A 56,068-nucleotide genomic window follows, 5' to 3' on the forward strand; every position below is an offset into this window, starting at 1 on the left:
CCAGTTGTAGTTGACGCCGGCCGCGGCCAGCGCCCGGCCCAGCTCGCGGGCGACGTCCCGGGTCAGCGCCGGGTCGTCGATCGCGCCGAGGGCGAGGTTGCCCGGCCAGGACGAGCCGGAGCCGGCCTCCAGGCGGGTGACGTCGCCGCTCTCCTCGTCGATCGCGATCAGGAGGTCGGGGTTCTCCGCGCGCAGCGCGCCGGTGAGGGCGGACAGCTGGTCGAGGTCGACCACGTTGCGGTCGAACAGTGCGACCGAGCCGAGCCCGGCGGCCAGGTGCCGGCGCAGCCAGGCAGGCGGCTCGGTGCCGACGAAGCCGGGCTGGAGGACGGTCAGGGCGTCCCGGTGGAGCTGGTCGCTGTCCGGGGCGGTGGGTACGAGGATGCTCACGGTGGCTCAGCCCTTCACGGCGCCGTCGGTCAGACCACCGACCGCCTTGCGCTGGAGGAAGACGAACAGGATCAGCACGGGGACGGCGAACATCGTGGAGGCCGCCATGGTGGCGCCCCAGTCGTTGCCGAAGGCCGTCTTGAAGGAGGTCAGCCAGAGCGGGAGGGTCTTGCCCTGCTCCTTGTTCAGCCACAGGACGAGCGGGAACTCGTTCCAGGCCGTGATGAAGCCGAACAGCGAGGTCGACATCAGGCCCGGGGCCAGCAGCGGGAAGATCACCTTCACGAAGGCCTGGGTGCGGGTGCAGCCGTCCACCATGGCCGACTCCTCCAGCTCCTTCGGCACCGCGGCAATGAAGCCGCGCAGCGTCCAGATGGTGAAGGGCAGGATCATCATCATGTAGAAGAACGTCAACGGCAGCAGGCTGTTCAGCATGTCGTTGTCGCGGGTGATCATGTAGGCGCCGACGGTCATGACCTCCCAGGGCGCCATCTGGGCCAGCATGATGACCAGCACGAAGCTCTTGCGGCCGCGGAACTTCATCCGGGCGACGGCGAAGGACGCCAGGGTCGCGATCACCAGCGAGATCAGCACCGCGCCGACGGTGACGGTGATGCTGTTGGTGACGTACGTCCAGAAGTTCGGCGCGTCCACCGCGGTGGTGAAGTGCTCGAAGGTCGCGTCGAGGGGCAGGAAGACCGGCGTCTTGCTGATGATGTCGCGGTTCTGCTTGAACGCGGTCGCGATCATCCAGTAGACGGGGAAGATGAAGAAGACGACGAGGACGACCGCGATCACGTTCGGCCAGGTACGTCCGAAGAGAGAGCGCCTCACAGCTCGTCCTCCTGCTTGATCACGATGCGGAAGTAGTAGGCCATCAGGACGCCCAGCATCAGGATGGTGAGCACCGCGATCGCGGCGCCGACGCCGTAGTGCTGGCTGCCCTGGCCCTCCAGGAAGGCGTGCACGGGCAGGGTCCGGGTGAGCTTCTCGGGGCCGCCGCCGTTGATCGCGTAGATCTGGGTGAAGGACTTGAACACCCAGATGACCTCAAGGAAGGTCGTGGCCAGGAAGAAGGGCTTCAGGTTCGGGAAGATCACCGAGCTGAAGATCTTCGAGGAGCCGGCGCCGTCCATCCGGGCGGCCTCGTAGAGCTCCTTGGGGATGGTGGTCAGGCCGGCGTACATGTTGAACGCCACGAAGGGGATGGACTGCCAGACGATCAGCAGGATGACGACGAAGAAGGTCGAGTACTCGTCGCTCATCCAGTTGTAGTTCGCCATCGAGTGCCAACCGAGCTTGTCCAGGCCCCAGTTGACGACGCCCCACTGCTCGTCGAACAGCCAGGTGTAGACGGTGGTGGCGGCGACCACGGGCATCGCCCAGGCCATCAGCAGAGCGATCGACAGCGCCAGGCGCATCTTCTTGCCGAGGTGGTTGAGCAGCAGGCCGACCAGGGTGCCGCCGACCATGATCAGCACCACGTTGACCAGGGTGAAGACGACGGTGCGACCGGTGACCGACCAGAACTCCGGGTCGCTCAGCTGGTCCTTGTAGTTGTCGAAGCCGGTCCACTCGGTCAGGTGCATCACCAGCTGGCGCCGGTTGAGGTTCTGGAACGACAGCAGGAAGGTCTTCAGCAGCGGCCAGCCGAGCAGGACGATGGTCGCCACGATGGCCGGCAGCAGCAGCAGGTACGGCGCGGAGCGGGCGCCGAGACCGGGGCCGCTCGCGGGTCTGGTGCCCTTCGGCGCGGTGCCCCTGGCTCCGCCGCCGGCGGCACTGGTGTCAATCTCGGCCACCACAGCCTCCCCTGACTCCGGGGACTGCGTCCGCACCCGGTCCGAATGCACAGCCATCGTTCTCACTTCCTCACAGCCCGGCCACGACGGACGGGCGCCGCCCACCGGCCCCCCGCCGGGGGCCGGTGAGCGACGCCGCTCGATGCACTAGTTCTTCTGGTTGAGCCGCTTGGCGATCTCGTCGTCGTACTTCTTCGCGGTGGACGCGTAGTCGGCGCCCTGGAGGACCGCGGTCAGGAAGTCCTTGATCGGGTTCGGGGTGTTCTCGACGCTGGCCCAGTTCGGGGTGTTCGGGGTGATCCCGCCGACCGCGGTGGCGGCCTGGGCGGCCTTCGCGAAGTCACCGCTGAGCTGGCTGTTCAGCGCCGGCTTGTTCGGGATGTTGCCGGCCGCGGCGACCATGCCCTCGTTCTTGTCGTTGAGGGCGATCTTCAGGAAGTCCTTCGCCATGGCGGTGTTCTTGCTCTGCGCGGAGATCGCGAGGTTCGAGCCGCCGATGAAGACGCCGGAGGGCTTGTCGGCGGTCTTGCCCGGGATCGGGAAGAAGCCGATCTTGTCCTTCGGCATCTCCTTCTCGAGCGGGAGCTCCCAGCCGAGGGCGATCATGGTGCCGACGTTGCCCTTGGCGAAGACGTCCTTCTGCTGCGGGGTGGCCTCGTCCTTGTCCTTCGGACCGGTGAGCGAGTGGCTCTGCAGCGTCTTGTAGGTCTCGAAGGCGCGCTGCGCCTCGGGCGACTCCAGGCCGCCGACCCACTTGCCGCCCTCCTGCTTGGCGATCTTGCCGCCCTCGCCGGTGAGCAGACCGAAGTAGGTGTACCACTCCTGGCCCGGCAGGTAGATCGGGTCGACGACGCCCGGGGTGGCCTTGAGCTTGTCCAGGTCGGCGTAGAACTCGTCCAGGGTCTTCGGCGCGTCGGTCAGGCCGGCGGCCTTCCAGAGGTCCTTGTTGTAGGCGACCACGCGGTTGGAGACCCACCACGGGGCGGCGTACTGCTTGCCGTCCAGCATCGCGGCCTCGTTCTGGTTGGCGGCCCAAGCGTCGCCACCCAGCGCGGACTTGTCCTTGGTGATGTCGAGCAGACCGCCGGTGGCGGCGTAGCCGGAGGTCTGGGTGTTGCCCAGCTCCAGGACGTCGACCGAGCCCTCGGACAGGGCGGCGGTGATCTTCGGGCCGATGTCGGTCCACTCCTGGGCCTGGAAGTCGACCTTGGAGCCCGGGTAGGTGCTCTCGAACTCGGCCTTGACCGAGTCGGTCCAGCCCTTGGGGGCGGAGCCGGTCATGGTCCACACCTTGAGCGTCTTGCCCTTGTACCGGTCGGCCGACGTGGAGGACGAGGAACCGCCGTCGTCCTTCTTGCCGTCCGAGCCACAGGCCGCGAGACCGACGACCATTGCTGCGACGCCGACCGCCGCGATGAGCTGACGCTTCACGCCATCCTCCTGAGGGATGCCTGGGTTACCCCCGTCGGGCGGCTGCGGCAGACCCACGCAAAGCGGGAGGAAAGGTGCCGCGGACCCCTTCGAGCGGGTGGGGGGATTCATCGTTACCGGCCTAGTGGTGTAGACCAGATGCCTGGAGCTTGGCCTAGACCAATGGGCCTGTCAACGGCTGTTCGACCGATCTCGACCACCCGTTATCAAGCCGACACCGCACATCGTTCATCGCGTGATGAGGTATTCGTTCCGTAGCCATACATGCAACGATGTGGTCCGTTAACGATGTGGCGGGGCGGTAGAAGGCCCCGCGAGAAGCGGGAGAACAGGTCCGATGAGCAGCGACGGGGGATCCACCGCCCAGGCCGACGACCCCGAGGTGAAGAACCTCCCGACGCAGACCGGCGCAGATCCGACCGCGCGCGTCCCCAAGTACTACGGCCTCAAGCGCCACCTCCTCCAGCTCACCGAGACCCAGCCCGCGGGCACCCCGGTCCCGCCCGAGCGCGCGCTGGCCGCCCAGTTCGACACCTCGCGCACCACCGTGCGCCAGGCCCTCCAGGAACTCGTCGTCGAGGGCCGGCTGGAGCGCATCCAGGGCAAGGGCACCTTCGTGGCCAAGCCCAAGGTCGCCCAGGCGCTGCAACTCACCTCCTACACGGAGGACATGCGCGCCCAGGGCCTGGAGCCCACCTCCCGGCTGATCGAGATCGGCTACATCACCGCCGACGACCGGCTCGCCCCGCTGCTCGACATCAAGCCCGGCGGCCGGGTGCTGCGGATCGAGCGGCTGCGCCTGGCCAACGGCGACCCGATGGCCATCGAGGTCGCCCACCTCTCCGCCAAGCGCTTCCCTGCCCTGCGGCGCAACCTGGCCAAGCACAACTCGCTGTACGCGGCGCTGCGCGAGGTCTACGGGGTCACCGTGGCCGAGGCCGAGGAGACCATCGAGACCACCCTCGCCAACCCGCGGGAGGCCGGCCTGCTCGGCTCCGACCTGGGCCTGCCGATGCTCCAGCTCTCCCGGCACTCCTTCGACGCGGACGGCGACCCGGTCGAGTGGGTGCGCTCCATCTACCGCGGCGACCGCTACAAGTTCATCACCCGGCTCCAGCGGCCGGAGTAGCGGTCCGGGGCGGCCGTCCGGGGCATGTGCCCGGGCTGGCCCCTCCCCTCTCACCACGGGCACCGGCGTGCGCGACCCGCGCGCCGGTGCCCGTTCGCGTCCGGATGGCGGGAAGTTGCGTCATATCGGGTGACATGGATCACCCCATGCTCTAGATTGCGCAGCCGTACTGACTGCCGATCACCGATGGTGCTGCCCGGCGGGCTACGGGGGTGCCCGGCACCTCCGGGGCTGCGGCGCCGACGGAACCCTCCGGAGCGGAGCAGAAGATGCCGTCTGACCAAGCCCCCAGCGAAGCCGTCATGCCCGAGCCGGCCGGGAGTCCCGTCCCGGCCGTGACCCCCGAGCGGGTGCTCGCCGGACTCGCCCTGCTCGTGCCGATCGTGGCGATGCTCTGGGTCTCCTCCTACGACAAGACCGACCCGGCGGTGGCCGGGATGCCGTTCTTCTACTGGTACCAGCTGCTCTGGGTGCCGGTCTCGGCCGTCTTCACCGTCGCCGCCTACCTGCTGATCAACCGGGACGAGAAGGCCCGCAGCGCGGCCCGCAAGGGCGGTGCGCGATGAAGGACGTCAACGTGCCGGCCCTCGTGGTCTTCGTGCTGTTCTTCCTGCTGGTCACCGTGATGGGCTTCCTCGCCTCCCGCTGGCGCCGCGCGGACGACGCGGCCCACCTGGACGAGTGGGGCCTGGGCGGGCGCAGTTTCGGGACCTGGGTGACCTGGTTCCTGCTCGGCGGCGACCTCTACACCGCCTACACCTTCGTGGCCGTCCCGGCCGCGGTGTACGCGACCGGCGCGGCCGGCTTCTTCGCGGTGCCGTACACGATCATCGCCTACCCGCTGGTCTTCCTGTTCCTGCCCCGGCTCTGGTCGGTCTCCCGGGTGCACGGCTACGTCACCCCGGCCGACTTCGTCCGCGGCCGTTACGGCTCGCGGCCGCTGTCCCTGGTCATCGCACTGACCGGGATCCTGGCCACCATGCCGTACATCGCCCTGCAACTGGTCGGCATCCAGGCGGTGCTGGACGTGCTCGGCCTCGGCGGCGGGGCGGACGCCAACTGGTTCGTCAAGGACCTGCCGCTGTTCCTGGCCTTCGGCGTGCTGGCCGCCTACACCTACTCCTCCGGCCTGCGCGCCCCGGCGCTGATCGCCTTCGTCAAGGACGCCCTGGTCTACATCGTGATCATCGTCGCGGTGATCTACATCCCGCTGCGCCTCGGCGGTTACGGGCACATCTTCGACGCGGCGGCGGCGCACTTCAAGCAGGCCAAGGCCGGCGGGCTGACCCTCCCGGACAACAAGCAGTGGACGTACGCCACGCTGGGGATCGGCTCGGCGATGGCGCTGTTCATGTACCCGCACTCGGTGACCGGCGTGCTGGCCTCCAAGTCCCGCAACACCGTGCGCCGCAACATGGCGATCATGCCCGCGTACTCGCTGATGCTCGGGCTGCTGGCGCTGCTCGGCTTCATGGCGATCGCGGCGGGCGTGGGCAGCGGCGTCAAGGGCTACAACGCCCAGCTCTCGGTGCCGCAGCTGTTCGCGAACATGTTCCCGGACTGGTTCACCGGCGTGGCCTTCGCCGCGATCGGGATCGGCGCGCTGGTGCCGGCCGCCATCATGTCCATCGCCGCGGCCAACCTGTTCACCCGCAACGTCTACAAGGAGTGGCTCAAGCCCGCCGCCACCCCGGCCGACGAGACCCGGGTCGCCAAGCTGGTGTCGCTGCTGGTCAAGGTCGGCGCGCTGGTCTTCGTGCTCGGCATGGACAAGCAGGCCGCGATCAACCTCCAGCTGCTGGGCGGCCTGTGGATCCTGCAGACCTTCGTGGCGATCGTCGGCGGCCTGTTCACCCGCTGGTTCCACCACTGGGCGCTGTTCGCCGGCTGGGCGGCGGGCATGGGCTACGGCACCTGGCAGGCGTACGGGCTGGCCAGCCCGGCCACCAAGCACTTCGGCGGCAACGCGGCCGAGATCCCCGGCATCGGCGAGATCGGCTACATCGGCCTGACCGCCTTCGTGCTCAACCTGATCGTCTCGGTGGTGCTGACCCTGGTGCTGCGGGCGCTCAGGACGCCGGACGGCCCGGACGAGACCAAGCCCTCCGACTACAGCGCCGAGGCCGGCGGCGACGAGCGGGAGAACGCGCCGGAGCCCGTAGCGGCGCACTGATTGGCCGTGCGCGCGCCCTGTGATCGCGCCGCCTTCTCCGTGAACACTGGAGGAGGCGGCGCGATCATATGTATGAACAGGCGTGCACGCCGGGCACCACCAGACCGGACCGGCATCCGGCCGGAACCTGATCGACCCACGGGGAGCTCGCGGCCATGGCAGAACTCGGCACCACCCTCAACGGCCAGCACCAATCCACCCAGCACCAGGCCACCCAGCACCAGGCCACCCAGCACCAGCACCACCCCCACGTCACCGCCCACCGCCCGGCGGCGGCCACCCGGCTGCCGTCCGTGCTGATCGCCACCCGGCACGGCGAGTCCACCGCCAACGTCGAGTTCCAGCTGGCCGAGGCCGTCGGCGCGCTCAGTGTCCCGATCAGCAGCCGGGACGCCGACATCCCGCTGTCCCTGCGCGGCCAGCGGCAGGCCCAGGCCCTCGGCCGCTGGTGGGCCGCCCTGCCCGGCACCGACCGCCCGCGCAGCGTCTGGTGCTCGCCGTACGTGCGCACCGCCGAGACCGCCCGGCTCGCGCTCGCCCAGGCCGCCGGCCTCGGCGCCGTACCCGTCACCCTGGCCGTCCGCTACGACGAGCGGCTGCGCGACCGCGAACTCGGCATCCTGGAGATGCTGCCCAAGGCCGCCATCGAGGCCAAGCACCCGGAGGAGGCCGCCCGGCGGCGCAAGATGGGCGAGCTGTACTACCGCCCGCCCGGCGGCGAGTCCTGGGCCGACGTCGCCCTGCGGGTGCGCAGCCTGCTGCGGGACGTCTGCGAGGAGGAGGCCGGCCGGCCCGTCCTGCTGGTCGCCCACGACTGCACGGTGCTGATGCTGCGCTACGCGCTGGACCGGCTCACCGAGCAGCAGCTCATCGAACTCGGGGCGGTGCACAACTGCTCCACCAGCCTGTGGCGGGCCCAGGACGGGCGGCTGCGGCCGGACCGCTGGAACGCCGTCGACCACCTGACGGGCGAGGACGACTGACGGGTCGGCAGTCGTCGGGTCGCCGGCCGTCGGGTCACCCGCCGTCGGGCCACGAGCCGTCGGGTCGCCGGCCGTCGGGTCACCGCCCGACCGTCGGGTCCGCGAAGCCGCGGCGGTAGGCCAGCGGCGTGGTGCCCAGCCGGCGCCCGAAGTGGTGCCGCAGCGCCGCGGCGTTGCCGAAGCCGCAGCGGGCCGCGATCACGTCCACCGACTCGGTGGTGGCCTCCAGCAGCCGCTGGGCCAGCAGCACCCGCTGCCCCACCAGCCAGCGGTGCGGGGTGGTGCCGGTCTCCTGCTGGAAGCGCCGGGCGAAGGTGCGCGGCGACATGTGCGCCCGGGCGGCCAGCTGCTCGACGGTCGCCTCCTGGTCCGGGTGGTGGCGCATCCAGTCCAGCAGCGGGCCCAGCGAGTCGCCGCCGCCCTCCGGCAGCGGGCGGTTCACGAACTGCGCCTGCCCGCCCTCCCGGTGCGGCGCCACCACCATCCGGCGGGCGATCCCCCGGGCCACCTCGGCGCCCTGGAACTTGCGCACCAGGTGCAGGCAGGCGTCGATGCCGGCCGCCGTACCGGCCGAGGTGACCACCGGGTCGTCGTCCACGTACAGCACGTCCGGCTGCACCGCCGTCCCCGGGAAGCGGCGGGCCAGGTCGTCGGTGTACCGCCAGTGGGTGGTGGAGCGGCGGCCGTCCAGCAGCCCGGCGGCGCCCAGCACGAAGGCGCCGCTGCAGATGGACAGCACCCGGCCGCCGCGCGCCACCACCGCGCGCAGCGCCGCCAGCAGCGGCTCCGGGTAGCTGTCGCGGATCCCCGAGGCGGTGACCACCGCGAGGTCCGCGTCGGCCAGCCGCTCCGGGCCGTACGGGACGTCCACCGTGAACCCGGAGTGGGTGGCGTGCGGCCCGGGGTGGGCGCCGGCCAGCGCGAAGTCGTAGCCGGGCAGCCCGTCCGCGGTGCGGTCCAGGCCGAACACCTCGCAGGCCACGCCCAGTTCGAACGGGTGGACCTCCTCCAGCACCACCGCGACCACGTTCCTCAGCATGCCGCCCAGGATGCCCCGCCGGGCCGGGCGCCGGGAAGCCCCCGGCTGGCAGGATTTCGAGGCAACCCGGCGTTCCTGCCACTCGTCGGCCCCGGCACCGCCCGGCCACAGTGGTGGCCATGGAATCCGGCACCCTCGCAAGCGCACTCGCCCTGGTCGGCGCGGTCGGCGGCTTCGGCCTGCTCGGCACCCTGATCGGCCGCGAACTCTCCCGCGGCCCCGCGGCCGGCCGCGACAACTACCACCGGCCCGGCGGCTACCCGGCCGACCCGCACCGCGCCGACCGGCTGCACGGCGCCCCGGCCGCGGCCCCGGCCCGCGCCGCCGCCGCCGACGCCGCTGACCTGCCGCTCCGCCCGGCCCCCGGGCCGGTCGCCGTACCGGGCTCCGGCACACTGGCCCGATGGACTACCTCATCCGCCACGCCCTCCCCCGGGACCTCGAAGACGCCGGCCGGATCACCGTCGAGGCCTTCGTCGGCGACGGCTACACCAAGCCCACAAGCGACTACGTCGAGCTGCTCCGCGACGCCGGGCGGCGCTCCCGCGAGGCCGAGCTCCTGGTCGCCGTCGACGGGGCCGACGAGCAGGTCCTCGGCTGCGTGACCTTCGCCGTCGGCGGCACCGAGTGGGCCGACATCGCCACCCCGCAGGAGGGCGAGATCCGGATGCTCGCCACCGCCGCCGCCTCCCGCGGGCGCGGCGTCGGCGAGGCCCTGGTCCGCGCCTGCGTCGCCCGCTCCCGCGAACTCGGCCTGACCGGCATGGCCTTCTCCACCCGCCCCGAGATGACCGCCGCCCACCGCGTCTACGACCGGGTCGGCTTCCGCCGCACCCCCGAACGCGACTGGGCCCCGTACCCGGGGATGGACCTGATGGTCTACACCATGGCGTTCTGAGCTCCCGGCAGCGGTTCACCGGCCCCTCCCCCACCCCGGTGACAGGCAGACGATCAACAGGCGTCTTTTGATATAAACCACAGATCAAGACATGTCTTCGACACGTCGCGACAGTCGATCGACCGGGGGGACCCACCACATGGACGACGGGCCCGGCCTCAGCATGCCCGGAAGCGGCCCGACGCTCCAGGACATGCGCGAGGCTCGGGGCATAGAGGCCCCGACCTCCAGCCGCTACGCGATCCCCGCGCCGCCCCCCGTACCGCGCGGCCCGCTGCCGCCCTCGGTCCGTTTCAAGGCGGTCGACGGGCTGCGCGGCCTCGCGATCGCCTCCGTGCTGCTCTACCACACCGACTGGTTCCAGAACGGCCTGTTCGGCGTGGACGTCTTCTTCGTGCTCTCCGGCTTCCTGGTCAGCCTGGTACTGATCCGCGAGCTGGACCGCACCGACGGCATCCGGCTCGGGGTCTTCTACCGCCGCCGCGCCAAGCGGCTGCTGCCCGGACTGCTCGCCACCATCATCCTGGTCGTCGGGCTGTCCGCCCTGGTCAGCCCGCTCCGGGACGTCCGGGACCTGCGCCCGCAGGCGCTCGCCACGCTCGCCCAGATCGCCAACTGGGCCCAGCTGTCCCGCGGCGACGCCTACTGGCAGCACTTCGCCTCGATCGACCCGCTGGCAGCCATGTGGTCGCTCAGCATCACCGAGCAGTTCTACGCGGTCTGGCCGCTGCTGCTCCTGATGGTCTTCGGCCTGTGCCGCCGCTCGCTGCGCGCCACCGGCATCGCCACCGCCGTCCTGTTCGCGGCCTCCGCGCTCGTCGCCCCGCTGATGTGGAACGGCGGCAACAGCGACCGTCTCTACCTCGGCACCGAGACCCGCGCCGTCGGCTTCGCGGCCGGGGCCACCGCCGCCTTCGGGGTCTACCTGTGGCAGCGCCGCAAGGCCCGTGCCACCGCCGACGCCCCCCGTTCGGCCCGCCGCGGCGGCACCGCCGTGCCCACCCTGGTCGGCACGGCGGCCCTCGGCGGCCTGGTCTGGGCCAGCCTGTCCGTCGGCACCTACCACGAACCCTGGCTCTACCAGGGCGGACTGGCCCTGGTCGCGGCGCTCGCCGCCGTGCTGACCGCCTCGCTCTGCCGCGACCGCGGCCCCCTGGTGCGGCTGCTGTCGCTTCCGCCGCTACGGCTCACCGGCACCATCTCGTACAGCCTCTACCTGCTCCACCTGCCGGTGTACTGGCTGCTGCAGCACTACGTCGACGACATCTCGCCGCAGAAGCTGCTGCTGATCGGCGGCCCGGTCTCCTGGGTGCTGGCCTGGCTGCTGCACACCGCGACCGAGAAGCTGCGGGTGCTGCGCTGGCGGGCCTTCCCGGCCGTCCCGCTGCTGGCCGTCACCACCGCGGTGGCCACTGCCGGGGCCTGGTACCTGCCGGCCTGGGTCACCCACGACATGCGGTCCGGACCGAGCGGCAAGCCGCTGGTCCTGGTGCTCGGCGACTCCTTCGCCCAGGACCTCGCCACCGGCCTGTACCGGGACGGCGACCGCTACCGGGTGGTCGACGGAGGCATCAGCGGCTGCGGGGTGTTCGACCCGGACAAGGTGCGCACCGTCTCCGGGACGGAGTTCGAGACCAGCTCCGACTGCCGGAACCGGGCGGCCGAGTGGGACCGTCAGATCGCCTCCGCCGCGCCGGAGGCCGTGGTGATCCACCTCGGCTGGGACGCCGCCGAGCAGTACCTGGACGGCACCTGGCTCAGCCCCTGCGACGACGACTACCGCAGCCGGTACCGCACCGAGCTCACCCAGGCCGTCGAGCAGGTCCGCCGGCGGGCGCCCGCCGCCCGGGTGCTGCTGATGAACGAGCGCGTCGAGAACGGCGCCATCAGCAAGACCTGGGGCACCTGCTTCAACCAGCAGGTCGGCGACTTCGTGAAGGCCGCCGGCGGCACCGTCCGGCTGGTCGACCTCGACACCTTCTACTGCCCGTACGACACCTGCGTGTGGAAGGACAAGGACGGCCACTGGGTCACCCCGGCCAACGACGGGGTGCACCTGACCCCGGCCGGCATGCGGTTCGTGACCCCGTGGCTGGAGAAGCAGATCGCGGACGGGCTGTCCGGGGCCCAGCCGCAGTCCCCGGCCGGGTCGGCGCCCGCACCGACCCCGACCGCGGCGCCGAGTTCCACCCCGACGCCCACCCCCACCCCCACGCCGACACCGACGCCGACGGCGAGCACCCGGCCGACAGGTAAGCCGACCCCGGCCAAGCCGACCCGGACGCCGACCACCAAGGGGACCCAGAGCGCCGGCGAGCACCCGGCCGAGCCCCAGCCGTAACGGACCTGCGCCGGGCCCCAGCCGTAGCGGACCTGCGCCGGGCCCGCTACGGCTGCGGGATCTGGTACGTCTGCGCGAAGCAGTCGCGGATCGCCTTCTCGGAGCCCGGGCGCCCGGCGTAGTCCATCCGCGGGGTGTCCGGGGTGACCGGCAGGGTCGGGTCGATGCCGAAGTACAGCGACCAGAAGTACACCCCGCGCAGCTTGCGCTCCTGGGCGACCTGGCAGACCGCGGTGAACCAGGTGGCCTGGACGGCCTCGTTCACCTCGGTCTTCTTGTAGTACTCGCCGGGTGTCTTGTACGCGCCCTTCTGCGCCGGGATGCCCACCTCGGTGAGCTTGGTGGTCGGCTGCGGGCCCGTGCTGCGCTTGTCGAGCCAGGCGTTCCAGCTGGCCTTGAGGTCGGCGATCGGGGCGTCGTCGTCGGAGTTCTTGGCCGGCGGGTAGGCGTCCGCGCCCGTCGCGTCGACGGGTACCGCGATCGGGCCCTTGGCCCAGTTGTCGAAGTTCGCGTCGTACGCCAGCTCGCCGTGGAAGGCCTTCCTGGCCTCGTCCACCAGGCCCTGCCAACGCGGGTCGCCCTCCAGCGAGTTGAACTCGGTGCCGAGGGTGAACTCCGCCACGGAGTGCTCCTGGGCGGTCTTCAGGTACGGCGCCAGGAAGGCGGCGTAGCTGGCGAACCAGGCGTCCCGGTCGGTCGGCGTGATGTTGCCGCGCCACTTGAGGGTGTGGACGTAGTCGAACACGTCCTCGTCCATGATCGGACGCACGGTGGTGCGCAGACCCGCCCGATGGGCGGCGTCCAGCAGCAGGGCGAGGCGCTCCGGGGTGGGCGTGGTCGGCCGGGCGGCGACGGCGTTCGACTTGGTACCCGTGGTGTAGTACGGGAACGTCACCGACAGGGAGTTGGCGTTCAGCCCGACCACGTACTTGACGATGCGGTCGACCTTGCCCTGCACGAAGTTGTCCGGGTCCGCCGGGTCGTCCAGCCAGTACACCTGCACGCCCCACTCGGGGCTGCCCTTCTTCCACGGACGGGCCACCTTGGGGCCGGTGTCCTCGACCGGCGGCGTGTCCTTGCCGAAGCCCCAGACCCGGCCCTGCTCGGTGGGGGCGGCGAGGTGGACGGTGGTGGGCCGCTGGTGGTCGAACCGGATCGGGTGGTCTCCCCACACCACGGGGACCGCCACGGTGACGGCGACGACGACGGTCGGCAGGATGAAGATGGCAGGGCGCTTCAACGGTCGTGACTTCCGATCAGGCCGGCTTGGCGATGACGACGAACTTGTTCTCCTCGCGCTTGAGGAACTTGATCAGCCCCCGCAGCCCGCCCCAGCCCTCCAGGAAGGAGAACACCGGGATGCAGGCCACCACGACGATCGGCTCCCACCACTTGCGCCGGTGGTTGGCCGAGGCGACCACGTTCAGCCGCAGCCCCTCCCAGTAGGTCCAGATCACGTAGGCGAAGTTGATCGCCCACAGCAGCACCACGGACTGGGTGACCGGTGAGGTGTTCCAGGTGCCGGTGAACCAGGCGACCAGCAGCACCAGGCCGACGTGCTGCAGCGGGCCGAGCACCCAGCTGACCATGCCCATCCCGATGAACAGCCGGTACCGCAGCGGGATGGTCTTGTTGAAGCAGAGCGCGACCAGGCCCCAGGCCCAGCGCTCGCGCTGCTTGAGGAAGTCCTTGACGCCGGCCGGCGAGGCGCCGTAGCAGCGCCCGTTGAACCAGTCGCTGCGGCCCGGGTAGCGCTGGCAGAAGTTCAGCGCCATCTGGGCGTCCTCGACGATGGTCTTCGGCCCGAAGTCCCAACCGATGGTGGCCTCCACCGAGGAGCGCACGATCAGCAGTTCGCCGTGCACTCCGGCGATCGGGGTGCCGGTGCCGGTCATCGCCCGGAAGCGGGCGATGTCGTCGGCCGGGCGGATCGCGTCGGCGAGCCAGGTGAAGGTGGAGACGGCGTTCTCCCGGGGGTACGTCAGGATGCCCTGCGCCATGTGCTTGGCGTCGTCCCCGGCCCGGCGCTGCCGGTTGACGAACTGGGCGACGGCGGCGGCGGTGTCCGGCCCGACACCGGTGTCGTCGTCCATGTGCAGCACCCAGACGTCGTCCTGCGCCTCCCCCTCCTCGATCCGCAGCTCGTGCGAGTAGTGGTTGGCGCGGGCCTTGAACTTGGTGCCGTTGGCCGTCTCGTACGCCTTCGGCACGGTCACCACCCGGATCAGCGGGTGGCGTTCGGCCAGCTCGTCGATCTTCTCCGCGGCGGCGCAGCCCTCCTCGGTGAGGATGTCCACCCTCATCCAGGGGAAGTACGGCGGCAGGTGCTCGACGTACGAGAGCACCGAGCGCTCCAGCGCCGGGTAGGTGTCGTGCCGGCCGATGGTCGGCACCAGCACGATCAGGAAGTCGTCCTCGGCCGGCGCGGGCGGGGTCATCCGGTCCACCTGCCGCAGCCGTCGGCGGACCATCAGCACCCCCTGGAAACCGATCAGCACGCCGAACACCGGCATGCCCCACAGGATGGTGATCGCCCAGCCGAGCGGGGTCGGGTTGGGCACGTACGCCCAGATCGAGAAGGCGAAGATGATCACGAAGGCGGTGTAGAACGGCAGTACCCGGGGCTTCCAGGACATCTGTCGCTCGGCGAGCCGGGCGGCCTCGCGGGACGTGGTGAGCACCGTCCGCGCAGGGGCTGTGGACGTCATGGCGGAAGTCGTTCCTCGTCTGGTGTCGGTCGGTCGATCGATCGGTCCGGTCGGTCCGGCTCCGGTGCGGGGCGCGGCCGAGCGGTGGGCGGTCAGGCCTGCGGCGGACGCTGGGCCGGCGGCGCGTCGGCGGGCGGCGACACGACCGGGCCGGGGGCCTGCGGGCCGGCGGCCTGCGGGCCGGGTACGGGCGGGGCGGCGGGCCACTGCTGCTGGACCGCGGTCGGCTGGTACGTCGCCGCCTGGGGCGGCTGCTGGGCGTACGGGCCCGGCGCGGGCGGCACCGCCTGGGGCGGCGCAGGCGGCCAGGCGGCGGGCTGGGCCTGCGGCTGCGGCTGTGGCTGCTGGTACCACACCGGCTGGGCCGGCCACCCGGGCTGCGGCTGCCCGGGCTGCGGCTGCCCCGGCTGCGGCACTCCGTACGGCCCCGGCAGCGGCCCGCCCGGAGCCGCGCTCTGCGCGGGCGGCCAGGCCGTCCCGGCCGAGGAGCCCTCCGGCTGCTCCCGCCACTTGGAGCGGGCGAGCAGCACGATCAGCGTCGCCGTGACGACCACGCCGAGCGCGAAGGTGGCGAGCTTCAGTCCGCCCTCGGTCGTCCCCGTGAACCACTGCCGCTGCGGTTCGTCCAGCAGCGCGCCGGTCAGGCTGCGCACCCGGTTGTAGCCCTCGACCAGTGCCACGCCCGCCGCCACGCCGAGCGCCCAGTCGCGCCCGCGCAGCAGCAGGATGCCCGCGGCCAGGTACAGCAGGCCGTAGTTGAGGCTCCCGGTCTCGGCGTCCACCGAGGTCCCGCCGTAGTAGAAGATGCCCTTGAGGTAGGTCGCGAAGCCGACCTGCCCGAAGCAGTTGTAGGCCGCCCAGCCGAGCAGCACCACGCCCCAGCCGACCGCCAGGCCACCGGCCCCGCGTATCGGACGTGTCTGTGTCATCCCCGCACCCCGCCCCTCCGGTCCTCTTCCGACCGTCCGCCGAACCCTCGGGTTTCGCCGCCACAGGATGCCACACGGCACAACGGACCCGGAATTCCGCCGGTTCAACGGCTCCGGACCGGTCAGCGGACGTGCAGCCCGCCCCAGTCGAGGCTCCCGCCGGACGGCCCGGAACCGCCGGTGATCGCCAGCGGGCTGTGGTAGGTGGCGTTGACGTCCGCCCCGGAGTTCCGCGGCTGGTCCGGGGCCAGGTTGTCGGAGGTGAGGGACTGCCCCCAGACCGTCCAGATCGTCCAGGGGGTGCGGCTGAGGGTGTCCGGCTGGCGGGAGTTGACCGGCACGGCGAAGGACTCGGCGAGCATCCTCGGCTTGTGGTACGCGGCGAGCCCGTCGTAGTAGCGCTTGGTCCACACCTCGCCGGTGCCGATCGGGTGCGCCGGGCTGCCGCTGTAGTCGTCCACCCCCACCACGTCGACGTACTGGGAGCCCGGGTAGTAGTCCCACGGGTCCACGCCCGGGGCGCCGTCCCAGGACACCGGCGTCCAGACGAACAGCAGGTTGTGCAGGCCCCTGGTCTCCACCAGGTACTTGTAGGTGATCCGCCACAGCGCCTGGTAGTCGGCCGGCTTCTGGCCCGCCCACCAGAACCGGCTGGCACAGTCCTGGACGTTCATCTCGTGGTAGGGGCGCAGCAGCACCGGCACGTCGTGGGCGGCCAGGTACTCCAGGTGGTCGGCCAGGTAGGACAGGTCGGTGATCAGTGCGCGGTACTCGGGGGTGTCGCCCCCGGCGTCCACGACCCGGCCGAACCAGCCCGGGTCCTTGGCCGCCGGGGAGTTCGAACAGAGCACCCGGTCGAAGGACTTGACGCCGGACCCGGGGTAGGGCTCGTGGAAGGACATGCCGACGATCCCGGCCGGGGCCCCGCCGTTGTCCGGCAGTGCGGTGGTGCTGCCGTCGCAGTTCTGCTGGACACCGGAGCCGTCGTAGGTGCCGTCGTCGGCGCGCGGGTGGCCGGACCAGACGGCGGTCATCAGGTCGACGGCGTCGTCGGTGTACTGCCAGCCGGCGCGGCAGGTGGGCCAGCGGCCGGCCGAGTAGGAACGCGGGTTGCCGACGCCCCAGGCGTTCTGGCCGTAGCCGGGGCCGAGGTCGGTCTCCATGAAGCCGGGCAGCCGGCCGGTGATGTCGGCGGCCTTCTTGTAGTAGTAACCGACCTGCTTGGTGCCCCGATAGTCGCCGTACTCGGGGTTGTTGCGCTCGTTGTGCGCCTCGACGTGCTGGCCGATCACCGTGCCGCCGCTGTGCCCGGTGCGGGCCTGGGCCTCCAGGTCCGCGAGGAACTGCTGGACGGCGCGGGCGTTCGGCGAGGCCTGCGGATCCCGGGCCAGCAGGTCCCGGCCCACGTCCGGCGGCAGGGTCCGGCCGGGGGCGCCGACCGACACCGGCACCCGAATGGGCAGTCCGACCTCGGTCCGGTCGTCGCGGTCCAGCAGCACGAGACTGCCGGCGGCGACCACGACGCCGGCTGCGGCCAGGACGGCCGGCTTACCGCGCAGGGCTCTGGGCAGGGCCACGACCGCTCCTCCGGTTTCTCGCCGGCGCCGACCCCCACGGACGCAACCGGAACACGCGTACGAATGACTCCGACGAGAGCCTGCCACACTCCCCCGGTCCCGGCGCACAGGTCCGCCGGGACCGGGGTGTCACAGCGGGTCAGCCGGTCGCGGCGGCCGTCGGCGTGCCCTGCGAACCCGGCGTGGCCGAGCCCGCCGCCTTGGCCCGCTGGAGCAGCTGGGCCTTCACGTGCTCGGCGAACCCGGAGGCCGCCGCGGTCGCGGTGGCATCAGGGGCGTTGCCGCCCTTCGCCGAGCCCTCGACGGTGAAGTAGGCGTACCGGCCCAGGCTGCTGTGCGTGCCGGTGCAGCCGGGGTTGGCACAGAACGCCGGGGCGCCCGGCGCGGGCAGGCCCTTGAGCTGCCCGGTGTAGTTCTTGATCGCCGTCTCGGCCTGGATCTTGTGGTCGAAGACCGCGACGCCGACGGTCACCGCGCTGTCGCCGGAGACGTACGTCGCCCGGAGCACCTTCTGGCAGCCCTGGTCCCCGAGGACCTTGCCGAGCCCGCCGGTGGTGGAGTTGCCGTCCCAGCAGGGCTGGTCCAGCGAGACCACGGTCCGGTTCCAGGACACGCCGTTGACCGTCACCTGCAGCGCGGAGAACAGTGCCCCCGCATCCTGCGGCGCCGGGTCGGTGGCGGCCTCCCAGATCGGCTTCGACGGGTCGTCCGGCTGCCCGCCCGGGGTCGCGCCGCCGTTCGACGGGCCGGGGGTCGGCTTGACCGAGGCGGGCGCGGTCGCGACCGCACCGCCGCCGGGCTTGGCCGGGTCGTCCTTCTTCCCGAACAGCAGCACTCCGCCCGCGACCAGACCGCCCACCAGGACGACGGCCACCGCGCTGCCGATGATCTTCACCCGGCGCTTGCGCCTGCTCTCGGCCTCGTTGCGGTCCGCCAGCGCCGCCCAGTCCGGCTCGACGCGCTGCGGCGGGACCGGCTGCTGAGGCGCGACCGGCTGCTGCGGAGGACCCGACTGCTGCGGAGGCTGCTGCCACTGCGGCTGCGGAGCCGGCGGCTGAACCGGCTGGGGCACCGGCGGGACGGGCTGGGAGAACGGCTGCGCGGCCGGCGCCACCGGTCCGTACGAGGCCGGCGGCGGGCCGAAACCACCGCCCGGCGGCGGCACCGGACCCGGCCCCACCGGCTGCTGATTCTGTGCGCCCCCCGACCCGGCGGGAGGCGTCCCCTGCGGCCCGTGCCCAGGTACACCAGTTCCGTCGCTCATGCGCCCAGATCGTAGGGCATCACCCTCACCGTCCCTCGGCCCGGTGACCGTTCCGTATCGAAACCCGGACGCCCGGCGCGCCGGCCCCGGGTGTCCGACGCCCGGATCCGAGGCGTCCGGCGGGCGGCCGCGACACGTCCGGAGCGTGCTTCCGGGCCTCGGACGACCACGAACCGCCACCGGCCCGGGCACAACCCGTCATCGCGACAACACACCACGCCGCACTACATGTGGTGTCGCATCGAGGAGACACCACTACATGTATGCTCGCTTCTGCTGTCGATGCAGGGGAACCCGGTGGGAATCCGGGACTGCCCCGCAGCGGTGTGCGGGCGGCTCCAGCAGCCGTACCGCGAGTCCGAGTACCTGCCGAACAGCGTGCGCCACGGCCCTCCCGCAGAGGCCGCGCCGGCACCCAGCACCACCCCTCCGGGCCTCGCGGGCGGGCCGGGGAGACACCTCGCGCGGCGCTCCTGCGTCCGCGCCGTGCTCCCCTGCCCAGATCGGCCCGGGTGACCCCGATCACCGCCGCACGATCGCCGCCAGGAGAGAGCGCCTTGACCACCGCTGCCTCAGTCACCCTGCCCGCCCAGGGCTCCGGTACCGCCTTCACCGACCCGACGGTCTCCGACCCCGGCGGTGCTCTCCTGCGGCTGCTCACCGACCGCAGCGCCGACCTCACCGAGGTCGACCCCGGCCATGTCGCCGCCGCCGCGCTGCGCGGCCGCCACGCCGGCTCGGACTTCGCCGAGCTGCGCGGGCTGGCCGTGGACGCCGCCGCGTCGATGATCGCCGAGGACCCCCAGTACTCGAAGCTGGCCGCCCGCCTGCTCGCCCTGGAGATCGTCGACGAGGCGAACAGCCAGGGCTCGACCTCCTTCTCCGCCTCGATCGCCGTCGGCCACGCCGAGGGCCTGATCGGCGACACCACCGCGGCCTTCGTCGCCAAGCACGCCGACGCCCTGAACGCGCTCATCGACACCAAGGGCGACGACCGCTTCGAGTACTTCGGCCTGCGCACCGTCCAGTCCCGCTACCTGCTGCGCCACCCGATCACCCGCAAGGTGATCGAGACCCCGCAGCACTTCCTGCTCCGCGTCGCCTGCGGCCTGGCGGTCGGCGACTCCGAGCAGTCGGTGCGCGAGGTGTCCGAGCTGTACGGCCTGATGAGCCGTCTGGAGTACCTCACCTCCTCGCCGACGCTCTTCAACTCCGGCACCCGGCACCCGCAGATGTCCAGCTGCTACCTGCTGGACTCGCCGCTGGACAACCTGGACTCGATCTACAACCGCTACGCGCAGATCGCCCGCCTCTCCAAGCACGCCGGCGGCATCGGCCTGTCCTACTCGCGCATCCGCTCGCGCGGCAGCCTGATCCGCGGCACCAACGGCAAGTCCAACGGCATCGTCCCGTTCCTGCGCACCCTCGACTCCTCGGTCGCCGCCGTCAACCAGGGCGGCCGCCGCAAGGGCGCGGCCTGCGTGTACCTGGAGACCTGGCACGCCGACATCGAGGAGTTCCTGGAGCTCCGCGACAACACCGGTGAGGAGGCGCGCCGCACCCACAACCTCAACCTGGCCCACTGGATCCCGGACGAGTTCATGCGCCGCGTGAACGCCAACGCCGACTGGTCGCTGTTCTCCCCCGCCGACGTCCCCGAGCTGGTCGACCTGTGGGGCGCCGAGTTCGACGAGGCCTACCGCAAGGCCGAGCTGGCCGGCAAGGCCGTCCGCACCATCCCGGCGCAGACCCTCTACGCCCGCATGATGCGCACCCTCGCGCAGACCGGCAACGGCTGGATGACCTTCAAGGACGCCTCCAACCGCGCCGCCAACCAGACCGCGCTGCCCGGCCGCACGGTGCACTCCTCCAACCTGTGCACCGAGATCCTGGAGGTCACGGACGACTCCGAGACCGCCGTCTGCAACCTCGGCTCGGTCAACCTCGGCGCGCACGTGGCTCCCGGTGCCACGGCCGACGACCTGCTCGGCGCCATGGACTGGGAGCGCCTCGACGCCACCGTCCGCACCGCCGTCACCTTCCTCGACCGCGTGGTGGACATCAACTTCTACCCGACCACCGAGGCCGGTACGTCCAACTCCCGCTGGCGCCCGGTCGGCCTCGGCGTGATGGGCCTCCAGGACGTCTTCTTCAAGCTGCGGATCGACTTCGACTCCGCCGAGGCCGCCCGCCTGTCCACGCTGATCGCCGAGCGCATCATGCTCACCGCGTACGAGCGCTCCGCCGACCTGGCCGAGCAGCTCGGCCGCCACGAGGCCTACGGCGAGACCCGCGCCGCCCGCGGCGAGCTGCACATCGACCACTTCCCGAGCGCCGCCCCGGAGTGGACCGACCGCTGGACGGCGCTGCGTGCCCGCATCGCCGAGACCGGCCTGCGCAACTCGCTGCTGCTCGCGATCGCCCCGACCGCGACCATCGCCTCCATCGCCGGCGTCTACGAGTGCATCGAGCCGCAGGTGTCCAACCTGTTCAAGCGCGAGACCCTCTCCGGCGAGTTCCTCCAGGTCAACCCGTACCTGGTGCGCGAGCTCAAGGAGCTCGGCGTCTGGGACCAGCAGACCCGCGACGCCCTGCGCGACGCCAACGGCTCGGTCCAGGAGCTGGGTTGGCTGCCGGAGCAGGTCCGGTCGCTGTACCGCACCGCCTGGGAGCTGCCGCAGCGCGCCCTGATCGACCTGGCCGCGGCCCGCATGCCGTACCTGGACCAGAGCCAGTCGCTGAACCTGTTCATGGCGGCGCCGACCATCGGCAAGCTCAGCTCGATGTACGCCTACGCGTGGAAGGTCGGTCTCAAGACCACCTACTACCTGCGCTCGCGCCCCGCGACCCGGATCGCCCAGGCCGCCTCCGGCACCGCCCGTGCCGCCGCGCCCGTGCCGGTCAACACCCCGACCCTCACCCCCGAGGAAGAGGCCGCGCTGGCCTGCTCCCTGGAGAACCCCGAGTCCTGCGAGGCCTGCCAGTAATGACTGCCGACGACCGCAAGATGCTGCTCGACCCCGGCTTCGAGCTGACCCTGCGCCCGATGCGCTACCCGTCGTTCTACGACCGGTACCGCGACGCGATCAAGAACACCTGGACCGTCGAGGAGGTGGACCTGCACTCCGACGTCGCCGACCTGGCGAAGCTCAGCGAGGGCGAGCGCCACCTGATCGGCCGCCTGGTGGCGTTCTTCGCGACCGGTGACTCGATCGTCGCCAACAACGTGGTGCTGAGCCTCTACAAGCACATCAACTCGCCCGAGGCGCGGCTGTACCTCTCGCGGCAGCTGTTCGAAGAGGCCGTGCACGTCCAGTTCTACCTGACGCTGCTGGACACCTACCTTCCGGACCCGGAGGACCGCAACGCGGCCTTCGCGGCGGTGGAGAACATCCCCTCCATCCACCAGAAGGCCCAGTTCTGCTTCAAGTACATGAACGCCGTCGACCACATCGACTCGCTGCAGACCAAGGAGGACCGGCGGGCGTTCCTGCTCAACCTGATCTGCTTCGCGGCCTGCGTCGAGGGTCTGTTCTTCTACGGCGCGTTCGCGTACGTGTACTGGTTCCGGAGCCGTGGCCTGCTGCACGGTCTGGCCACCGGCACCAACTGGGTGTTCCGCGACGAGTCCATGCACATGGACTTCGCGATGTCCGTCGTGGACACCGTGCGCGAGGAGGAGCCCGACCTCTTCGACGAGGAGATGGCCAAGCAGGTCACCGAGATGCTGGAGGAGGCCGTCGCGGCCGAGCTCCAGTTCGCCCAGGACCTGTGCGGTGACGGTCTGGCCGGCATGAACACCGACTCCATGCGCCAGTACCTGGAGGCCGTGGCCGACCAGCGCCTGGCGCGGCTCGGGATGCCGATCCGGTACGGGTCGACCAACCCGTTCGGGTTCATGGAGCTCCAGAACGTCCAGGAGCTGACCAACTTCTTCGAGCGCCGGGTGTCGGCGTACCAGGTCGCGGTCGAGGGCTCGGTCTCGTTCGACGACGACTTCTAGGTCGATATCGTTCAGCGGAAAACAGCGGAGCTGCCGTTTTTACGGCAGCTCCGCTGTCAGTTCTCGGCGTTCGGGGGTAGCCCAGGCATGTCCAAGCTCCAACAGCGTGTGATCAACGGCCCGTTCGGGCCCATACAGGTCAGCCACGACCGCTGGCCCTCCGTCGTCGCCCGGGTCCAGGGAGCGGGAATGCCCACCGTCACCGTGGTGCCCGACCGCGACCACGGCGCGATGAACATGGGCGGGCACAACATCCCGACCAGCCGGGCCCGCAACCGCACGCGGACGGCTGTGGTGGGCGACCGCACCTACGAGCTGCGGCCCAGGGGCCTGCGCCGGGCGGAGCTGCGCCGCAACGGCACCCTCATCGCCGATGCCCACGGCACGTTCCGGTCGTACGCCCCGGGACGTACGATCCCCGGCCTCGACGCCAAGGTCGCCTGGTCCCAAGGCATCGACCCGACGGATGTCGCGGTCGGCCAGGCCATGGTCCTGGGCTTCGGCGCCGGCGCCCCGGGCATCCTCCTGCGGACCATCTTCTTCTGGTACGACAACCTCAGCTGAGAGCACAGAGGGGTGCCCCGCACGGCCACAGCCCGTGCGGGGCACCCCTGTTGTTTCAGTCGGCCGAAAACTCCCCGCCCTTGACCCCCGCGAGGAAGGAAACCCAGGCCTCAGCCGCGAACAACAGCGCCGGCCCGTCCGGGTCCTTCGAGTCCCGCACGGGAACAGCACCAGGCAGACCAGCAGCCACCTCAACGCACTCACTCTGCGCACCGGAGAACGAGGACTTGTGCCACACAAGTCCCGAGAGCTCGTTCACAATCCTCAGACCTTCTCGCTCGCCATGCGCCCGATGAGCGCGATCGATTCATCACGGGGCAGCGACTCCACCAACGCGCGGCGGAACAGATTCGCATACTTGAAGACTTCCTCCGGCTCCTCGATGTACAAGGTGCTGAGAAGGCTGTCGACGTACACCACATCCGTCTCCGTCACCTCCGGGAAACTGAGGATGGTGACAGGGCCGAAGAGCGCCGCGTGGATCGCCGACGCCTCTGGCAGGACCTGGACGTTGATGTTGGGGCGCTCGGCTGAGGCCGCAAGGAACTCAAGCTGTTCACGCATGACCACCGGACCACCCACCTGATGCTTGAGCACTGACTCGGAGAGCACGGCCCACACACGCAAAGGCACGTCCCTTTCCAGGACCGACCGACGTTCCTGACGAACCTTCGTCAGCGTCTCGACCTGCTCAGCCGTCGCATCCTCTATCTGTGCCCGGACAACGGCCCTGGTGTAGTCCTCCGTTTGCAAGATTCCGGGCACCAGCAAGGTCTGAATGCTGTACATGTCCGATGCGTCGGACTCCAACGCGATGTAGTCCGCATAGAGCGGCGACAGCGTGTCCGAGTAGCGGTCCCACCAGCCACGCAGACGACCTTCGCGCGACAGAGCCTCCAGCCGACTCCGCGTATCCGGATCTGCCACTCCGTACAGGTCGAGCAGCAGCCGAAGATCCACCAGCCGAATGCCCGACTGAGCTGCCTCGATCCGACTGATCTTGCTCTCCGCGCAGTCGAGTTGCCGCGCCGACTGGGCGATCGTCAGATCAGCGGCCGTTCGCAGTTCCTTGAGCGTTCGGGCCAGCCGCCGCTGCCGAACCGTCGGATTCCGGTTCACGGGCACGCTCGCGACCTCCTCACTTCTGTGATCTGCCCAGTCTGCCTCCCGCTGTCAGCTGACAACAATCTTTGATCACTTCCAAAGTGGGGACTTGCACTTTAGAAGTCCCCAGGAGCATGCTACTCAACGTAGTCCGCTAGTCGACACATCGTGATCATGGCGGGCTTTCACCGGGCATCCCCATGCCTTCTCCAGCGCTCTCACCTGCACACTCCAGAGGTGGCCCTGCCATGCGCGAACAGACCTGCTGGCTCCCCCGGCACCCGAAGTCCCCCCGCAACGCCCGCCAGGAGCTCCGCGAGTTCCTCCTCCCCCACCCCTCCGCCGAACTCCTCCTCCCCACCGGTGAGTTGCTCCTCAGCGAACTCGTCAACAACGCGGTCACCCACGCCCGCACCCCGCGCGACCGCCTGATCTTCGTCCGCCTCCAGCTCCTCCCCCACGGCACCCTCCGGATCGAGGTGCACGACGCCGACAGCGAGAAGCCCTCGCTCCGGCCCGTCTCCCTCACCTCCGAGAGCGGCCGAGGCCTGTTCCTCGTCCAGGAGTTGGCCTCCGAGTGGGGCTGCTGCCCGCGCCGGGGCGGCATCGGCAAGTTCATCTGGTGCCACATCACCGCAGCCGCCGCCGAGACCGCCGCGTGAGCCCCGCCCCCGCCCGGCTTTCACCCCGACCAGGGCGCCCGCCGTGCGAACGCACTCATTCCTGCTCGTGGTAGCTGATGTGGTGTCGGGCCGCGATGGGGTTGATCTTCGCGGGGTCCAGTTGACCGTCGGTGAGGACCGCGGGCCCTGCCTCGATCAGGTCCTCGACGTAGTGCTCCCAGCCGCCGGGCGAGGAGATCTGCAGGACTCGCGGGGGCGGGTCGGAGGCGCGGCGCAGGGCGTGCGGGACGCCGTGGGGCAGCAGGACGAAGGTCCCCTTCGGCGCCGAGTACGTCCGGTCGTCGAACTCGATTTCGAGGACGCCGTCCAGTACGTAGACGCATTCGTCCGCCTGGTGGTGGGTGTGCCGCGGGATGTCCTTCGCGACGGTCACCTCCAGCAGCGAGAACCGGCCTTCCGTGTCGTCGGTCATCGCCTTGACTGCGAATGCGGGTGGCAACGGGATCCGCCCCGGCCGGGCGGCTCCGGGCTCCAGCAGGATGAAACGGTCTTCGGGCATGGATGCAAACCCTCCTCGCGTGGCACAATCGGAACCGGAATCCGATTCCGGATAAGGGTAGGCAGGGGAGCACTCGGATTGTCAACGCCATCGACACCAGACGACCGCAAGCCGCGTGCCGACGCGGAGCGCAACCGCGCCCGTGTGCTGGCGGCTGCGCGTGCCCTGTTCGAGGAGAGGGGCGACGAGGTCCAGATGCCCGAGGTGGCACGCGCCGCTGGAGTGGGCATCGGCACCGTGTACCGGCATTTTCCGAACAAGCAGGCCCTCGTGGAGGCCGCAGCGGAACACCGCTTCGCCGAGATCCTCCAGTTCGCGCGCGCCGACTGCCTGCGCGACCCCGGGTCAGGTACGGGGCTGGCCCGGTATCTCCGCCATGTCGGTCGGATGCTGGCCGAGGACCACGGGCTGTCCGCCTCCGTCGTGGCGGCCGTGGGCTCATCGGCACCCAGAGGGGAGATGCTGGCGCAGCTCGAGGCCGCGGTCGGAGCGCTGATCGACCAGGGCCGGGCCGCCGGAACCCTCCGGGAGGACCTCACCGTGAGGGACGTCTACATGCTCGTAGGCGGCCTGTCTGCGGTCGTCCGCACCGGCAGCGGTGACTGGGACCGCTTCATCGACCTCACCCTCGACGGGCTGCGCCCGCGCCGGGACACCGGTCAGTGACCCAGCCTCCGGCAGCTGCACCTCCAGTTGCCCGGACAGCACCGCAATGCACCACCCCGCCCCGCCCGGCGTTCACGCCGGGCGGGGCGGGCCGAACGACTTTCCCGTTCCGGAAAGATCGAGTCCTTGACCCTCAGCCCGGAGAGTCGAAAGCATTGAGCACCAGGAACCACCGACGAGTTGGGAGCACGTGATGCTGCGTTGGCTGTCCGGGAACGGGTCCTGCAAGAACGGAACGTGCCCCACCCTCTGGCGCACCGAGGACGGGGACTACGTGACTCAGGGCCTCGTGATCACCGACCCCGACCGCCTCGCGCAGCTGAACCTGCCGCCCGGCGAGTCCGCGGTCCTGATGCCCGCTGCCGTCCTGGAGGGATACTTCCGTGCTCAAGGGTGAAGAATTCGGCCGCCTCTTCGAGACATTCGAACGAACGGCCTTCCGGCTCGAAACCCTCCCCCTCTACGACGTGGACGACGAACGTGAGGAGTTCGCCGACTTCCTGGCGGGGAAGGGTCTGGCGTCGGAGTCCTCCGACAACCCCTGGGTCCGCTCCATGACAGACCTGGGCAAGCGGGTGACCCGGGTGCACGTGCTCCGCTCGCCCCTGTCGGACTATCTCCGGTACGAGTTGGCCTCCTACCCCGGCAACATCGCGGCCGGCGAGTCGATCGGCATCATCGACACGGCCCGACAGGTGGTGGTCGGCCTGCCCGACCACGACTTCTGGCTGTTCGACGACGCCCGGGTCTACCGGATGCACTACACCGACGCGGGACAGTTCGTCGGCGCCGAACTGCTGCCCGACGGCCGCCTGAACGAGTACCAGCGGTACCGGGAGATTGCCCTGGCGAACGCCGTCCCCTTCGGGGAGTACTCGGCGGCTTGAGCAGAGACCAGCACCACGATCTGGGTAGAGCCCTGCGGACGCTGCGGATCGCCTCGGACAAGACCGCCGAGACCGTCGCCCGCAGGGCTTCCATGTCTCCGGCCAAGCTCTCGAAGGTCGAAAACGGCAAGACCCTGCCGAGCGTGCAGGACGTGGACCTCATTCTGACGGCGCTCGGAATATCAGTCGAAGCCAAGGCTGAATTCCTGGAAGCAGCTCGCGGTGCGGTCACCGAGGAAACGGCCTGGCGGGAACTGCGCCGCATGGGCCACTGGAAGCATCAGAACGCCATCAAGGCCATTGAGTCCCGAACAAGCCTTCTCCGGTTGTTCCAGGGGCAGCTCATTCCAGGACTGCTCCAGAGCGCCGAATACGTCTCGGCGGTGTTCGCGCTACCCCCGGAGCTTCCGCAGGAAGCCAAGGCGAGGACCATCGCCGCTCGACTGGACCGGCAGACCGTCCTGTACGACCGCCAGCGGGAGTTCCGCTTCGTCATCTGCGAACACGTACTGCGGTGGCGGGTCTGCCCGCCTTCGGTCATGGCCACACAGCTCGATCGCCTGGTATCGCTGTCGCGGCTCCCCAACGTCACCATCGGCGTTCTTCCGCTCTCCAAGCGCATGCCGGACTTCCCGATGACATGCTTCAGCATGTACGACGATCGTCTGGTCATCGTGGAGACGTTCCACTCGGAGATCACCACTCGTGATCCGAGGGACGTCAGTCTCTATCTCTCGACATTCTCAGGGTTCGATTCCGTAGCATTGCACGGCGCCGACATGCGCGCGCTGGTCGAAGGCATCCGAGACGAGTTCCTTCGCGAACAGGAAAGCTCCTAGAGGGCAATCCCCCTCTCCCCGTAATGTGGTGACTCGTCAAAGCGATCTGCGAGTCATTGGAGTTCTCCGTGCCCGCTGTGGATTCCGCAGAACTGACCGGCCCCGGTCGGCCGTCGAAACGGCGCCGCTCCCACGCGGAACTCATGGAGCTGATCCAGAACACCCCGGTTCGAAAGGACCTCACCACCGGGCGCCTGGTCGAGCTGGTCGGCACCTTGGACGGCCGGGCCCTGGTCCGCCCACTGTTCGAGCCGGACGCCCCACCGCGTCAGGTCCCCGTCGACCAGCTCACCACCCACATCAGCCTGTGGGGCTGAACGCCCGACATTGGTTGGTCCCCGGAACCTGCCCGTGCCCGCGCGTAAGGGCCGGTGCGCAGGAAGTCGGCGCGGCCGACTTCCTGCGCGGCACCTCGGCCGTGCTCCTCCCGTCCGCCGCGCGGAGCCGGGGCCCGTTGGCCACCGCACGACCCCGGCCTGGTCGGCGGACCGGCCGCCGCAGCCCCCGGGCCGCAGCCGGAGGCCCGTCCAGCTCGCCCCAGAGGGACAAAAGTTGCTCCGCCGGGCGGGATGCGTCCGGATCGAGGTCGAACGGCGCTTCCGCTCCGCCCGTGCCCAGCGCCGAGGTCGAGTCCCCCTGCGCGCCGCGCGAACGCTCCCCGCCGAACCCCGGAGCAGCCCGGCTCAGACAGCCGCCGGGAGGCCGAACCGAACCTCGGTCAGCCGCTCCGAGAGCTCCCAGAGCCGCCGTCCCGTCTCCGCGTCGACGGCCCTCGGGGCGAGCCGTACGGCCTTCGGGGCGCCGCGCAGCTCTCCCGTCCCGCCCGGGCCGATGAACTGCCCGCCGACCGCCTCGGGGGCGGTCGCCGCGAACAGCTGGGGCAGCGCGCCCCGGTCCGGGGCCTGGGCGAGCGGGATCAGGAGGCGGCCGAAGAGCAGCTTCACCGGGCCGACCGAGCCGGCCTGGATGTTGGTGGCGGCGTACCCCGGGTGGGCGAGCAGGCTGCGGACCGGGCTGCCGGCGGCCGCGAGGCGCCGGTGAAGCTCCCATCCGAAGACGGCGTTGGCGAGCTTCGACTGGTTGTAGTGGCCCATCGGTGAGTACGTCCGCTCCCCGCCGAGGTCCTCGAAGGAGATCCGCCCCTGCCGGTGGTTGGCCGAACTCACTGTGACCACCCGCGGATCGGCACCCTCCGCCAGCAGGTCGAGCAGCAGCCCGGTGAGCGCGAAGTGGCCGAGGTGGTTGGCGGCGAACTGGAGCTCGTGCCCCTGCGCGCTGAGCGTGCGCGGCGGCGCCAGCACACCCGCGTTGTTGACCAGGACGTCCGGGCGGAGGCCGTCCGAGCGCAGCCGCTCGGCGAAGGCGCGGACGGAGTCGAGGTCGGCCAGGTCGAGGTGGCGCACCTCCAGGGTCGCCCCGGGCTGCTCGGCGGTGATCTCCGCGACCGCGCGCCGCCCCTTGGCCTCGTCGCGGACGGCGAGGATCACCCGCCCGCCCCGACGGGCCACGGCGCGGGTGGTCGCCAGCCCGAGGCCGCTGTTGGCGCCGGTGACGACGAACAGCCGCCCCGCCTGGTCCGGAATCCGTTCGACACCCCAAGCCTGAGTCTTCGTCATGCGCCACACACTGCCCGCACTGTCACCAAGTGTCAAGGCAGACTCCATGCGCCAATCACGACCTCACGTGTAGCATCCAGACCATGACCACCGCCCCCACCCCGAGCCTGGCCGAACGCAAGCGCCGGCTCGTCGCCGACGAGCTGACCAAGGCCGCGCTGAGCCTGTTCGCCGAGCAGGGGTTCGACGCGGTCACGGTCGACGAGATCGCCGCCTCCACCGGCATCTCCAAGCGGACGTTCTTCCGCTACTTCGCCTCCAAGGAGGACGTGGTCGTCCGCTTCCTGGCGGACCTCGGCAGCGGCATGCGCGCCGAACTCGCCGGACGGCCCACCGGGGAGAGCCCCTCCACCGCCCTGCGGAACACCGTCTGGGCCGCCATCGACGCCTGCGCCGGCCACTCCGAGCAGACCCTGCGCGTGGTCCAACTGATCCTCGGCACACCCGCGTTGCGCGCCCGCTTCCTGGAGCACCAGTCGCAGTGGCGCGAGGACCTGGCCGCCGAACTCGCCGACCGTCTGGGAGTGGACCCCGCGGCCGGTCTCCACCCCCGGATGGCGGCCGGAATGGCCCTGACCGCCTTCGACGTCGTGCTCCAGTGCTGGAGCGCGAGCGACGGCGCGCAGGACCCGGCCGCCCTGACCGACCAGGCCTTCGCCGCCATCGCCCCGGCCCTCGACGCCACGCCCGTCGACGCCGCGCCCGTCGACACCACCCCGCGCTGACGGCCACCTCGCGCCACCCAGCGCCGGCGGCCACCACGCGCCCACCCCGCGCCAACCCCCGCCGCGCGCCGCCCGTCCGGCTGAACTCCCGGGCCACACCGGCATCACACGCATACGTACGACCCGACCCCCGCTACGGTCCGGCGCACAGCCGAACGAAAGGGGTCCCCCATGACGACCGGAGTGCTCGACTACGAGAGCGACGCGATCACCCAGCTCATGAGCATGGCGGAGGAGGACTGGACCGAGCAGGAACTCAGGGAGGCGCTCCAGCGGGCGATCATGCTGGAGGTGTCGACCATCCCGCCGTACGCGACCGCCCTGTGGTCGATCACCGCCCGGAACGGCGGCCAGCCGGTCCAGGACTCCGTCCAGGAGATCCTCTTCGACGAGATGTTCCACTTCGGACTGGTCTGCAACATGCTCACCAGCATCAGCGGCACCGTCGTCCTGACCGACCCGCTCACCGTCCCCAAGTACCCGGGCGAGCTGCCCGGCGGCGTCAACCCGGGCCTGGTGGTCTACCTCAGCGGACTGTCCCGCGAGTCGGCGGGGCTCTTCGCCGCCATCGAGAAGCCCGAGAACCCGCTCGCCTACGCCGCCGACGGCAACACGATCGGCGCCTTCTACCAGCGCATCGCCAACGTCTTCCCCAAGTACGCCCACCTGCTCACCGGTCAGCACCAGGTGAAGTTCTCGCTCGGGACGAACCGCGAGATCGTCGCGATGAACACCATCGACGACGTCCTCCAGGCGATCCACGTCATCCAGACCCAGGGCGAGGGGACCACCGCCTCCCCGCAGGACCCCTTCCCCAGCGCGCCGGGCGAACTCGCCCACTACTACGCCTTCAAGGAGATCGCCGTCGGCAAGAAGCTCGTCCAGAACCCCACCACGAAGAAGTACGAGTTCACCGGCGCCGACGTCCCGCTGCCGGACAGCTTCCCGGTCGCCCGGGTGCCCAGGGGCGGCTGGCCCCGCCAGGGCGACCCCAACTCGCCCGACCAGGCCACCGCCAAGCTGCTGGACGCCTTCAACCAGCACTACAGCGCGATGCTGCACGCCCTCGAACACGCCTGGGGCGATGACCCGACCCAGCTCGGCACCGCGATCGGCCTGATGGGCCAACTGCGCGACACGGCCCAGCAGATCGTCGGCGTCAAGCTCCCGGCCGACCCCCGCTTCACCTACGGCCCGGAGTGGCTCCTGGTCTGACCGCAGGGGGCGGCGGGGCCGGTGCGGACGGGTCCGCACCGGCCCCGCCGTACCGGCCAGAAGCCCCTCGGCTCACCACACGACGGGCAGCCGCTCCGGCAGCCGCTTGATGAACCCCGGCCGCCAGGCCAGTTGTTCGGCCGGAAGGGCGAGCCGCAGCCCCGGGAGCCGCTCGACGAGCGCGGCGACGGCGATCTCGGCGTGGGTGCGGCCGAGCGCCGAGGCCGGGCAGAAGTGCCGGCCCGCGCCGAAGGCCAGGTGCGGGTTGCTCGGCCGGTCGAAGTCGATCCGCTCCGGGTCCGGGAAGACCGCCGGGTCGTAGTTGGCGCCCTCGACCAGGACCAGCACGAGCTCGCCCTCCTGCACCAGCACCTCACCCACCTGCACGTCCGCGAGCGCGAGCCGCGGCAGGGCGTCGCCGATCGACAGGTTCACCCGCAGCAACTCGTCCACCGCGCGCCCGATCAGCGCCGGCTCCCGCCGGAGCCGGTCGGCGAGTTCGGGCCGTTCGCACAGGTAGACGACGGCGTTCAGCAGGAACGCCGAGGTCGAGACCGCGCCCGCGCCGAACAGCGACAGCGCGACGGTGGCGAGCAGTTCGTCGCCGACCCGGTCGGACACGTCCGGGGAGCGCCGCAGCGCGGCGAACCGGCCGAGCAGGCCGTCCACCGGTTCCGGGTCCGCGGTGAGCCGCCCGAGCACGTGGCCGAGGTCCTTGTACCAGTTGGGGGCCGCACCGGCGAAGGGCACCGGGCTGGTGAGGAAGGCGATGTCGATGCCGGCCATCAGCCGCCGCCCGTCCTCGGCCGGGAGGCCGAGCAGCCGGCAGTGCAGTGCGGCGGAGTAGGGCTCGGCGAACCCGCCCCGGAGTTCGCCGGGGGCGCCCTGGGCGGTGAGTTCGTCGATCAGCCGGTGGGCCTCGGCCCGGAGCCAGCCGTCGAGGGCGCGGTCGGCCCGCGGGGAGAGGGTCTTCATGACGGCGTCGCGCAGTCCGGCGCTGTTGATGTTGCCCATGTTGTTGACCACCTCGGGCGGGATGGTCAGCGCGTACTGGCGGGGGACGCCGGGGTTGGCGGTGTCCTTGAGGCTGAACCGCTCGTCCTCCAGGACCTGCTTGGCCAGCGCGTAGCTGCTGACCAGCCAGGCCGGATCGCCGGTCAGGGTACGGACCCTGGCGATCGGGGTCTCCTCCCTCAGCCGGTTCGCCTCGGCGGGCAGGACGTCACCCCGGCGGGAGAGCGGGAAGGCGATGTCGGTGGTCGGCGGGTTGGTCACGGTCACGGGTGTTGCTCCTCGGGGAAGTTCGCGGTCCGGACGGTCGACTACGCGGCGCGCCCGGCCATGGGCGCGGACACGGCGGCTTCGACGGCTTCGACGGCTTCGACGGCCTTGCCGGCCCCCACCGCGCCAACCGCGCCAACCGCGCCAACCGCCCCAACCGCCCCAACCGCCTCGACGGCAGCCGACGTCGCAGCCGGACGGATCACCGCGTAGCCCTGGCCCGCCCCGGCGCGCAAGCCGACGTCGCGGCCGAACAGGACGGGGGTGAGCGGGAGTTCCAGGTGGTAGCAGCTGACCGAGGAGGGCACGCCGAGCAGCGCCGGGGTGTCCAGGAAGAAGGGGAGCTCGGCGACGATGTACCGGAGCCCGGCGGCGAGTTGGGGTTCGCTGGGGGCGAGGCCCTCGTCCAGCCGGGCGGTCAGGAAGCCGCGGGCCATGCCCTCGGCGGCCGCCCGGAACTCCGGGTCGGTCCGCAGGGCGTCGACGGCCCGCTGGTGCAGCCGTTGGTACGTGCGGTCGCCGGTGAAGGAGGAGAGTGCGTGCACCCGGACGTCCCGGACGTCCCGGACATCCCGCGCGTCACCCCGTCGGCCGGCCTCCTCGACGCCCCGCTCGATCCGTCGGCCGGCCTCCTCGACGCCCCGCTCGATCCGGCGGGCGGTGGCCTTGACCTCCTTGCGGGCCCGGCGTTCGGCCTGGTCGGGGGCGTAGCCGAAGGTCTCGAACTGGGTGCCGACCAACAGGTCGGCGTAGACGATGTCGATCCGCTCGAAGAACTGCCGCCCCCACCCGACGAGTTCGGTGATCCGCCGGGCGCTGAAATAGCTGTTGCCGGAGCTGACGCCGATGAGCAGGTGCTCCCCGCGCCGCCAGATCTCCTGGCAGCGACGGGAATACGGAAGTGCCTCGTACCCGCCTGACGGAATCACCGTCGGGCGCTCGTCCCGGAGGGCGTCGCGCATGCCTTGCCTCCACATCGCAGCGGTGGTCACGGAAAAGGTGTTCGGGGAGACGTGGGGGATTCGCAGAAGTGCACGGCGGGCGCGCGGAGTTCACCCGGAGGTGCCGGGCCGCTCGCCGCGGTGGAGGTGGCACGCCTGGTCAGGCGGCCCGTCCTCGGACGCCGTGTGCACATGGTGGGGCTGCGACCACATGAAGTTATCGCTGCGGTTCGGGACTTCCGCAAGCCCCGACCGGGGGTTGGCGGAATGTGATCATCGGGCGGCCGAATCCACCTGTACTACCCGCCCCGGAGTGTGTTCACGAAGATTTCCCGGCGCCCGCCGAATATCGCCCGGGCGGCCTCCCGCGCCATTGTGAAATCCCCCAACATCCTCCCGCCGAAAGGGAATTGTTCTGGAAGTTCCGCGCTGCGGGAATCCACCCCAGGAATCGGTCCAGGAAGCCGGGAAAGCCCGGGAAGCCGGGGAGACCCGGGAAACCGGCCCGGAAACGGCGAAGGCCGGTGCGGAGGGGATCCGCACCGGCCTTCGCCGACTATCGCTGAGCGGTCACTCGTTCGGCACCGTCGCGTACTTCGCGGTGCCCTCGGCCATCTGCTTGAGGGCGTCCTTGCGGTCCCGCTTCGACAGCTTGTCGATGTAGAGGGTGCCGTACAGGTGGTCGGTCTCGTGCAGCAGGCAGCGGGCGAAGAAGCCGGTGCCCTCGACCCGGATCGGGTTGCCGTCCTTGTCGACGCCGGTCACGGCCGCGTAGTCCGGGCGCGGCAGCTCGGCGTAGGCGGTCGGGACGGACAGGCAGCCCTCGTTGCTGTCGTCGAGCACCCGGCGCCGGTCGGCCGGGTACTCCTCAAGCTTCGGGTTGATCACGTGGCCGATGTGGCGCACGCCGTCGTCGTCAGGGCAGTCGTAGACGAAGACCTTGAGGTCGACGCCGATCTGGTTGGCGGCCAGGCCGACGCCCTCGGCGGCGTACATCGACTGGAACATGTCGTCGATCAGCGCGGACAGTTCGGCGTCGAACGCGGTGACGTCCTTGACCTCGCGGTGCAGCACGGGATTGCCGACCACGGTGATCGGGCGCGCGGTGCCCTTGGTGAGGTCGGGCTCCTCACCGATCACCTTCGCGGGGGCCTCGGGCGCCGCCCCCTCCACGTCGTGCTCGTGCTGGTGGTCGTGCTGCTCCGCCATTGTCTTCCGCTCCCATAGGTCTACGCGTACCTCACCAGGGTACTCAGCGGGTTCAGCAGACCTCTTCGAGATCCCGGTAGGCCCTGGTCGAGGGGGCGGCCGCGACCCAGCGGTCGAGCAGGGAGCGGACCAGGTGGGCCGGGGCGGCGAGCCCGCACTCGCGCTCGACCAGCCAGGACATCCCGGCCGCGCCGCCCTGGCTGAGGTGGCTGAGGTGCCCGGGGTGGGCGGCGTCGCCGTCGTCGTGGGGGTCGTGGTGGGCGACGATCCCGTCGTCGGCGGCCATCCGGCTCTCCGAGCAGGCGCGGCACAGCAGCCGCACCGAGGAGGTCCAGTCCTCGGCGGCGTAGCCGGCGTCGGCGACCAGCCGTTCCAGCGCGTCCCGGTCACCGGCGGTGGCGGCCTGCAGCAGCACCACGTAGGTCGGCACCGGGGAGGGCGCCCACAGCTCGATCTCGTCGAAGACGGGGTAGGCGACGCCGTCGGTGACCCGTTCGCCGTGCGGGGCGCCGTCGTGCAGCACGACCTCGCCCCAGCGGCGGCCGGAGGAGGGCAGCGGAATGGACAGCACCTCGATCCGGGCGGGGTCGAGGCGCCGGCCCCACACCACCTCGGACTCGCCGTCGGGGGACAGCCGCACCGGGGTGGTGCCCAGCTCCAGGCTGACCGGGCCGTCCCCGCCGGGGCCGCCCGGCAGCTTGAGCCCGTAGGCCTGCCAGGCGCGGCGGGCGAGCGGCCAGTCCTGGAGGGCGGTGGCGGTGATGCCGAGGTTCCACCAGTCGGGGGCGCCCTGCTCGCGGTCGAGCAGGGCGACGGCGCGCAGGCCGGCCGAGCGGGCCTGCTCCCAGTCGCGGCGGAACTTGTGCAGCAGGGCGAGGTTGAACCAGGAGTCGGACAGCCAGGGCTCCAGGTCGGCGGCCATCACCAGCAGGGCGCCGGCGTCCTCGTAGCGGCCGTCGCCGATCAGCGTGAAGGCCCGGTCGGTCGTCTGCCGCCAGGTGGCGGACGGCCGGTGCCGTGCCCGGTGGAAGATCCTCACGTTCGTCCCTGCCGTCGTCGTCCGCTCAAGTCCCTTGCCGCCGGGCCCGTCCCGTCCTCGACGGGGCCCGGGTCCCGGTGCTCCGGGTCGGTGTTCCACGCTACGACCGCATCCAACCACGCCCGCCCCCACCCGCGCTCCCCACCGCCGAGGTTGGGGACCGCCCCTCCCCAGCCTGCCCGCCGGAGCGCACCTCCTCAACCCCGGACGGGCGCCCGCCCGGGCGGGCGCCACCGCATCCCGGCGAGGACCGCACGCCCGGCCACCGGCCCTGGCCCCAGGTGGTCGGGCCCAGGCAGTCGGCCCCACGCGGTCGGCCCCCGGCGGTCGGCCGTCAGCCCCGCCCCTGCCCGCCCACCCGGGCGAGCGCGTCCACCACCCGGGCGTCGTAGACCCGCCCGCGCCCCAGCCGCAGCACCTCCAGCGCCTCCAGCCGCCCCACCGCCTCGCCCAGGCCCTTCCCCCGGGCGGCGGTGAGCAGGTCGTCGTGGGCGTTGGCGACCCGGATGATCCGGGCGGCGAGCGGCACCGGGCCCTCACCGCCCACCGGCCCGGGGCAGGGGTCGGCCAGTCGGGCGACCTGCTCGGCGACCTGCCGGGGCACCCCGGTGCGGCTGATCACCTCGCTGCCGAGCCGGGCGATGCGCTGCTGCTCGACGGCGGGCAGCAGCGCGGTGGCGCCGTCCGGCACCGGTTCGACCAGGGAGAGCTGGCCGACGTCGTGCATCAGCGCCGCGTACTCCAGCAGGGCGAGCTCACGGGTGCCCAGCCCCAGCTCGCGGCCGAGCGCGCACGCCGTGTCCGCGACCCGGCGCGCGTGCCCGTGCGGGGTGTACCCGGCGACCTCGGTGGCCCGGGCCAGGCTGGCGATGGTCTGCCCGGTGGTGGCCCGCACCGCGGCGGCCCGCCGGAAGGAGACCTGGGCGAGCAGCAGCGGGGTGCAGAACAGCGGCAGCGCCCACAGCCCGACCTCGCCGGCCGCGAGGCTGACCAGCATCCCGGTGGCGACGATCGCCGAGCCGATCCCGAACAGCGAGCGCAGCTCGTCCTCCAGCGCGGCCGGGAACCGCGGCCCGCCGGTCCCGGGACCGCCGGCCCCGGGACCGGCCACGGGACCGTCCTCGGGCTCCCGGCCGCGGGCCGCCGCCGGGGCGCCCGCCGCGCCGCGCCGTCGTCGGCCGCCGACGGCGCCTTCCCCGGCGCCGGGGAAGGGGCGCCACCATGGCGGACCCCACCTGCGCCCCGCCCGCCCTCCGGGCGAACGGCGGGAGGGCGAACGGCGGGAGGGCGAACGGCGGGAGGGCGAACGGCGGGCGGGCGAGGACGGGCCCGAGGAGCGCAGCAGCGCCGCCAGGGTGGCGTCGCAGAGCGCGGCCAGCGCGGCGACGGCGGTCAGGAACGCCCCGTAGGCGGGGCCCTCGGGCGAGAAGCGGTCCACCAGGCCGCCGTTGTAGAGCGGCTGGAACACGGCGGCGGCGAAGCCGACCGCGAGCAGTCGGCGAGCGGCACTGTCCCGCCGGGCCGGGTCGGCCCAGGGCGGCCGCCGGTGCGGGCGCTCTGGCCGGTGCGGCAGGGCGAGCCCGGGCAGCCAGCCCAGCAGCAGGCCGACCCCGGTCACCGCGACCACCTGGAGCGTGCCGTGCGCGGTCGGCACCCCGCGCAGCGGCCCGAGCAGGGCGTACGCCAGCGCGCCGGCCGCGCCGATGGGCGCCTGCTCGCGGTCACCCGGAAGGGTGATCCGGACGCATTCGCCGAGCGCGATCAGCGCGGTGAACGCCAGCGCGACCCTCGGCTCGGCGATCCCCCGCACCACGGCCGCGCCGAGCGCCAGCACCAGCAGCACGGCGGCGGCCGCGTGCACCCCGCGCGCGGTACGCCCGCGCCCCGCCCCGGCCCCGCTCCGATGCGCCGAACCCGCCCCGGCCCCCGACCCGGTCCCGGTCCCGTGCGCCGACCCTCTCCCGGCCCCCGGGCCGGCCGCGCGCCCGGTCACGGCTGCCCGGCCACGGGGCGGGTCCCGCCCTGGGCGGGCACCCGTCCGGGTGCGGCCCGCACCGGCTCGGGCACCCCGAGCGGAATGTCCGGGACGGCCCGTACGCAGTCCTCGGAGTGCACCACCGGCTGCCAGTCGTGCACGGCCAGCGCCTCGATCAGTGCCCGCACCATCACCGGGTCGAACTGGCTGCCGGAGCAGCGCTCCAGCTCGGCCACCGCCTCGGCGACGGGGCGGCCGCGCCGGTAGGAGCGGGTGGAGGTCATCGAGTCGAAGGCGTCGGCGACGGAGATGATCCGGGCGAACTCCGGGATCTGCTCCCCGGCCAGTCCGCTCGGGTAGCCGCGCCCGTCCATCCGCTCGTGGTGGTGCAGGATCCCTGCGTGCGCCTCGCCGAGGAAGTCGATCCCGCGCACCAGCTCGTACCCGTACACCGGGTGGATCTCCACGGCGCGGCGCTCGTCCTCGTCGAGGGGACCGTTTCTGCGCAGCAGCTCGGTGGCCACGCCGAGCTTGCCGACGTCGTGCAGGATCCCGGCGAAGCGCAGGGTGCGCAGCCGCTCGGGCTCCATGCCGAGCTGATCGGCGATCAGCACCGAGGCGCGGCCGACCCGTTCGCTGTGCCCCCGGGTGTAGGCGTCCTTGATCTCCACCGCCTGCACCAGCGACTGCACGGTGGCCTGGTGGGCGTCCCGCTCGCGCTGGCCCTGGGCGAAGACCCAGGCCGAGATGGACAGCGGCAGCAGGGCCAGCAGGGCGGCGAACGCCCCGTACGGGCCCTGCCAGAGCACCGCGACCATCAGCCCGCCGGCCGCGTGCACCAGCACCGGCAGCCCGCACACCGCGCAGGCACCGCGGAGCACCTCGGTGGCCGGCCGGCCCTCGCTGAGCACCACCATGACGCCCACCACCAGCCCGTTGACCAGGCAGAACGCGCCGACGGCGGCGAAACCGGGCAGCAGCGCGGCGGGGAAGCGGGAGCCGAGCAGCAGCTGCGGGCCGTGCAGCAGGTGGAAGGCGACCGAGGAGGCGAAGGCGCACAGCGCGAGCTGGGAGCCGTTGAACAGCTGGCGGCCGCGGCAGCCGGGGCCGGTGGGGCCGCCGAGCAGGGCGGCGGGGGCCGCGACCAGGGCGGCGGCGGCCGGCGGGAGCATCAGCACCCCGGCGAACAGCACCGGGAAGAAGGCGTTCACCCCGGGGCGGGCGGGCACCCGTCCGGCGGGCGCGGGGCGGCGCAGCAGCCGGCGCAGCAGGAGCGAGCAGGGGGTGGGTAGGCCCTGGGCGAGCGACTCCCAGCAGCCGTGCAGGAAGCCGAGCAGCCCGATCTTGGGCCAGTCCGCCGGGTGGCCGAGCCAGCGCGGCACTCCGGGCGTGACGGCCTCGGGCAGCAGCGGCAGCAGGCAGCACAGGGCCGCCACCGGGACGGCCACCAGGTAGCGCGCAGCCCCCTGTGGCAGGGTCGCGCCTCCACTGTCGGTAGCGATCTCGGCCTCCCCGCGTCCGGGCCCTGTTGCCTCAGCGCGCCGGGCTGACCGGCGGTGAGCGTCCGTCAGGAGGATAGGCCGCCGTCCGGGCGTGGGGACGCATGATCGCGCAATGGCGCAGTTGGCGCACCGCCAACTCACTCGAACGAGTGAGGGCGCATGCGCGCAGAACGGGAGCGGCCCCGGGAGCGCATGCTCCCGGGGCCGATGAACTCCCTGTCCGAACCGCCTGTCCGAACGCCCGGTCCGAATCGCTGCGCCCCGCCCTCGCCGGCGGGCCGTACGGACCACTGGGCCGGACCACTGGGCCGGACTACTCGGCGGGCGCTCCGGCCTCGACCGGCGCACCGGGGCGCACGCTCGCCTCGTCCGCTTCCTCGCCCGCGCCCTCGTGCGCCTGCGCCGGTCTGGGCGCCGGACGGGCGTCCTCGACGTGCACCTCGACGCCCGTGTCCACCGCGACCACCACCGGCTCGCCCGAGCGCTGCCCGGCCCGGATCGAGTCGATCCTGGCCAGCACCTTGCTGCGCAGGTCGCTCGGGGTGTCGTCGCAGCCGCAGGAGCGCTTGATCAGTGCCTTGATCGCCTGCTCCAGCCCGTACTGCTTCAAGCAGGGCGAGCACTCCTCGAAGTGCACGCGCAGCTTGGCGCAGTCACCCTCGGCCATCTCGTTGTCGAGGAATTCATAGAGGTGGTCGAGGACCTCGCCACACTCGGTTTCGTGCGGATCGCCGCAGCTCATGAGCCCGAGCCCTTCGCTTCCTGCCCTGCCCCGCTGCCGGCCGGGACCAGCCCGCGCTCACGGGCGTAATCCTCCAGCATGCCGCGCAGCTGACGACGGCCGCGGTGCAGCCGGGACATCACCGTACCGATGGGAGTACCCATGATGTCCGCGATCTCCTTGTACGCAAAGCCTTCTACGTCCGCGAGATACACGGCGATCCGGAACTCCTCCGGGATCGCCTGGAGCGCGTCCTTCACGTCGCTGTCGGGCAGGTGGTCGAGCGCCTGGGTCTCGGCCGAGCGCAGACCGGTCGACATGTGCGACTCGGCCCTGGCCAGCTGCCAGTCCTCGATCTCCTCCGCCGCGGTGCGCTGGGGCTCACGCTGCTTCTTGCGGTACGAGTTGATGAACGTGTTGGTGAGGATGCGGTACAGCCAGGCCTTGAGGTTGGTGCCCTCACGGAACTGGTGGAAGGACGCGTACGCCTTGGCGAACGCCTCCTGGAGCAGGTCCTCCGCATCCGCGGGGTTGCGCGTCATGCGCAGCGCCGCAGAGTACATCGGGTCGAGGTAGCCCAGGGCGTCGCGCTCGAAGCGCTCCCGCCGGGCCTCCTCGGACTCCTCCGCCGACACCCGGAAGGTGTCCTCACCGATCGCCTCGGCCAGCTCCTCACCGGTGAGCGCCTCGCCCGCAGGCAGGGCCTCGTCCGGGCCACGGCCCGGATCGGCCTCGTGCTCGGTCCCGACGACCGGACCCACCTCCTCGGCATGACGGGCACGGCCCACCGCGGGCCGCCCAGAAATGGAGGATATCGGGCTGACGGGCTTCTCGCCCGCGTCGAGCCAGTCCGACCAGGAGGGGGCGAACGCCGCGGCGGCCTCGCGCTCCTCCGGCCGTTCGGGGCACGCGATCGAACCCATCTGCCCTGCCTCTCACCGGTGACTCATGCTGACGGACACGACAACCACACCGGCCCCGCCCGCATTCCCGCCCGCACCGGCCATTCACTCGCACGAGTGAGCGAGCGGAAACACCCTGCTCACGGCCCCGCCCAGCCCTGCCGCCACCCCGCCGCCGCCCCCGGCCCCGACCCGCGGCCCCTCGGAGCGGCACCGGCGTCACAGCAGCCCCAGCACCCAGTCCCCCACCGCCGAGCAGATCAGCTCCAGCAGCTCGTCCTGCCCCAGCGACGCCCGCTTCGGCACCTCGAACCCGTGGTTCCCGTACGGCAGCGCCACCAGCTCGTGCCCCGCCGGCAGCTCCGGGAACTCCGCCGGCCCGCCGAACGGGTCCGCCGCACCCTGCACCACCAGCGTCGGCAGCCCCGACCCCAGCAACTCCTCCGCCCGGCTCCGCTCCGGCTTCCCCGGCGGGTGCAGTGGGAACGCCAGCGCCACCACCCCCACCGCGCCGCTCGCCGCCCCCGTACGGCAGGCCACCCGCGCCCCGGCACTGCGCCCGCCGACCACCAGCGGCAGCCCGGCCCCGGCCAGCCGCTCCGCGACCGGCAGCCAGCCCACGTCCAGCGTCCTCGGCGCCGGGCCCAGCTTCTTCCCCGCCACCCGCCACGGCTGCTCCACCAGCGCCACCGTGATCCCCCGGGCCGGCAGCCGCCCGGCCAGCGCCACCAGGTCCCGCGCGCCCGTGCCGCCGCCCGCCCCGTGGCCCAGCGCCAGCACCGCCCTCGGCGCGGCCGCCCGGTGGTAGGTGATCCGGGCGTCCCCGGCCCCGGTGGTGACGAGTTCGGAGGTGGTCATCCCGGCAGCTCCCAAGTCTCAGAACAGTGTGGTCTCGTACTCGACCTCGGTCCACGGCTCCTTGAGCTCCGGACCGTTGTTGCGGATGTTCCCGACCGCCGGCGACACCGGCGTGGCCAGCAGCGCCCCCGGCGGCGGGGGTATCAGCAGCCGGCGCACCTCCTCCGGGTCGTTCAGCCCCGGGTCCAGCCACTCCCCCCAGTCCCGCCGGTCCAGGAACAGCGGCATCCGCTCGTGGATCGGCGCCAGCGACTCCTCGGCATCCGTGGTCACGATGGTGAAGGTCACCAGCCAGGCCTCCGGGTGCCCCGGCGGCACCACCCGGTTGCGCCAGAACTCGTACAGCCCCGCCAGCGCCAGCGGGGCGCCGTCCGCCCGGGACACGAAGAACGGCTTCTTGCGCGCCCTGCCCCGCTCCCCCGGCACCGTCTGCCACTCGTAGTAGCCGTCCACCGGCAGGATGCACCGGCGCGAGGCGAAGGCCTGCCGGTAGGCCGGCTTCTCGTGCACCGTGTCCGACCGGGCGTTGATCATCTTCACCGCCATCTCGGCCGAGTTCGACCACTGCGGCACCAGCCCCCAGCGCAGCGCCCGCAGCTGCCGCACCGGTCGCGCCGCCCCCTTGGCCAACCGCTCCAGCACCACGTAGGCGCTGTTGGTCGGCGCCACGTTCCAGTTCGGGTCCAGGGACTCCTCCGGGTCCCAGAACTCCACGTCGAACAGCTCGACGACGTCCTCCGGCTTGCTGCTGGCTGCGAAGCGACCGCACATGCGGGCCAGCCAACCACACCACGCCCGCTCAGCACTTCCTCATCCACGGAGCAGAACCGCCCGCTCCCCTGCGCCCGTCCCCGCATGGGAGGCTGCCCCGAACGGCCCAACCCGGCCCGCCCCGGCGAAGCCCGCCCCGACCCGACCCAGGCCCGCCCCGGGCCCGACCCGGCGAAGCACCACGCAGCACCCCGAACACAACGCAGCACACCGAACGGAGGCGCAGCCCGCCGATGAACCCGAACAACCAGAATCTCGGCGAACTGTGGGACCGGGTCACCGGCACCCAGGCCGCCCCACCCGGCTGGCTCGTCCTCGCGACCGGCTGCGCCGCCCTGCTCGCCGTCCTCGCCCGCCCGCTCTGGCACGTCACCCGCAACGCCGTCACCATCGCCCACGAGGGCGGCCACGGCCTCGCCGCGCTCGCCACCCGCCGCAAGCTCGCCGGCATCCGGCTGCACTCCGACACCTCCGGCCTCACCCTCTCCTACGGCCGCCCCACCGGCCCCGGCATGATCCTCACCGCCGCCGCCGGCTACACCGCCCCCGCCCTGCTCGGCCTCGGCTGCGCCGCCCTGCTCGCCGCCGACCGGATCACCCTGCTGCTCTGGCTCGCCATCGCCCTGCTGCTCGCCCTGCTCCTGCGGATCCGCAACGCCTTCGGCCTGTTCACCGTGCTCGTCGCCGGCGGCTCCTTCTTCCTGGTGTCCTGGTTCGGCAGCGCCCAGGTCCAGGCCGGCTTCGCCTACCTCGGCTGCTGGTTCCTGCTGTTCGGGGCGGTCCGCCCGGTCCTGGAGCTCCAGCACCAGCGCCGCACCGGCTGGGCCCGCGACTCCGACGCCGACCAGCTCGCCCGGCTCACCCACGTCCCGGCCCTGGCCTGGGTCACCGTCTTCCTGCTCACCGCCCTGGCCTGCCTCGCCCTCGGCGCCACCTGGCTGCTGCAACCCCTCCACTAGATCACCCCGATCACCCCCGTCCCGCCATCCGGCCGCAGCAGGGGCCGTTCCGGTACGGCCCCTAGACTGGCCCCCATGACCGAGACCCTGTGGCCCGCCCCCGTCGCCACCGCCCCCGTCGACGCCACCGTCACCATCCCCGGCTCCAAGTCGGTCACCAACCGGGCCCTGGTACTGGCGGCCCTCGCCGACGGACCGGGCTGGGTGCGCCGCCCGCTGCGCAGCCGCGACTCCCAGCTGATGGCCGACGGCCTGCGCGCCCTCGGGGTCACCATCGAGGAGAAGGTCAACAACGACTCCGGCGGCACCGGCGGAGGCGAGGCCTGGCGGGTCATCCCCGCCCCCGCGCTGCGCGGCCCCGCCAACGTCGACGTCGGCAACGCCGGCACGGTCATGCGCTTCCTGCCCCCGCTCGCCGCCCTCGCCGACGGCCCGGTCCACTTCGACGGCGACCCGCGCAGCCACGAGCGCCCCCAGCACGGCGTGATCAACGCCCTGCGCGCGCTCGGCGCCCGGATCGAGGACGGCGGCCGCGGCAGCTTCCCGCTCACCGTGCACGGCACCGGCGGCCTCGACGGCGGCCCGGTCGAGCTGGACGCCTCCTCCTCGTCCCAGTTCGTCTCCGCCCTGCTGCTCTCCGGCGCCCGCTACCACCACGGCGTCGAGGTCCGGCACGTCGGCGGCCCGGTCCCGTCGCTGCCGCACATCCGGATGACCGTCGAGATGCTGCGCCTGGCCGGCGCCCAGGTCGACGCCCCCGAGGACGGCGGCGAGAAGGACGTCTGGCGGGTCACCCCCGGCGCCCTGATCGGCCGCGACCTGGTCGTCGAGCCCGACCTGTCCAACGCCGCCCCGTTCTTCGCCGCCGCCCTGGTCACCGGCGGCCGGGTCACCGTGCGCGACTGGCCCCGCCACACCACCCAGCCCGGCGACCAGCTGCGCGATCTCTACTCCCGGATGGGCGGCGCCTGCGAGTACACCGACGAGGGCCTCCAGTTCACCGGCACCGGCCGGATCCACGGCATCGAGGCCGACCTGCACGACGTCGGCGAGCTCACCCCGGTGATCGCCGCCGTCGCCGCCCTCGCCGACTCCGAGTCCCACCTGTACGGCATCGCCCACCTGCGCCTGCACGAGACCGACCGGCTCGCCGCCCTCGCCAAGGAGATCAACGACCTCGGCGGCGACGTCAGCGAGACCGAGGACGGCCTGCGGATCCGCCCCCGCCCGCTGCACGGCGGCATCTTCCACACCTACGAGGACCACCGCCTGGCCACCGCCGCCGCGGTGCTCGGCCTGGCCGTGCCCGGCGTCGAGGTGGAGAACGTGGGCACCACCGCCAAGACCCTGCCCGACTTCCCCAAGATGTGGGCGGAGCTGCTCGGCGGAGCGGCCGCGGACGCCTGAGCGGAGACTTGAACCATGCGCCGCTACGGCAAGGACGCCGACGAGGACGACATCCGCAACCGCCCCGCCCGCCGGGGCTCCCGGCCGCGGACCCGGATCCGGCCCAAGCACGAGGACGCCGACGAGGCGATGGTGCTGACCGTCGACCGCGGCCGGATCACCTGCCTGGTCGACCCGGGGACCAAGCAGGAGCGTGAGGTCGTCGCCATGAAGGCCCGCGAGCTGGGCCGCAAGGGCGTCGTCGTCGGCGACGTGGTCAACCTGGTCGGCGACCTCTCCGGGGACACCGACACCCTCGCCCGGATCGTCCGGGTCGAGGAGCGCAGCTCCGTGCTGCGGCGCACCGCGGACGACGACGACCCGTACGAGCGGATCGTCGTCGCCAACGCCGACCAGCTGGCCATCGTCACCGCGCTGGCCGACCCGGAGCCCCGCCCGCGGCTGATCGACCGCTGCCTGGTCGCCGCCTACGACGCGGGCATGGAACCGCTGCTGGTGCTCACCAAGTCCGACCTCGCCCCGGCCGGACCGCTGCTGGAGTCGTACGCCCCGCTCGGCATCGACTACGTCGTCACCCGCCGGGACGAGCTGGAGACCGCCGGTGCCGAGGCCGTGCGGGAGCACCTGCGCGGGCTCTCCACGGTGTTCATCGGCCACTCCGGCGTCGGCAAGACCACCCTGGTCAACGCCCTCGTCCCGGACCGGCGGCGGCAGACCGGCCACGTCAACGCCGTCACCGGCCGCGGCCGGCACACCACCGTCTCCGCCCTGGCGCTGCGGCTGCCCCCGCCGCCCGGCGCCAAGCCCGGCTCGAAGAAGGCGCTCGACCCGGGCTGGGTGATCGACACGCCAGGCTTCCGCTCCTTCGGCCTCTCCCACATCGACCCGTCCCGGGTCATCCTCGCCTTCCCCGACCTGGAGCCGGGCACGGTCGACTGCCCGCGCGCCTGCAGCCACGACGAGCCGGACTGCGCCCTGGACGCCTGGGTCGCCGACGGACACGCCGAGGCCGCCCGGCTCTACTCGCTGCGCCGTCTGCTGGCCAGCAAGGAGGCCCGCGAGGGCGACTGAGCCCCGCGGGGCTCCGCCCTTCCCCGAGGCTCGTGGCCCGTTCGAGGTGTCGGACCGCCCCTCCCTGGCGATCATAGGAAAGTCGGGCCGGACACGGCCCGTCCGTCGATCGACAGGGAGGGGCGCACGATGGCATGGGCCCTGGTGATCCTGGCCGGCCTGCTGGAGACCGGCTTCGCGATCAACCTCAAGCTCAGCGAGGGCTTCACCAAGCTCTGGCCCACCATCAGCTTCTGCGTGTTCGCCCTCAGCAGCTTCGGCCTGCTCACCCTCTCGCTCAAGAGCCTGCCGGTCGGCCCCGCCTACGCGGTGTGGACCGGCATCGGCGCCGCCGGCACCGCCATCTACGGCATGGCCTTCCTGGACGAGACCACCTCGGTGCTCAAGCTGGTGTCCATCTCCCTGGTGATCGCCGGCGTGATCGGCCTCCAGCTCAGCGGTTCCGCCCACTGAGCGCCCACCCCTCCCGGCCGGCCCGCTGAGCTAGGGTTTCGGGCATGGCCGACTACCACGACGATCTCCGACTCGCCCACGTCCTCGCCGACTCGGCCGACTCGGTCACCCTGGAGCGCTTCCGTGCCCTCGACCTGAAGGTCGAGACCAAGCCCGACCTGACCCCGGTCAGTGACGCCGACAAGGCCGCCGAGGAGCTCGTACGCAGCGTGCTCCAGCGCGCCCGCCCGCGCGACGCCGTGCTGGGCGAGGAGTTCGGCCTCCAGGGCTCCGGCCCGCGCCGCTGGGTGATCGACCCGATCGACGGCACCAAGAACTACATCCGCGGCGTCCCGGTCTGGGCCACCCTGATCGCCCTGCTGGAGGACGGCCCGGACGGCGTGGAGCGCCCGGTGGTCGGCATCGTCTCCGCCCCGGCGCTGCAGCGCCGCTGGTGGGCGGCCAAGGGCCTGGGCGCCTACGCGGGCCGCAGCCTGGCCAAGGCCTCCCGGATCCACGTCTCCGGGGTGTCCCGGATCGAGGACGCGTCCTTCTCGTACTCCTCCCTCACCGGCTGGGAGGACCGCGGCCGGCTCGACCCGTTCCTGGACCTCACCCGGGCCTGCTGGCGCACCCGCGCCTACGGCGACTTCTGGTCCTACATGATGGTCGCCGAGGGTGCCGTGGACATCGCCGCCGAGCCCGAGCTGTCGCTCTGGGACATGGCCGCGCCCTGCATCGTCGTCGAGGAGGCCGGCGGCAGCTTCACCGGCCTGGACGGCATCCCCGGCCCGGGCGGCGCCGACGCGGTGGCCACCAACGGCCTGCTGCACGACGAGACCCTGCGGCGGCTCTCCGTCTGAGCCGACCCGGGCGGGCCGACCCGGGCGAGCCGACCCGTCGAGCCGGCCCCGGGCGAGAAGTGGTGCGGGCCCTGTGACCAGTGAAAGCTGGTCACAGGGCCCGCCGCTCGTTCCGGCCCGTCCTACTGCTTGCGCAGCTCCCGGACCGCCGTCTCCAGCCGCTGCCCGTAGTCGGCGTCGGCCTTGCGGAAGTTGTCGATCGCCCGCTCCACGATGGACTCGCGGTCGGCCGAGACCTTGGCGATGAAGCCGGCCAGGTTGGCGATCAGCCGCTGCTTCTCGTCCTCCGAGAACAGCCGGTACAGGTTGCCGGCCTGCACGAAGTCGTCGTCCTCGGCGTGCGAGGGCGCCGCGTGGGTGCCGGTGAGGCCGTCGACCGCGGTCGCGGCCCAGAGCGGACGGCCGGTCTGCACCGGGCCGCCGAAGCTGTTGGGCTCGTAGTTCTTCTGCCGGCCGTGGCGGCCGTCGTACAGGTGGCCGTCCCGGCCGTTGGTGCGGGCCTCGGTGGCGTGCGGGCGGTTCACCGGCAGCTGGTCGGCGTTGATGCCGACGCGGTAGCGGTGGGCGTCCGCGTAGGCGAACAGCCGGCCCTGGAGCATCTTGTCCGGGGACGGGCCGATGCCGGGCACGAAGTGCGCCGGGGAGAAGACCGACTGCTCGACCTCGGCGAAGACGTTCTCCGGGTTGCGGTTGAGCTCCAGCCGGCCGATCTCGATCGGCGGGTAGTCGGCGTGCGGCCAGACCTTGGTCAGGTCGAAGGGGTTGAAGCGGTAGCCGGCCGCGTCGGCCGCCGGCATGATCTGGACCTGCACCGTCCAGCTCGGGAACTCACCGCGCTCGATCGCCTCGCGCAGGTCGCGCTGGTGGCTGTCCGGGTCCTCGCCGGCGAGCCGGTTGGCCTCGGCCTGGGTGAGGTTGCGGATGCCCTGGTCGGTCTTGAAGTGGTACTTGACCCAGAAGTGCTCGCCGGCCTCGTTCTGCCACTGGAAGGTGTGCGAGCCGTAGCCGTTGAGGTGGCGGTAGCTGGCCGGGATGCCGCGGTCGCCGAACAGCCAGGTCACCTGGTGGGTGGACTCGGGCGACAGGCCCCAGAAGTCCCAGACGTTGTCGGCCTCCTGCGAGCCGGTGTACGGGTCCCGCTTCTGGGTGTGGATGAAGTCGGGGAACTTGATGGCGTCCTTGATGAAGAACACCGGGGTGTTGTTGCCGACGAGGTCGTAGTTGCCCTCCTCGGTGTAGAACTTCACCGCGAAGCCGCGCGGGTCGCGCACCGCGTCGGCCGCGCCGAGGTTGCCGGCCACCGTGGAGAACCGGAGGAAGACCTCGGTCTGCTTGCCGACCTCGGACAGGAACGCCGCCCGGGTGAAGGGCGTCACGTCGGCCGTCACCGTGAAGGTGCCGTACGCGCCGGCGCCGCGGGCGTGCACCACGCGCTCCGGGATCCGCTCGCGGTTGAAGTGCGCGAGCTTCTCGAACAGCAGCTGGTCCTGGATCAGGGCCGGGCCGCCGAGGCCGGCGGTCTCGGTGTTCTGGTTGTCCGCGACGGGGGCACCCGCCTCGGTGGTGAGGGTCGGGCGAAGCTCGTCCTGCGTGGTCATGGCGGGTTGCCTCCGGGGGATCCGATCGAGATGACACGATCCTAACTTGGACTTTGTCTAAGTCAACACTGGTCCCAATCTCGGAGCGTGACTTACTCTGGTCCCATGAGTGATCTGCTGGAGAGACTGCGCGGACGCGGCTGGCGGCTGACCTCACAGCGCCGCGTGGTGGCCGAGGTCCTCGACGGCGAGCACGTCCACCTCACCGCGGACGAGGTGCACGCCCGGGCCGCCGCCCGCCTGCCCGAGATCAGCCGCGCCACCGTCTACAACACGCTCGGCGAACTCGTCACCCTCGGCGAGGTCCTGGAGGTCGCCACCGACGGCCGCGCCAAGCGCTACGACCCCAACGCCCACCGCGCCCACCAGCACCTGGTCTGCTCCGGCTGCGGCGCGATCCGCGACGTCCACCCGCACGGCGACCCGCTCGCCGCGCTGCCCGCGGCCGAACGCTTCGGCTTCGCCGTCACCACCGCCGAAGTCACCTACCGCGGCCTGTGCCCCGACTGCCGCGGCCGAAGCGGCAGTTGACGACCCGCCGGGGCGGGCCCCACGGCGGGTCCGACAAGCCGCGCGCCCGGCGGGAACCGGCAGACCCGCCCTACGCGCTCAGCTCGGCGTGCAGCGCGCCCAGCAGTCGCCCGGCCCGCTCGGCGACCTCGGCCGGCCCCTGGTCGATCGCCCGCCGGCACCAGTTCTCGGCCTGCACCGGCTCGCCCCGGCGCAGCGCCAGCAGCGCCAACCGCAGCGCCGCCCGACCGTGCCCGGCGTCGGCGGCCCGGGTGTACCAGAGCATCGCCTCCGCCTCGCTGTCCTGCCGGGCCAGCAGCAGCCCCAGGTTGAACGCGGCACTGCGGCTGCCCGCCTCGGCGGCCCGCCGGTACCAGCTCTCGGCGATCTCCAGCGCCCCGCGCTCGGCCGCCCGCACCCCCATCCGCACCTGGGCGCGGCGGTGCCCGGCGTCGGCCGCCAGCGCGTACCAGTGCTCGGCCTCGGCGTCCGCGTCCCCCCGCCGGTCCAGCACCGAGGCCAGCCGGAAGGCGCCCTCCGCCGAACCGCCGGCCGCCGCCTGCCGGTAGCGCTCCAGCGCGCCGGACAGGTTGCCGCGCTGCTCCTGGGCGACCGCCAGCTGCAGCGCCGCCTCGCCGTGCCCCTCGGCCGCCGCCCGCGCGTACCACTCCTGGGCCTGCCGCGCCTCGCCGCGCCCGGCGTGCAGCACGCCCAGGTTGAAGGCGCCGTCCACACTGCCGGCCTCGGCCGCCTTGGAGAACCACGGCTCGGCGCCGGACTCGTCGCCGCGCTGCAGCAGCACCACGGCCAGCGCGTTGCAGGCCTCCCGGTGCCCGGCGTACGCGGCCCGGCGGTACCACTGCTCGGCCTGCTGGTCACGGCCGGTGGCGGCGCAGAGCAGGCCGAGGTTGAAGGCGCCGTTCTGGTCGCCCGCGTCGAGCGCGGTGCGGTACCAGTGCTCGGCGGCCTTGGCCTCGCCGCGGCTCGCGTGCAGGGCGCCGAGCGCGTTGGCGGCGTTGCCGTCACCGGCCTCGGCGGCCTCCTGCCACCACTCGGCGGCGGCCGCGACGTCCCCGGAGTCGCGCAGCAGGAAGCCGAGCGCGCAGGCGGCCCGCGGCTCCCCGTTCTGCGCGGACTGCCGGTACCAGCGGGCGGCCTCCTCCAGCAGCGTCCGGTCGGTGCGGGCGCGCTCCTCCAGCAGCACGCCCAGGCGCAGCGCGGCGCGGGCGTGGCTGCGGGCGGCGGCCGTGCGGTACCAGGCCTCCGCGGTCTCCTTGTCCCCGGCGGCCTCGCGCATCCGGGCCAGCCGGTAGGCGGCCTCGCGGTGCCCGGCGTCGGCGGAGACCTTGAACCAGCGCTCGGCCCGCACGTCGCGCCGGTGCTCCATCAGGTCGCCGAGGGCGTAGGCGCCCAGCGGGTGGCCGTGGTCGGCGGCGTAGTGCAGCCAGTACTCGGCGGCCTCCTCCTCGCCCTGGTCGCGCAGCTGCAGCCCGAGCGCGTGCGCGGCGGGGGCGCTGCCCGCCACCGCCGCGTGGCGCCACCACTGGCCGGCCTCGGCGCGGTGGCCCTGCTGGTGCAGCAGGACGCCCAGGTTGTTGGCGGCGGCCCGCACCCCGGCGGCCGCGGCGGCGCGCAGGTAGGGCTCGGCGTCCTCCAGGTCGCCGCGGCGCAGCAGCAGGGTGCCCAGGCGGCTCGCGGCGTCCGGGTCGCCGTCGTCGGCGGCCTGCCGGTGCCGGGCCTCCAGGGCGGCGGACTCCCGGGCGGCCAGCGCGGTCTCGAAGCTGGTCGGGTCCAGCCCGGCCGGGTCCAGCGCGGCGCCGGCCGACGCCTCCTCGCCGCCCGCCCCGTACGGGCCAACGGCGGCGGAGAACTGCCGGGTGGAGACGTGCACGAGGCTGTCGGGCCCGGAGCCGCCGACCGCGGGGCGCTCGGACAGCCCGCTGGTGCGCTGGGCGGGCAGGGCTCCGGGGCGGCTCTCGGGGCTCTCGGCGCTCTCCGCCCAGGCGTCGGTGTCCGCCTCGACGGCCGCACCGGACTTGGCGCCTGACTTGCCGATCAGCCTCATGCCGACTCCCGCTCCCCCAGAGTGTCGCGGCATCGTGCCCCGGCCGACGGCCGGGGGGACTCCCAGGAGAGGCGCCGGACCGGACGGCCCGTCAGCGGCCGTGCACCGTCCCCCATGTGTCCCATCGTCGCATCACCCGCTACCCGCGTACACCTGCCCCGGCCGAATTCGGGTGGGGCGGACCCGAAGCCGACGAGATTGCTTCGGCGCTTTGTCGATTTCCCGACACTTCCACCCCACAAACCCCGGTGCCGTCCCCGTTGGCGACGGTCGATAGTACCGGAGCGGTTCCCGCCGCTTCCGGACGGAAACGTCCGGGTACGACAGAGGCCCGGAGGAATGATCCTCCGGGCCTCTGACACCGAGTAGCGGGGACAGGATTTGAACCTGCGACCTCTGGGTTATGAGCCCAGCGAGCTACCGAGCTGCTCCACCCCGCGTCGTTGATCAAACCTTAGCACGGTTTCGACCGGGCCCGACGCCACCGGCCCTGCCCCCCGGAGACAGGAGCCCGGAGCCCGGATACGACAGAAGCCCGGAGGAATGATCCTCCGGGCTTCCTGCTACTGAGTAGCGGGGACAGGATTTGAACCTGCGACCTCTGGGTTATGAGCCCAGCGAGCTACCGAGCTGCTCCACCCCGCGTCGGTAACTGAACCGTAGCACGGACGCGGGGTGGAACCAAAAACGGTCACCGCAGCTCAGCGGGGACTACGGGTGCGGACTGGCCGCCCCCGAGCCGGTCGGCGTCGCCGTCGGCGCCGGCGCCTGGCCGCCCGCCCGGGCCGCCTCGGCCGCCTTCAAGGCGTCGCCGAGCGCCTTCTGGGCGTTGCCGTACGCCACCCAGTCGCCGTTCTTGAACGCGGTCTGGCTGTCGTTGTACGCCTTCTCCGCGTCCCCGAGCGCCTTCTGCAGCTCCGGCGAGATCGTCCCGCCCGGGGCCGGGGTGCCCGGCGCGGTGGGCGTCGGCGTCGGCGTGCTGCCGCCGCCGGGCGTCGTCCCGGTCCCCGGGGCCGTGCCGGTGCCCGGCGTCGTCCCGCCCTGGCTGGACGGCGCCACCGGCGTGGCCGGCGGGGCCTGCCCGGCGAACAGCTTGCGCAGCGCGTCGTCCAGGGTGTTCTCGAACGCCACGTTGTCGTCCCCGTACACCGCCAGGACCTTCTGCAGCGTCGGGTACTTGGCGCCGCGCCCGCGCACGTACACCGGCTCGACGTTCAACAGCCCGCCGCCGACCGGCAGGGTCAGCAGGTTGCCGTACTCCAGCTCGGTGTCACCGCCGCTCTTCAACGCGAAGATCTGGTTCGCCACCTCCTGGCGGGAGTTGAACTTCGACTGCACCAGGCCGGGGCCGGGGGCGCCGCTCTCGCCCGTCATCTTGAGGATGCGGATCTTCCCGTAGTCGTCCCCCGGGTCCGCGTTGACGGCCATGAAGGCCGCCAGGTTCGGCCGCTGGTTGGGCACGAAGGTGCTGGTCAGCGAGAAGCTCGCGGCCTGGGCGTCCGGCATCCGCACCGTCACGTAGTACGGCGGCTGGACCTGCTTGGTGTCACTGGTCGGGTCCACCGGGACCTGCCAGATGTCGCTGCCGTTGAAGAAGGAGTTGGCGTCCGTCACGTGGTACTGGCCGAGCAGGTCGCGCTGCACCTTGAACATGTCCTGCGGGTAGCGCAGGTGCGGCAGCAGCGTCGCCGGGATGTCCGCCTTCGGCTCCACGGTGCCCGGGAAGGCCTTCATCCAGGTCCTGAGGACCGGGTCCTTCTCGTCCCACTGGTAGAGCTTCACCTCGCCGGTGTAGGCGTCCACCGTGGCCTTGACCGAGTTGCGGATGTAGTTGACCTGGTTGGCGGCGGTCAGCAGCTCACCGCGCTGGTTGGTCAGCGAGTCCTTGGTCGCGGTGCCCAGCGTCGTCTTCGACGAGAACGGGAAGCCGTCCGAGGTGGTGTAGCCGTCCACGACCCACACCACGTGGCCGCCCTGCACCACCGGGTACGGGTCGGCGTCGATCGACAGCCACGGCGCGACCTTCTCCACCCGCTCCTTGGGCGTCCGGTTGTAGATCACCTTCGCGCCGTCGGTGATCGCCCCCGCGTACAGCATCTGCGGCTCGGCGAAGCGCACCGCGTACGCGGCCCGGGTGATCGGGTTGTCCAGCGAGACACCGCTGTCACCGGTGTACGTGTACTCCACGTTCTGACCGGTCTTGACGTCGGTGTAGTCGATCTCCTTGTTCGAGCCGCCGACGATCGAGTACGTCGTCGTCTTCTCGCCGTAGTAGATCCGCTGCTCGTAGTCGCCCAGCGAACCGGTGGCCGGCAGGCCGGACTCGGTGAACACCGGCCCGCCCTTGTCGTCGACCTGGTTGCCCTTGGCCAGCGCCGCGCCGTAGCCGTGGGTGTACTTGAAGTGGTCGTTGATCCAGTTCCGCTGCACCCCGTTGAGGTCCAGCTCGCGCAGGCCGATCACGGTGTCCTGCTTGCCCGTCGGCGTGCCGTAGCGGTCCACCGAGAGGGTGCTCGGGAACGCGTAGTAGTTGCGCTGCTGCTCCAGCGACTGGAACGTCTGCGACACGATGTTCGGGTCCAGCAGCCGCACGTCCGCGATGGTCTGCGCGTCCGGCTTCAACGCGTCACCCGTGGTCGAGCCCTGCGGGCTGTACGGGGTGGTCTGCGCGTCCGCGATCCCGTACGCCTGCCGGGTCGCGTCGATGTTCTTCTGGATGTACGGCGTCTCCTTGGCCTGCTCGTTCGGCTTGACCTGGAACTGCTGCACGATCGCCGGGTACAGCCCGCCGATCAGCACCGCCGACAGCACCATCAGCCCCAGCCCGATCAGGGCCGGCGCCCAGGTGCGGCGGATCGGGGTCAGGAAGAACAGCACCGCGCAGATGATCGCGACGAAGAACAGGATCGTCTTCGCCGGCAGGAACGCGTTGGCGTCCACGTAGCGCAGCCCGGTCCAGCCCGAAACGCCCTTGTAGGCGCCGGTCTTCACCGCCAGCCCGTACCGGTCCAGCCAGTACGCCACCGCCTTCAACAGCACGAACACGCCCAGCAGCACCGCCAGGTGCCCCTGCGCGCCCGCGCTCGCCCGGCGGCCCGGGCCCTGCAGCCGCAGCCCCCCGTACAGGTAGTGCACCAGCGCCGAGGTCAGCAGCGAGACGATCACCGCGCTGAACGCGAAGCCCAGCACGAACTCGTAGAACGGCAGGTCGAAGGCGTAGAACGAGACGTCCATGCCGAACTGGGCGTCCTTCTCACCGAAGGACGTCGCGTTCGTCCACATCAGCCAGGTCCGCCACTGGCCGGACGCCGCCGCACCCGCCACCAGGCCGATCACCAGCGAGACCCCGATCAGCGCCCAGCGCTTGAACGGCGCCAGGCCCGCCCGGTAGCGGTCCAGGCTCTGCTGCTCCACCGACATCGCCGACAGCGGCGGCCGCAGCCGGTGCGCCAGCCACACGTTGAAGCCGACGATCACCGCCATCAGCAGGCCGAAGACCCCGAACAGCCCGACCTTCGTCCACAGCTGGGTGGTGAACACCGAGGAGTAGTGGACCGACCTGAACCACAGCCAGTCCGTCCAGAACCCGGCGAACATGACGAACAGCAGGAACAGCACCGCGAGTACGCCCAGGGTCAGCAGGGCCACCCGCGCCCGCCGGGAGGGCGGGCCCACCCTCCGCCGGAAACCCGGCCCTGAGCGTTCCGGCATCTGGAATACCACGGTGGCACCTCAGCTGTGTCGTCTGGAATCGGTCGGTCGTCAGAGCAACTTAACCAGTCCTCGACCGAGTTCCCACCGTTAGCAGACGGTTACGACGCCGTTCCCCCGCAACCCCCCGCCGCCCCGCCCGAACACCCCGCCCCGGACCCCGGGGCCGCCCCGGCGAGCGGGCGCCGCCCGGCGTGTGAGGATTGAGTCATGTCCGACGCGCCTGATCTGAACAACTCCCCCGACGACGTCTCCAAGCTCCCCGCCGCCACCCCCCTCACCCGGGCCGCGCTGGAGATCGACGAGTACGCCGCGACCCTCGGCTGGGACCTCCCGGCCCGGCTGTTCGCCCTGGTGGACAGCGCCGCCCTGCGCAAGGCCGACCCGCGCATCGCCAAGCAGCTCGGCCTCGCCGACAGCGACGAACCCGGCCTCACCCCGGTCGAGCAGGACGAGCTGCCGGCCGGCATGGAGCTCGACAAGTTCCTCGGCACCATCGCCTGGCCCGACGCGGTGGCCGGCTGCGCCCTGGTGGTCGAGCGGCTGATGCTGCCGCCGGGCGCCGAGCAGTCCCGCCCGCGCGGTGCCAGCGACGCCCAGCTCGCCGAGTGGGTGGCCAACCACCCCAAGCGCGAGGAGGTGCGGATCACCGCCGCGGTGCTGCGCGACGGCAAGAAGGAGATCGCCCTGCGGCTGCGCTCCAAGGACGTCGCCCGCGAGGTGCTGACCGGCCCGGACCTGGTCCCCGGCCTGACCGACGCGCTGCTGGCGACCTTCTCCTGACCCCC

The 56,068-nt window shown here is 72.0% G+C and carries 51 protein-coding genes, 2 tRNA genes and 1 riboswitch (1 of these 54 running past the window's edge); of the genes, 24 read left to right on the forward strand and 29 right to left on the reverse strand.

What is annotated here, in order from left to right; translation table 11 throughout:
* From ACIQWA_RS12235 to ACIQWA_RS12250, 4 genes are all read right to left on the reverse strand, one after another.
* Positions 1-390, reverse strand: the beginning of a protein-coding gene (locus tag ACIQWA_RS12235; protein ID WP_360233431.1) for a glycoside hydrolase family 3 protein. It extends 1,164 nt beyond the left edge of the window; only the first 390 of its 1,554 coding nucleotides appear in the window; it begins with the start codon at positions 388-390; its stop codon lies off the left edge, out of view.
* A 6-nt stretch (positions 391-396) separates the two neighbouring features.
* On the reverse strand, positions 397-1,224 hold the full coding sequence (locus tag ACIQWA_RS12240; RefSeq protein ID WP_360233428.1) for a carbohydrate ABC transporter permease: 828 nt from the start codon (positions 1,222-1,224) through the stop codon (positions 397-399).
* On the reverse strand, positions 1,221-2,249 hold the full coding sequence (locus tag ACIQWA_RS12245) for a carbohydrate ABC transporter permease (RefSeq protein WP_402481305.1): 1,029 nt from the start codon (positions 2,247-2,249) through the stop codon (positions 1,221-1,223). The genes ACIQWA_RS12240 and ACIQWA_RS12245 overlap by 4 nt, the downstream gene beginning before the upstream one ends.
* Positions 2,250-2,339: 90 nt before the next feature.
* Positions 2,340-3,623, reverse strand: coding sequence for an extracellular solute-binding protein (locus tag ACIQWA_RS12250; protein WP_402481308.1), 1,284 nt, complete (start codon positions 3,621-3,623; stop codon positions 2,340-2,342).
* Between the two features lie 337 nt (positions 3,624-3,960).
* Between ACIQWA_RS12250 and ACIQWA_RS12255 the strand changes: the two genes are divergently transcribed.
* From ACIQWA_RS12255 to ACIQWA_RS12270, 4 genes are all read left to right on the forward strand, one after another.
* Entirely contained in the window at positions 3,961-4,752 is a 792-nt protein-coding gene (locus ACIQWA_RS12255; protein WP_360233419.1) for a GntR family transcriptional regulator, read from the forward strand.
* A gap of 269 nt (positions 4,753-5,021) precedes the next feature.
* Positions 5,022-5,318 (forward strand): DUF3311 domain-containing protein, encoded by a 297-nt coding sequence (locus ACIQWA_RS12260; RefSeq protein WP_402481312.1) that lies wholly within the window; start codon positions 5,022-5,024, stop codon positions 5,316-5,318.
* Positions 5,315-6,925 carry a monocarboxylate uptake permease MctP gene (gene mctP / locus ACIQWA_RS12265; RefSeq protein WP_360233413.1) on the forward strand — a complete coding sequence of 537 codons (1,611 nt, stop codon included), beginning with the start codon at positions 5,315-5,317 and terminating at the stop codon, positions 6,923-6,925. The genes ACIQWA_RS12260 and mctP overlap by 4 nt, the downstream gene beginning before the upstream one ends.
* A 155-nt stretch (positions 6,926-7,080) precedes the next feature.
* Entirely contained in the window at positions 7,081-7,908 is an 828-nt protein-coding gene (locus ACIQWA_RS12270) for a histidine phosphatase family protein (protein ID WP_402481316.1), read from the forward strand.
* 79 nt (positions 7,909-7,987) lie between these two features.
* Here ACIQWA_RS12270 and ACIQWA_RS12275 read toward each other — a convergent pair whose 3' ends face one another.
* Positions 7,988-8,947 (reverse strand): helix-turn-helix domain-containing protein, encoded by a 960-nt coding sequence (locus tag ACIQWA_RS12275; protein ID WP_402481319.1) that lies wholly within the window; start codon positions 8,945-8,947, stop codon positions 7,988-7,990.
* A 403-nt stretch (positions 8,948-9,350) separates the two neighbouring features.
* On the opposite strand from ACIQWA_RS12275, the gene ACIQWA_RS12280 reads away from it, so the two are divergent.
* Together ACIQWA_RS12280 and ACIQWA_RS12285 are read left to right on the forward strand one after the other, a co-directional pair.
* Entirely contained in the window at positions 9,351-9,845 is a 495-nt protein-coding gene (locus tag ACIQWA_RS12280) for a GNAT family N-acetyltransferase (protein WP_402481322.1), read from the forward strand.
* A gap of 193 nt (positions 9,846-10,038) precedes the next feature.
* Positions 10,039-12,186 carry an acyltransferase family protein gene (locus ACIQWA_RS12285; RefSeq protein ID WP_402481325.1) on the forward strand — a complete coding sequence of 716 codons (2,148 nt, stop codon included), beginning with the start codon at positions 10,039-10,041 and terminating at the stop codon, positions 12,184-12,186.
* A 46-nt stretch (positions 12,187-12,232) separates the two neighbouring features.
* Here ACIQWA_RS12285 and ACIQWA_RS12290 read toward each other — a convergent pair whose 3' ends face one another.
* From ACIQWA_RS12290 to ACIQWA_RS12310, 5 genes are all read right to left on the reverse strand, one after another.
* A complete protein-coding gene (locus ACIQWA_RS12290; RefSeq protein WP_360233398.1) occupies positions 12,233-13,426 on the reverse strand; it encodes a glycoside hydrolase family 113 in 1,194 nt (397 codons plus the stop codon).
* A gap of 16 nt (positions 13,427-13,442) precedes the next feature.
* The gene (locus ACIQWA_RS12295; protein ID WP_360233395.1) at positions 13,443-14,894 is read right to left on the reverse strand and encodes a glycosyltransferase family 2 protein; all 1,452 of its coding nucleotides are present in this window, start codon (positions 14,892-14,894) and stop codon (positions 13,443-13,445) included.
* Positions 14,895-14,986: 92 nt separating this feature from the next.
* Positions 14,987-15,823: a hypothetical protein gene (locus tag ACIQWA_RS12300; RefSeq protein WP_402481329.1), complete on the reverse strand. Its 837-nt coding sequence runs from the start codon at positions 15,821-15,823 to the stop codon at positions 14,987-14,989.
* A gap of 122 nt (positions 15,824-15,945) precedes the next feature.
* Complete coding sequence (locus ACIQWA_RS12305) at positions 15,946-17,400, reverse strand: glycosyl hydrolase (RefSeq protein WP_360233389.1); 1,455 nt, start codon at positions 17,398-17,400, stop codon at positions 15,946-15,948.
* 139 nt (positions 17,401-17,539) lie between these two features.
* Positions 17,540-18,472 carry a hypothetical protein gene (locus ACIQWA_RS12310; RefSeq protein WP_402481332.1) on the reverse strand — a complete coding sequence of 311 codons (933 nt, stop codon included), beginning with the start codon at positions 18,470-18,472 and terminating at the stop codon, positions 17,540-17,542.
* Positions 18,473-18,920: 448 nt separating this feature from the next.
* Positions 18,921-19,053, forward strand: a riboswitch (cobalamin riboswitch).
* A gap of 192 nt (positions 19,054-19,245) precedes the next feature.
* On the opposite strand from ACIQWA_RS12310, the gene ACIQWA_RS12315 reads away from it, so the two are divergent.
* From ACIQWA_RS12315 to ACIQWA_RS12325, 3 genes are all read left to right on the forward strand, one after another.
* Positions 19,246-21,651 carry a ribonucleoside-diphosphate reductase subunit alpha gene (locus tag ACIQWA_RS12315; RefSeq protein WP_402481613.1) on the forward strand — a complete coding sequence of 802 codons (2,406 nt, stop codon included), beginning with the start codon at positions 19,246-19,248 and terminating at the stop codon, positions 21,649-21,651.
* Positions 21,651-22,667, forward strand: coding sequence for a ribonucleotide-diphosphate reductase subunit beta (locus ACIQWA_RS12320; RefSeq protein ID WP_360233383.1), 1,017 nt, complete (start codon positions 21,651-21,653; stop codon positions 22,665-22,667). The genes ACIQWA_RS12315 and ACIQWA_RS12320 overlap by 1 nt, the downstream gene beginning before the upstream one ends.
* Before the next feature lie 87 nt (positions 22,668-22,754).
* Positions 22,755-23,231 (forward strand): hypothetical protein, encoded by a 477-nt coding sequence (locus tag ACIQWA_RS12325; protein ID WP_402481335.1) that lies wholly within the window; start codon positions 22,755-22,757, stop codon positions 23,229-23,231.
* Between the two features lie 55 nt (positions 23,232-23,286).
* On the opposite strand, the gene ACIQWA_RS12330 is transcribed toward ACIQWA_RS12325, so the two are convergent.
* Positions 23,287-23,490 (reverse strand): DUF397 domain-containing protein, encoded by a 204-nt coding sequence (locus ACIQWA_RS12330; RefSeq protein ID WP_402481338.1) that lies wholly within the window; start codon positions 23,488-23,490, stop codon positions 23,287-23,289.
* Positions 23,491-23,495: 5 nt separating this feature from the next.
* Positions 23,496-24,356: a helix-turn-helix domain-containing protein gene (locus ACIQWA_RS12335; RefSeq protein ID WP_402481341.1), complete on the reverse strand. Its 861-nt coding sequence runs from the start codon at positions 24,354-24,356 to the stop codon at positions 23,496-23,498.
* A gap of 227 nt (positions 24,357-24,583) precedes the next feature.
* On the opposite strand from ACIQWA_RS12335, the gene ACIQWA_RS12340 reads away from it, so the two are divergent.
* Positions 24,584-24,997 carry an ATP-binding protein gene (locus ACIQWA_RS12340; protein WP_402481344.1) on the forward strand — a complete coding sequence of 138 codons (414 nt, stop codon included), beginning with the start codon at positions 24,584-24,586 and terminating at the stop codon, positions 24,995-24,997.
* Between the two features lie 55 nt (positions 24,998-25,052).
* On the opposite strand, the gene ACIQWA_RS12345 is transcribed toward ACIQWA_RS12340, so the two are convergent.
* Positions 25,053-25,517 (reverse strand): cupin domain-containing protein, encoded by a 465-nt coding sequence (locus ACIQWA_RS12345; protein WP_402481346.1) that lies wholly within the window; start codon positions 25,515-25,517, stop codon positions 25,053-25,055.
* A 78-nt stretch (positions 25,518-25,595) separates the two neighbouring features.
* Here ACIQWA_RS12345 and ACIQWA_RS12350 point away from each other — a divergent pair, with 78 nt between their 5' ends.
* The 5 genes from ACIQWA_RS12350 to ACIQWA_RS12370 all read left to right on the forward strand — a co-directional run bounded on the left by ACIQWA_RS12350 (position 25,596) and on the right by ACIQWA_RS12370 (position 28,226).
* Complete coding sequence (locus tag ACIQWA_RS12350) at positions 25,596-26,183, forward strand: TetR/AcrR family transcriptional regulator (RefSeq protein WP_402481349.1); 588 nt, start codon at positions 25,596-25,598, stop codon at positions 26,181-26,183.
* A 274-nt stretch (positions 26,184-26,457) separates the two neighbouring features.
* A complete protein-coding gene (locus ACIQWA_RS12355; protein WP_402481352.1) occupies positions 26,458-26,580 on the forward strand; it encodes a hypothetical protein in 123 nt (40 codons plus the stop codon).
* Positions 26,567-27,070 (forward strand): DUF6879 family protein, encoded by a 504-nt coding sequence (locus tag ACIQWA_RS12360; protein ID WP_402481354.1) that lies wholly within the window; start codon positions 26,567-26,569, stop codon positions 27,068-27,070. The genes ACIQWA_RS12355 and ACIQWA_RS12360 overlap by 14 nt, the downstream gene beginning before the upstream one ends.
* Positions 27,067-27,909 carry a helix-turn-helix domain-containing protein gene (locus ACIQWA_RS12365; protein WP_402481357.1) on the forward strand — a complete coding sequence of 281 codons (843 nt, stop codon included), beginning with the start codon at positions 27,067-27,069 and terminating at the stop codon, positions 27,907-27,909. The genes ACIQWA_RS12360 and ACIQWA_RS12365 overlap by 4 nt, the downstream gene beginning before the upstream one ends.
* A 143-nt stretch (positions 27,910-28,052) precedes the next feature.
* The gene (locus tag ACIQWA_RS12370; protein ID WP_402481360.1) at positions 28,053-28,226 is read left to right on the forward strand and encodes a hypothetical protein; all 174 of its coding nucleotides are present in this window, start codon (positions 28,053-28,055) and stop codon (positions 28,224-28,226) included.
* Positions 28,227-28,592: 366 nt separating this feature from the next.
* Here ACIQWA_RS12370 and ACIQWA_RS12375 read toward each other — a convergent pair whose 3' ends face one another.
* The gene (locus tag ACIQWA_RS12375) at positions 28,593-29,525 is read right to left on the reverse strand and encodes an oxidoreductase (RefSeq protein WP_402481363.1); all 933 of its coding nucleotides are present in this window, start codon (positions 29,523-29,525) and stop codon (positions 28,593-28,595) included.
* Positions 29,526-29,608: 83 nt separating this feature from the next.
* Between ACIQWA_RS12375 and ACIQWA_RS12380 the strand changes: the two genes are divergently transcribed.
* Positions 29,609-30,250 carry a TetR family transcriptional regulator gene (locus tag ACIQWA_RS12380; protein WP_402481366.1) on the forward strand — a complete coding sequence of 214 codons (642 nt, stop codon included), beginning with the start codon at positions 29,609-29,611 and terminating at the stop codon, positions 30,248-30,250.
* Between the two features lie 171 nt (positions 30,251-30,421).
* Positions 30,422-31,465 carry a ferritin-like protein gene (locus ACIQWA_RS12385; RefSeq protein WP_402481369.1) on the forward strand — a complete coding sequence of 348 codons (1,044 nt, stop codon included), beginning with the start codon at positions 30,422-30,424 and terminating at the stop codon, positions 31,463-31,465.
* Between the two features lie 72 nt (positions 31,466-31,537).
* Here the strand turns inward: ACIQWA_RS12385 and ACIQWA_RS12390 are convergent, their stop codons facing one another.
* The 10 genes from ACIQWA_RS12390 to ACIQWA_RS12435 form a co-directional block, all read right to left on the reverse strand.
* Entirely contained in the window at positions 31,538-32,746 is a 1,209-nt protein-coding gene (locus tag ACIQWA_RS12390) for a cytochrome P450 (protein WP_402481371.1), read from the reverse strand.
* A gap of 41 nt (positions 32,747-32,787) precedes the next feature.
* Positions 32,788-33,708 (reverse strand): tRNA-dependent cyclodipeptide synthase, encoded by a 921-nt coding sequence (locus ACIQWA_RS12395; RefSeq protein ID WP_402481374.1) that lies wholly within the window; start codon positions 33,706-33,708, stop codon positions 32,788-32,790.
* Between the two features lie 549 nt (positions 33,709-34,257).
* A complete protein-coding gene (def, locus tag ACIQWA_RS12400) occupies positions 34,258-34,896 on the reverse strand; it encodes a peptide deformylase (RefSeq protein WP_360233353.1) in 639 nt (212 codons plus the stop codon).
* A 52-nt stretch (positions 34,897-34,948) separates the two neighbouring features.
* Positions 34,949-35,935 (reverse strand): hypothetical protein, encoded by a 987-nt coding sequence (locus tag ACIQWA_RS12405; RefSeq protein ID WP_360233351.1) that lies wholly within the window; start codon positions 35,933-35,935, stop codon positions 34,949-34,951.
* A 334-nt stretch (positions 35,936-36,269) separates the two neighbouring features.
* Positions 36,270-37,796 carry an HD-GYP domain-containing protein gene (locus ACIQWA_RS12410; RefSeq protein ID WP_402481378.1) on the reverse strand — a complete coding sequence of 509 codons (1,527 nt, stop codon included), beginning with the start codon at positions 37,794-37,796 and terminating at the stop codon, positions 36,270-36,272.
* A gap of 128 nt (positions 37,797-37,924) precedes the next feature.
* Positions 37,925-39,358, reverse strand: coding sequence for an HD-GYP domain-containing protein (locus ACIQWA_RS12415; protein ID WP_402481381.1), 1,434 nt, complete (start codon positions 39,356-39,358; stop codon positions 37,925-37,927).
* Positions 39,359-39,725: 367 nt separating this feature from the next.
* Positions 39,726-40,154, reverse strand: coding sequence for a mycothiol system anti-sigma-R factor (rsrA, locus tag ACIQWA_RS12420; protein WP_402481383.1), 429 nt, complete (start codon positions 40,152-40,154; stop codon positions 39,726-39,728).
* Complete coding sequence (locus tag ACIQWA_RS12425) at positions 40,151-41,056, reverse strand: sigma-70 family RNA polymerase sigma factor (RefSeq protein WP_375894128.1); 906 nt, start codon at positions 41,054-41,056, stop codon at positions 40,151-40,153. Before ACIQWA_RS12425 ends, rsrA begins: the two co-directional genes overlap by 4 nt.
* Before the next feature lie 198 nt (positions 41,057-41,254).
* Positions 41,255-41,893, reverse strand: coding sequence for an alpha/beta family hydrolase (locus ACIQWA_RS12430; RefSeq protein ID WP_360233339.1), 639 nt, complete (start codon positions 41,891-41,893; stop codon positions 41,255-41,257).
* An 18-nt stretch (positions 41,894-41,911) separates the two neighbouring features.
* Entirely contained in the window at positions 41,912-42,664 is a 753-nt protein-coding gene (locus tag ACIQWA_RS12435; protein WP_402481387.1) for an SOS response-associated peptidase, read from the reverse strand.
* 233 nt (positions 42,665-42,897) lie between these two features.
* Between ACIQWA_RS12435 and ACIQWA_RS12440 the strand changes: the two genes are divergently transcribed.
* From ACIQWA_RS12440 to hisN, 5 genes are all read left to right on the forward strand, one after another.
* Entirely contained in the window at positions 42,898-43,623 is a 726-nt protein-coding gene (locus tag ACIQWA_RS12440; protein WP_360233333.1) for a M50 family metallopeptidase, read from the forward strand.
* Positions 43,624-43,698: 75 nt separating this feature from the next.
* Positions 43,699-45,030: a 3-phosphoshikimate 1-carboxyvinyltransferase gene (gene aroA, locus ACIQWA_RS12445; RefSeq protein ID WP_402481391.1), complete on the forward strand. Its 1,332-nt coding sequence runs from the start codon at positions 43,699-43,701 to the stop codon at positions 45,028-45,030.
* A 15-nt stretch (positions 45,031-45,045) separates the two neighbouring features.
* Positions 45,046-46,101 carry a ribosome small subunit-dependent GTPase A gene (gene rsgA, locus ACIQWA_RS12450; RefSeq protein WP_360233327.1) on the forward strand — a complete coding sequence of 352 codons (1,056 nt, stop codon included), beginning with the start codon at positions 45,046-45,048 and terminating at the stop codon, positions 46,099-46,101.
* A gap of 129 nt (positions 46,102-46,230) precedes the next feature.
* Positions 46,231-46,554, forward strand: coding sequence for a multidrug efflux SMR transporter (locus tag ACIQWA_RS12455; protein ID WP_188303055.1), 324 nt, complete (start codon positions 46,231-46,233; stop codon positions 46,552-46,554).
* Between the two features lie 44 nt (positions 46,555-46,598).
* Positions 46,599-47,396 carry a histidinol-phosphatase gene (gene hisN / locus ACIQWA_RS12460; RefSeq protein WP_360233324.1) on the forward strand — a complete coding sequence of 266 codons (798 nt, stop codon included), beginning with the start codon at positions 46,599-46,601 and terminating at the stop codon, positions 47,394-47,396.
* A 122-nt stretch (positions 47,397-47,518) separates the two neighbouring features.
* On the opposite strand, the gene ACIQWA_RS12465 is transcribed toward hisN, so the two are convergent.
* The gene (locus tag ACIQWA_RS12465) at positions 47,519-48,994 is read right to left on the reverse strand and encodes a catalase (protein ID WP_360233321.1); all 1,476 of its coding nucleotides are present in this window, start codon (positions 48,992-48,994) and stop codon (positions 47,519-47,521) included.
* A 105-nt stretch (positions 48,995-49,099) separates the two neighbouring features.
* Between ACIQWA_RS12465 and ACIQWA_RS12470 the strand changes: the two genes are divergently transcribed.
* Positions 49,100-49,525 (forward strand): Fur family transcriptional regulator, encoded by a 426-nt coding sequence (locus ACIQWA_RS12470; RefSeq protein WP_360233318.1) that lies wholly within the window; start codon positions 49,100-49,102, stop codon positions 49,523-49,525.
* Between the two features lie 70 nt (positions 49,526-49,595).
* Here the strand turns inward: ACIQWA_RS12470 and ACIQWA_RS12475 are convergent, their stop codons facing one another.
* The 4 genes from ACIQWA_RS12475 to ACIQWA_RS12490 all read right to left on the reverse strand — a co-directional run bounded on the left by ACIQWA_RS12475 (position 49,596) and on the right by ACIQWA_RS12490 (position 55,280).
* A complete protein-coding gene (locus ACIQWA_RS12475) occupies positions 49,596-51,569 on the reverse strand; it encodes a tetratricopeptide repeat protein (protein WP_402481397.1) in 1,974 nt (657 codons plus the stop codon).
* 366 nt (positions 51,570-51,935) lie between these two features.
* Positions 51,936-52,009, reverse strand: a tRNA-Met gene (locus tag ACIQWA_RS12480).
* A gap of 131 nt (positions 52,010-52,140) precedes the next feature.
* Positions 52,141-52,214, reverse strand: a tRNA-Met gene (locus ACIQWA_RS12485).
* Positions 52,215-52,280: 66 nt separating this feature from the next.
* Positions 52,281-55,280 carry a UPF0182 family protein gene (locus ACIQWA_RS12490; RefSeq protein ID WP_402481400.1) on the reverse strand — a complete coding sequence of 1,000 codons (3,000 nt, stop codon included), beginning with the start codon at positions 55,278-55,280 and terminating at the stop codon, positions 52,281-52,283.
* Between the two features lie 210 nt (positions 55,281-55,490).
* On the opposite strand from ACIQWA_RS12490, the gene ACIQWA_RS12495 reads away from it, so the two are divergent.
* The gene (locus ACIQWA_RS12495; protein WP_360233309.1) at positions 55,491-56,063 is read left to right on the forward strand and encodes a PPA1309 family protein; all 573 of its coding nucleotides are present in this window, start codon (positions 55,491-55,493) and stop codon (positions 56,061-56,063) included.
* The last annotated feature ends 5 nt before the right edge of the window (positions 56,064-56,068 follow it).

Origin of the sequence: Kitasatospora sp. NPDC098652, assembly GCF_044760155.1 — a bacterium.
GTDB lineage: Bacteria > Actinomycetota > Actinomycetes > Streptomycetales > Streptomycetaceae > Kitasatospora.

Coding starts and splice junctions, on each gene's coding strand:
- ACIQWA_RS12245 (WP_402481305.1), bottom strand. CDS start 2,249: ATGGCTGTGCATTCGGACCGGGTGCGGACGCAGTCCCCGGAGTCAGGG.
- ACIQWA_RS12255 (WP_360233419.1), top strand. CDS start 3,961: ATGAGCAGCGACGGGGGATCCACCGCCCAGGCCGACGACCCCGAGGTG.
- ACIQWA_RS12260 (WP_402481312.1), top strand. CDS start 5,022: ATGCCGTCTGACCAAGCCCCCAGCGAAGCCGTCATGCCCGAGCCGGCC.
- mctP (WP_360233413.1), top strand. CDS start 5,315: ATGAAGGACGTCAACGTGCCGGCCCTCGTGGTCTTCGTGCTGTTCTTC.
- ACIQWA_RS12270 (WP_402481316.1), top strand. CDS start 7,081: ATGGCAGAACTCGGCACCACCCTCAACGGCCAGCACCAATCCACCCAG.
- ACIQWA_RS12275 (WP_402481319.1), bottom strand. CDS start 8,947: ATGCTGAGGAACGTGGTCGCGGTGGTGCTGGAGGAGGTCCACCCGTTC.
- ACIQWA_RS12280 (WP_402481322.1), top strand. CDS start 9,351: ATGGACTACCTCATCCGCCACGCCCTCCCCCGGGACCTCGAAGACGCC.
- ACIQWA_RS12285 (WP_402481325.1), top strand. CDS start 10,039: ATGCGCGAGGCTCGGGGCATAGAGGCCCCGACCTCCAGCCGCTACGCG.
- ACIQWA_RS12295 (WP_360233395.1), bottom strand. CDS start 14,894: ATGACGTCCACAGCCCCTGCGCGGACGGTGCTCACCACGTCCCGCGAG.
- ACIQWA_RS12300 (WP_402481329.1), bottom strand. CDS start 15,823: ATGACACAGACACGTCCGATACGCGGGGCCGGTGGCCTGGCGGTCGGC.
- ACIQWA_RS12320 (WP_360233383.1), top strand. CDS start 21,651: ATGACTGCCGACGACCGCAAGATGCTGCTCGACCCCGGCTTCGAGCTG.
- ACIQWA_RS12325 (WP_402481335.1), top strand. CDS start 22,755: ATGTCCAAGCTCCAACAGCGTGTGATCAACGGCCCGTTCGGGCCCATA.
- ACIQWA_RS12340 (WP_402481344.1), top strand. CDS start 24,584: ATGCGCGAACAGACCTGCTGGCTCCCCCGGCACCCGAAGTCCCCCCGC.
- ACIQWA_RS12345 (WP_402481346.1), bottom strand. CDS start 25,517: ATGCCCGAAGACCGTTTCATCCTGCTGGAGCCCGGAGCCGCCCGGCCG.
- ACIQWA_RS12370 (WP_402481360.1), top strand. CDS start 28,053: ATGGAGCTGATCCAGAACACCCCGGTTCGAAAGGACCTCACCACCGGG.
- ACIQWA_RS12375 (WP_402481363.1), bottom strand. CDS start 29,525: ATGACGAAGACTCAGGCTTGGGGTGTCGAACGGATTCCGGACCAGGCG.
- ACIQWA_RS12380 (WP_402481366.1), top strand. CDS start 29,609: ATGACCACCGCCCCCACCCCGAGCCTGGCCGAACGCAAGCGCCGGCTC.
- ACIQWA_RS12385 (WP_402481369.1), top strand. CDS start 30,422: ATGACGACCGGAGTGCTCGACTACGAGAGCGACGCGATCACCCAGCTC.
- ACIQWA_RS12395 (WP_402481374.1), bottom strand. CDS start 33,708: ATGCGCGACGCCCTCCGGGACGAGCGCCCGACGGTGATTCCGTCAGGC.
- def (WP_360233353.1), bottom strand. CDS start 34,896: ATGGCGGAGCAGCACGACCACCAGCACGAGCACGACGTGGAGGGGGCG.
- rsrA (WP_402481383.1), bottom strand. CDS start 40,154: ATGAGCTGCGGCGATCCGCACGAAACCGAGTGTGGCGAGGTCCTCGAC.
- ACIQWA_RS12425 (WP_375894128.1), bottom strand. CDS start 41,056: ATGGGTTCGATCGCGTGCCCCGAACGGCCGGAGGAGCGCGAGGCCGCC.
- ACIQWA_RS12430 (WP_360233339.1), bottom strand. CDS start 41,893: ATGACCACCTCCGAACTCGTCACCACCGGGGCCGGGGACGCCCGGATC.
- ACIQWA_RS12435 (WP_402481387.1), bottom strand. CDS start 42,664: ATGTGCGGTCGCTTCGCAGCCAGCAGCAAGCCGGAGGACGTCGTCGAG.
- ACIQWA_RS12440 (WP_360233333.1), top strand. CDS start 42,898: ATGAACCCGAACAACCAGAATCTCGGCGAACTGTGGGACCGGGTCACC.
- aroA (WP_402481391.1), top strand. CDS start 43,699: ATGACCGAGACCCTGTGGCCCGCCCCCGTCGCCACCGCCCCCGTCGAC.
- rsgA (WP_360233327.1), top strand. CDS start 45,046: ATGCGCCGCTACGGCAAGGACGCCGACGAGGACGACATCCGCAACCGC.
- ACIQWA_RS12455 (WP_188303055.1), top strand. CDS start 46,231: ATGGCATGGGCCCTGGTGATCCTGGCCGGCCTGCTGGAGACCGGCTTC.
- hisN (WP_360233324.1), top strand. CDS start 46,599: ATGGCCGACTACCACGACGATCTCCGACTCGCCCACGTCCTCGCCGAC.
- ACIQWA_RS12465 (WP_360233321.1), bottom strand. CDS start 48,994: ATGACCACGCAGGACGAGCTTCGCCCGACCCTCACCACCGAGGCGGGT.
- ACIQWA_RS12470 (WP_360233318.1), top strand. CDS start 49,100: ATGAGTGATCTGCTGGAGAGACTGCGCGGACGCGGCTGGCGGCTGACC.
- ACIQWA_RS12475 (WP_402481397.1), bottom strand. CDS start 51,569: ATGAGGCTGATCGGCAAGTCAGGCGCCAAGTCCGGTGCGGCCGTCGAG.
- ACIQWA_RS12490 (WP_402481400.1), bottom strand. CDS start 55,280: ATGCCGGAACGCTCAGGGCCGGGTTTCCGGCGGAGGGTGGGCCCGCCC.
- ACIQWA_RS12495 (WP_360233309.1), top strand. CDS start 55,491: ATGTCCGACGCGCCTGATCTGAACAACTCCCCCGACGACGTCTCCAAG.